Here is a 57,671-nt window from a genome sequence, read left to right on the forward strand (position 1 = left end):
CGCCCCGCCCGTGGTGATGATCTGGATCTTGCGGCGTTTGCACCAGGCAATCAGCGCAGCCTTGGCGTTGACGCTGTCGATGCAGTCGATCACACAGTCGATGTTCGGCGTGATGTATTCGGCCATGGTGTCGCGGGTGACGAAATCCGCCACCGCGTGCACCGTGCAATCCGGGTTGATCCCGCGCAGGCGCTCAGCCATCACCTCGACCTTGGGCTTGCCGACGGTGCTGTCCAGCGCATGCAACTGACGGTTGGCGTTGCTGACGCAGACGTCGTCGAGGTCGAACAGCGAAATCTCGCCCACGCCACACCGCGCCACCGCTTCCGCAGCCCAGGAACCGACGCCACCGACGCCGACGATCGCCACGTGCGCCGCGCGCAAGCGCTCTAGCCCTTCGATGCCATACAAACGGGCGATGCCTGCAAACCGCGGATCTTCTGTGCTCATGACCATTACCCCAAAAACCGGCGCGCATTATAGGGCTTCGCAGCGGCAAGTTTTAAGTTTCAAGCTACAAGTGTAAGAACTTATGTGAAAGCCGATTGCCCAATGTCGTGCAATTCCCTGTCCGATGTACGTTCAGTGAACTGCCGGTGTAGGATGCGCGCCCCTTGGCGATCGCCAACCGTTCCTTCGTTCCACAGCCTTTGGAACCCGAAATAGCTATGTCATCGCGTAAATTTGGACTCAACCTGGTCGTGGTGCTCGCCATCGCAGCCTTGTTTACCGGCTTCTGGGCGCTGATCAATCGCCCGGTCACCGCCCCCAACTGGCCTGAACAGATCTCCGGTTTCTCGTACTCGCCGTTCCAGCAAGGCCAGTATCCGCAGAAAGAGCAGTACCCGACCGACGATCAAATGCGTCGCGATCTGGAGATAATGAGCAAGCTGACGGACAACATCCGTACCTACTCGGTCGATGGCACCCTGGGAGACATTCCCAAACTGGCAGAGGAATTCGGCCTGCGGGTTACCCTGGGGATCTGGATCAGCCCGGACCTGGAACGCAACGAGCGGGAAATCACCCGGGCCATCGAGATCGCCAACTCCTCACGCAGCGTGGTTCGTGTGGTCGTAGGCAACGAGGCCATCTTCCGTAAGGAAATTACCGCTGCCGAACTGAGCGTGCTCCTTGATCGCGTTCGCGCAGCCGTGAAGGTGCCGGTCACCACGTCCGAGCAATGGCACGTCTGGGAAGAACACCCGGAACTGGCCAAGCACGTCGACCTGATTGCCGCGCACGTGCTGCCTTACTGGGAATACATCCCGGTGGACAAGGCCGGCCAGTTCGTCCTCGACCGCGCTCGCGATCTGAAAAAGATGTTCCCGAAAAAACCGCTGCTGCTGTCCGAGGTTGGCTGGCCGAGCAACGGCCGCATGCGTGGCGGCACCGATGCGAGCCCGGCAGATCAGGCGATCTACCTGCGTACGCTGGTGAACAAGCTTAACCGCCAGGGTTTCAACTACTTCGTGATCGAAGCATTCGACCAGCCGTGGAAGGCCAGTGACGAAGGTTCGGTGGGCGCGTATTGGGGCGTGTTCAACGCTGCGCGTCAGCAGAAATTCAACTTCGAAGGCCCGGTCGTCGCGATCCCGCAATGGCGCGTACTGGCCATCGGCTCGGCGGTGTTGGCCCTGCTGTCCCTGACCTTGCTGATGATTGACGGCTCGGCCCTGCGTCAACGTGGCCGCACCTTCCTGACTTTTATCGCCTTCTTGTGCGGTTCGGTGCTGGTGTGGATCGGCTACGACTACAGTCAGCAATACAGCACCTGGTTCAGCCTGACCGTAGGATTTCTCCTCGCACTCGGCGCACTCGGGGTCTTTATCGTCCTGCTGACCGAGGCGCATGAACTGGCCGAAGCGGTCTGGACCCACAAACGCCGGCGTGAATTCCTGCCGGTGGTGGGCGATTCGGACTACAGGCCGAAAGTCTCGATTCACGTGCCGTGCTACAACGAGCCGCCGGAGATGGTCAAACAGACCCTCAACGCCCTGGCCAACCTCGACTATCCGGACTTCGAAGTCCTGATCATCGACAACAACACCAAGGACCCGGCCGTCTGGGAGCCGGTGCGCGATTACTGCGCAACCCTCGGCCCGCGCTTCAAGTTCTTCCACGTCGCACCGCTCGCCGGCTTCAAGGGCGGCGCGCTGAACTACCTGATTCCGCACACCGCCAAAGATGCCGAAGTGATTGCGGTGATCGACTCTGACTACTGCGTCGACCCGAACTGGCTCAAGCACATGGTGCCGCACTTCGCCGATCCGAAAATCGCTGTGGTGCAGTCGCCGCAGGATTATCGCGACCAGAACGAAAGCACCTTCAAGAAGCTCTGCTACGCGGAATACAAAGGCTTCTTCCACATCGGCATGGTCACCCGTAACGACCGCGACGCGATCATCCAGCACGGCACCATGACCATGACCCGACGCTCGGTGCTCGAGGAACTCGGCTGGGCCGACTGGTGCATCTGCGAAGACGCCGAGTTGGGTCTGCGCGTGTTCGAGAAAGGCTTGTCGGCGGCGTACTACCACACCAGCTACGGCAAAGGCCTGATGCCCGATACCTTTATCGACTTCAAGAAACAGCGTTTCCGCTGGGCCTACGGTGCGATTCAGATCATCAAGCGTCACACCGCCAGTCTGCTGCGCGGCAAGGACACCGAGCTGACCCGTGGCCAGCGCTACCACTTCCTCGCGGGCTGGTTGCCGTGGGTGGCGGATGGCATGAACATCTTCTTCACCGTGGGCGCACTGTTGTGGTCGGCGGCGATGATCATCGTGCCGCAGCGGGTCGATCCGCCGTTGCTGATTTTCGCGATCCCGCCATTGGCGTTGTTCGTGTTCAAGGTCGGCAAGATCATCTTCCTCTACCGTCGCGCCGTTGGCGTGAACCTCAAGGATGCGTTCTGCGCGGCGCTGGCCGGGCTGGCGTTGTCGCACACCATCGCCAAAGCGGTGTTGTACGGCTTCTTCACCAGCAGCATTCCGTTCTTCCGCACGCCGAAAAACGCCGACAATCACGGCTTCTGGGTGGCGATTTCGGAAGCGCGTGAAGAGATGTTCATCATGCTGCTGTTGTGGGGCGCGGCGCTGGGGATCTTCCTGGTGAACGGGCTGCCGAGCAACGACATGCGCTTCTGGGTGATCATGTTGCTGGTGCAGTCGCTGCCGTACCTGGCGGCGCTGATCATGGCGTTCCTGTCCTCGCTGCCGAAACCGGCCGTCGAGGCCGAAACGGCACCGGCAGTCTAAATCTTTGCAGATGCACTAAACGGCGGCCAATGGCCGCCGTTTTGCTTTAAGATAACCGCCATTTTCCAGGCCTTGCCCCCCATTTCCCGTAGGAGCGAGGCTTGCCCGCGAACGAAGCGACTCGGTGTAACAGATACACCTCATTATCGTTCTTCGCGGGCAAGCCTCGCTCCTACAGATAAAGCACCGGAGTTTTCCATGACGGCCCACGCCGACCTTTCGCCGACCCTCCAACTCGCCATCGACCTGATCCGCCGTCCGTCCGTGACGCCGGTCGACGCCGATTGCCAGAAGCAGATGATGCAGCGCCTGGGCGATGCCGGCTTTATGCTTGAGCCAATGCGCATCGAAGATGTGGATAACTTCTGGGCCACCCACGGCAAGCACGACGGCCCGGTGCTGTGCTTCGCTGGCCACACCGACGTGGTCCCGACCGGCCCGGTGACCGCCTGGCAGATCGACCCGTTCAATGCGCTGATCGACGAACACGGCATGCTCTGCGGTCGTGGCGCAGCGGACATGAAAGGCAGCCTGGCGTCCATGACCGTGGCCGCCGAGCGCTTCGTCGCCGACTACCCGGATCACAAGGGCAAAGTCGCGTTCCTGATCACCAGCGATGAAGAAGGCCCGGCGCACCACGGCACCAAAGCGGTGGTTGAACGTCTGGCGGCGCGCAAGGAGCGTCTAGACTGGTGCATCGTCGGCGAACCGTCGAGCACTACGCTGGTCGGTGACGTGGTCAAGAATGGCCGTCGCGGTTCCCTCGGCGCCAAGCTGACCGTACGCGGTGTGCAAGGTCACGTCGCTTATCCGCACCTCGCCAAGAACCCGATCCACCTCGCCGCCCCGGCACTGGCCGAACTGGCCGCCGAGCATTGGGACCACGGCAACGATTTCTTCCCGCCGACCAGTTTCCAGATTTCCAATGTGAATTCCGGCACTGGCGCGACCAACGTGATCCCCGGTGATCTGGTGGCGGTGTTCAATTTCCGCTTCTCCACCGAGTCCACTGTTGAAGGCTTGCAGAAGCGCGTCGCCGATATCCTCGACAAGCATGGCCTGGACTGGCACATCGACTGGGCGCTGTCCGGTCTGCCGTTCCTCACCGAACCGGGCGCGTTGCTGGACGCCGTCGCGTCGAGCATCAAGGACATCACCGGTCGCGAAACCAAAGCCTCCACCAGCGGTGGCACCTCCGATGGCCGCTTCATCGCGACCATGGGTACACAGGTGGTTGAACTGGGCCCGGTCAACGCGACGATCCACCAGGTCAACGAGCGCGTGCTGGCCGCCGACCTCGACGTGCTGACCGAAATCTACTACCAGACCCTGATCAAGTTGCTCGCCTGATGCTCGCCTGCCCGATCTGCAGCGAACCGCTGAACGCGGTGGACAACGGCGTGGCCTGCCCCGCCGGGCATCGTTTCGACCGTGCGCGCCAGGGTTACCTGAACCTGTTGCCGGTGCAGCACAAGAACAGCCGCGACCCTGGGGATAACCTGGCAATGGTCGAAGCCCGGCGCGACTTCCTGAACGCCGGCCATTACGCGCCGGTGGCCAGGCGTCTCGCTGAGCTGGCGGCGCAATACGCGCCGCAGCGCTGGCTCGACATCGGTTGTGGCGAGGGTTACTACACCGCGCAAATTGCCGAGGCGTTGCCGAACGCAGACGGTTACGCACTGGACATCTCCCGGGAAGCGGTCAAACGCGCCTGCAAACGCAACCCGCAGCTGACCTGGTTGATCGCCAGCATGGCGCGGGTGCCGTTGGCGTCCGGCAGTTGTCAGTTTCTCGCCAGCGTCTTCAGCCCGCTGGACTGGGAAGAAGCCAAACGCCTGCTCAGCCCCGGCGGCGGCTTGATGAAAGTCGGGCCGACCAGCGGCCACCTGATGGAATTGCGCGAGCGGCTGTACGACGAAGTGCGTGAGTACACCGACGACAAGCATCTGGCCCTGGTGCCGGACGGCATGGCGCTGCAACACAGTGAAACCCTGGAATTCAAGCTGACGCTTGCAAGTGGTCAGGATCGCGCCAACCTGTTGGCCATGACGCCTCACGGCTGGCGCGCCAGTGCCGAACGCCGGGCGGCGGTCATCGAACAAGTGGAACCGTTCGAGGTCACTGTTTCGATGCGCTACGATTATTTTGTTCTTCAATCTTAATTTTTGGTCTTGAGCAGCAGCTTGAGGCCGGCTAAATCCGCGAATGGATTTTTCAGACCCGCAGTGAGGACATCCATGCGCCAACCCGATATCGAGATTTACCTGAAAGACGCCGACGTCGACCACAAGGCCGTATCCGCCTGGCTCGGCGCGGCTCTGGGCCCGTGCACCGATTGGGTTCAGAAAGGTCAGACCTACAAGTGCAAGGCTGGCAACGTGCCAGTGACCTGGCTGCCGAAAGCGGTAGGAAAATGGAACAGCCTGTACCTGGAAAGCGACCAGACCCCGTGGGAAGACGACATCGCCTGCGCCCGCGCCGCGTTTGCCGCGCTGAACGTAGAAGTACGTTGTGCACCGGGTAGTTGGGTCGAGGAAGAAGGTGAAGAGACAGCGGATCGCTGGATGCGCATCAGCGCCGATGGCGAAGAAGAGATCACCTGGAAAACTGCGTAACCCATCACAGCACGAACCTGTAGGAGCGTGGCTTGCCCGCGAAGCTTTTAGCGTCAGTGATGACGCCTTCGCGGGCAAGCCTCGCTCCTACAGTGGGTTTTGGGTGATCTGAAGTGTGGGTTTACAACCCCACCACATCCTCAGCCTGCAAACCCTTCTCCCCCGTCACAACGCCGTACTCGACCTGCTGGCCTTCAGTCAGCGAACGATGCCCCTCACCGCGAATCGCGCGGTAGTGCACGAACACGTCCACCCCGTCCTCGCGCTGGATGAAGCCATAGCCCTTGGCGTCGTTGAACCACTTCACGTTGCCGGTTTCGCGTGTTGCCATTTGTTCATACTCCCTTTTTATTATTGATCGGGCTTTTCGCAGGAAAGCCTCGGGAACGTCAGCCTGCGCATACCGGTCCCATGAGGGTGACGGCGACAGTGCGCCGAGTATATGTCAGACATTTAATCTCTCAATAGCACTTTGATTGCCGCTTTTTTGCCGATTTTCAGTGAATCCGGCACACTATCGAGCGCCCGAGCAAACGCTCGGTTTATTCCACTCATGCAGAAGCCGTATGACCCGTTCCCCGTTCCGCCGTCTTGTGTTTGGCACCCTGCGCCGACTGCTCTATCTCTGGGTTCGCTCGGAGACGATCAATCAGTCGTCGTTCACCCTCAACCTCGACCGCAGCCGTCCGGTGTTCTACGTCCTGCAAAACCCTTCGCTGACCGACCTCGCCGTGGTCGACACCGAATGCAGCAAGGCCGGCCTACCGCGCCCGGTGCTGCCGGTGTCTGTCGGCAATCTGCTGGAACCTGCCGCGTTCTTTTACCTGACACCTGAGCCCGACTGGCTCGGTCGCCAGGACAAACGCGGCGCGCCACCGACCCTGACCCGACTGGTCAGCGCCCTGAGCCAGAACGCTGCCGAAGACGCGCAGATCATTCCGGTCAGCGTGTTCTGGGGCCAGTCGCCGGACAGCGAATCGAGTCCATGGAAACTGCTGTTCGCCGATAGCTGGGCGGTTACCGGGCGCCTGCGCCGCTTGCTGAGCATCATCGTGCTGGGGCGCAAGACCCGCGTGCAATTCTCCGCGCCGATCCACCTGCGTGAACTGATCGAGCACGACAAGGGCCACGAGCGCACCGTGCGCATGGCCCAACGGATTCTGCGGGTGCACTTCCGCAACCTCAAAGCCGCGGTGATCGGCCCGGACATTTCCCACCGTCGCAACCTGGTCAAAGGCCTGCTCAACCAGCCGCTGGTCAAGCAAGCGATCCTCGACGAAGCCGAACGCGAGAATATCTCCCCGGAGAAAGCCAAGGCCCAGGCCCTGCGCTACGGCAACGAGATCGCCTCGGACTACACCTACACCGCGATACGCTTCATGGAAGTGGTGCTGAGCTGGTTCTGGAACAAGATCTACGACGGCATCAAGGTCAACAACATCGAAGGCGTGCAGAAGGTCGCCCCGGGTTACGAAGTGATCTATGTGCCGTGCCACCGTAGCCATATCGACTACCTGCTGCTGTCCTATCTGCTGTTTCGCAACGGCCTGACCCCGCCGCACATCGCCGCCGGGATCAACCTCAACATGCCGGGGATCGGCGGCCTGCTGCGTCGCGGCGGTGCGTTCTTCATGCGCCGTACCTTCAAGGGCAACCCGCTGTACACCTCGGTGTTCAACGAATACCTGCACACCCTGTTCACCAAAGGTTTTCCGGTCGAGTATTTCGTCGAGGGCGGCCGCTCGCGCACCGGGCGCATGTTGCAACCGAAAACCGGGATGCTGGCGATCACCTTGCGCAGCTTCCTGCGCTCCTCGCGCATGCCCATCGTGTTCGTGCCGGTGTACATCGGTTATGAACGCGTGCTGGAAGGCCGGACTTACCTCGGCGAACTGCGTGGCGCGAGCAAGAAGAAAGAATCGATCTTCGACATCTTCAAAGTCATCGGCGCCCTGAAGCAGCGATTCGGCCAGGTGGCGGTGAACTTCGGCGAGCCGATCAAACTGGCGGAATTCCTCGACAGCGAACAGCCAGACTGGCGTCAACAGGAACTCGGCCCGCAGTTCAAACCGGCCTGGCTCAACGAAACCACCAACCGCCTCGGCGAGAAAGTGGCGCAGCACCTGAACGAAGCGGCAGCGATCAATCCGGTCAACCTCGTGGCGTTGGCATTGCTGTCCACCAGTCGCTTGGCACTGGACGATCGTGCCATGGCGCGGGTGCTGGATCTGTATCTGGCGCTGCTGCGCAAGGTTCCGTACTCGCCGCACACCACGCTGCCGGAAGGTGACGGCCGCGCGTTGATCGAGCATGTGAAGGACATGGACCTGCTGTCCGAGCAAAGCGATGCGCTGGGCAAAATCCTCTATCTGGACGAGCAAAACGCCGTCCTGATGACTTACTACCGCAACAACGTGCTGCACATTTTCGCGCTGCCGGCGTTGCTCGCGAGCTTCTTCCAGAGTGCGTCGCGCATGAGCCGCGAGCAGATCCTGCGCTACACCCGCGCACTGTATCCGTACCTGCAATCGGAGCTGTTCATTCGCTGGTCGCTGGACGAACTGGATGCCGTGATCGATCAATGGCTCGAAGCGTTCGTCGAGCAAGGCCTGCTGCGTTTCGAGAACGACGTTTACCTGCGCCCGGCACCAAGCTCGCGGCATTTCGTGTTGCTGACGCTGCTGTCGAAGAGCATCGCCCAGACCTTGCAGCGCTTCTACATGACGGTTTCCCTGCTGCTCAACAGCGGCCAGAACAGCATCAGCGCCGAAGAACTGGAAGACCTCTGCACGGTCATGGCCCAGCGCCTGTCGATCCTGCATGGCCTGAACGCGCCGGAATTTTTCGACAAGAGCCTGTTCCGCCACTTCATCCAGACGATGCTCGACCTCGACGTGCTCAAGCGTGACGAGGCCGGCAAGCTGAGCTATCACGAACTGCTCGGCGAACTGGCCGAAGGTGCGGCGAAACGGGTGTTGTCGGCGGAGATCCGCTTGTCGATCCGTCAGGTGGCGTTGCATCGCAGTGAAGATGCGGCGGAGTTGGTCACGCCTGTTTGATCGCACGGCCCCCAGGGGTTCAGAAGCAAGGAAGCTTCCGATCCACCCTGACATCAATTCACCCCCTAATCAGGGAATTCCCCTACATCTGGTTCCGGTGCCTTGGCGATAGGCTGACTGCTCGTCATTTCCGACGATTTATTTGATAAGGAAATCAAAATGAGCAGCGAACCTGTAATGAACATCAGCGGTACCGTGTACTACCTGCACAAGATTGCCCTTCCACTGAACTCGACACTTTACGTCGATCTGCTGGATGTCACTGCGACTGATGCCCCAGCCAAACTACTTGCCCGACAAGTTATCTCTGATGCGGAAAAGAAAGCGTTAACCTTTTCCCTGCTGTACCAGGTTGCGGATGTCCTGCCTGGCAATAGCTATGCAATCCGTGCACGCATCGAAACCCCCGAGCATATGATTTACAAGACCATCAAACTTCATCGAGTGGAGCTGGGTGTAAACCACCTGCGCCCGGAGGACGTTGTCGTTCGTAGCGTTCGTGAAACACCGGAAGGTAACTTCTAAGCCCTCGCCTGAAAAAAACGCTAAATTGTCGTTGGCGCCAGTCTTCTTCAGGTGCCAACGACAAGGATTGAATGCATGAAAAAACTTCCGCTTCTGGGACTGGCTGCTTTGCTCAGTGCCTGCCAAACCCCGCAACCCGCCGCCAAAACCAGCCTCGATGGCGAAGTCTTCTACCTGCAACGCATCGCCCTGCCGCCGACTGCCACCCTGAGCGTCAGCTTGCAGGACGTATCGCTGGCCGACGCTCCTGCCGTGGTGCTCGACGAGCAGAAAGGTCCGGTCAAAGGCCAGGTGCCACTGCCGTTCCATCTGAGTTACGATCCGGCCCAGGTCAAACCCGGCCATCGTTATTCCGTCAGCGCGCGAATCGAAGTGAATGGCCAACTGATGTTCATCACCACCGAACATCACGCCGTACAACTGAATGGCAGCGACCCGCAGCCACTGAAAATTCGCGTCGACGCCGTCCGTTAATTCTTTTTTTGCTCATTTTTTTCCGAACAAGGAAGCCGCCATGTTCCGCCCTACCCTTCGCTTCGCCGGCCTGTGTGCAGGTTTGATGATTTCCGCCAGTGCCATGGCGCTGTCACTCAGTGACTTGTCGCAAAAGGACGCTACCGGCGGTCTCAAGGATGCCCTGACCCAAGGCGCGCAACTGGCCGTGAAACAACTCGGCACGCCGGGCGGCTTCAGTAACAACCCGGACGTGAAGATCGAACTGCCGGGCAAACTGGGCAAGGTCGCCAGCAAAATGAAACAGTTCGGCATGGGCGATCAGGTCGATCAGCTGGAAACCAGCATGAACAAAGCGGCGGAAACGGCCGTGGTCCAGGCTCAGCCGATCCTCGTGGATGCCGTGAAGAAGATGACGGTCGACGATGCCAAGGGCATTCTCAGCGGCGGTAATGACTCCGCCACGCAATACCTGAACAAAACCAGCCGCGAACAGATCCGCGCCAAGTTCCTGCCGATCGTCAAACAAGCCACCGACCAGGTTGGCCTGGCCAAGCAGTACAACTCGTTCGCCGGACAAGCCGCGACCATGGGCGTGGTGGATGCGAAAAGCGCCAACATCGAAAGCTACGTGACCGAGCAGGCCCTGAACGGTTTGTTCGAGATGATCGGCAAACAGGAAGAAACCATTCGCCAGAACCCTGCGGCGGCGGCGACCAGTTTGGCGAAGAAGGTGTTTGGTTCGCTCTAAGCCTCAACACAACGCCATTGTGGGAGCGAGACCGGCTTGCCGGCGAATGCAGTGTATCAGTCGAATTTGATGTCGATTGACACACCGCGTTCACCGGCAAGCCGGTCTCGCTCCCACAATGATTCTGCGTATATCAGCTAGAACAGCTTGGTTGTCAGGCCGCCATCGCCGGCAAGCCGGCTCCTACAAAGGCGTGGTACATCCGCGAAAACAGGTCGGCTGTCAGGCCGCCATCGTCGGAACGCCGCCCGCAGCGAGCCGGCTCCTACAGGGGATCGGCGTACACTCGCTTCTCACCACTCATCAGGCCGAGCGTTAGCTCGCCTGCAGCTCTTGATCTTGATCCACCCGCCCCTTCGGGAGGCCGAGTGGAGGTTCTGCGCAGTGGGCAACCCGGCATGGATGCCGGGTTAGCCGCCCCCGGCCATGGATGGCCGATGGCGGCGGGCCCACGGAGCAGGACCGGAGCGAGGGTACGCCGAGCCTTAGCGAGGAGCCGGACGCCGGGGCGAGCCTTTTTGGGTACTTTTTTGGCGTTTGAAAAAAGTGCCTCGCCGTAAGGGCGAAACCATAAGCGGCCGTAACCGCAGAAATGGATATGTACTTAATAACCAAGAACCTGGTCGGCCCGAAGGCCGCCAAGACCACCCATCAAACCGTTTCTTTCTTGATGCGGAACCACGCCGCATACAGCGCCGGCAAAAACAGCAACGTCAACGCCGTCGCGACAATCAATCCGCCCATGATCGCCACCGCCATCGGCCCGAAGAACACGCTTCGTGACAGCGGGATCATCGCCAATACGGCGGCGAGCGCGGTCAGCACGATCGGCCGGAAACGACGCACCGTGGCTTCGATAATCGCCTGCCACGGTTTGAGCCCGGCGGCGATGTCCTGCTCGATCTGGTCTACCAGAATCACCGAGTTACGCATGATCATCCCGGACAGCGCGATGGTCCCGAGCATGGCCACGAAACCGAACGGCTGGCGGAACACCATCAGGAACAGGGTCACCCCGATCAATCCCAATGGCGCTGTAAGAAACACCATCACCGTGCGTGAGAAGCTTCGCAGTTGCAGCATCAACAACGTCAGCACCACAACGATGAACAGCGGCACACCGGCCTTCACCGAATTCTGCCCACGGGCGGAATCTTCCACGGTGCCGCCGACTTCCAGCAAGTAGCCGTCAGGCAGTTCCGCGCGGATCGGATCGAGCGTCGGCATGATCTGCTGCACCAGCGTCGCCGGTTGTTCCTTGCCATAGATATCGGCGCGGACCGTCACGTTCGGCAAGCGGTTGCGGTGCCAGATGATGCCTTCTTCAAAGCCGTATTCCAGCGTCGCGATCTGCGACAACGCCACGCTGCGACCGTTGTCGGTCGGCACCGCCAGGCTCGGCAGCAACGACAGTTCAGTGCGTTCATGCAACGTGCCGCGCAGCAGGATTTCGATCAACTCGTTGTCTTCGCGGTACTGACTGACGCTGGAACCGGTCAGCGAGCTTTGCAAAAACTTCGACAGGTTCGCCGTGCTCACGCCCAGCGCGCGGGCGCGGTCCTGATCGACGTTCAGATAAACCACTTTGCTCGGCTCTTCCCAGTCCAGGTGGACGTTGGCCACATGGGGATTCTCGCGAACCTTGGCCGCCACTTTTCGAGCCAGGGCGCGGACGTCCTCGATGTGTTCGCCGGTGACCCGGAACTGCACCGGATAGCCCACTGGCGGGCCGTTCTCCAGACGCGTCACCCGCGAACGCAGGGCCGGGAATTGTTCGTTGAGGGTTTCGATCAGCCAGGTCCGCAGGGTTTCGCGGTCCTCGATGGTCTTGGCCAGGACGACAAACTGGGCGAAGCTCGCTGCAGGAAGTTGCTGATCCAGCGGCAGGTAAAAGCGCGGCGAACCGGTACCGACGTAGGCCACGTAATTATCGATGCCGGCGTGATCCTTCAGTAAACCTTCAAGGCGTTTAACCTCGTCGGCGGTGTTGCTCAGCGAAGCGCCTTCGGCCAGTTTCAGATCGACCATCAACTCCAGTCGTCCCGAGGCCGGGAAGAACTGCTGCGGTACAAAACGGAACAACACGATGGAGGCGATAAACAACACCACTGTCAGCGTGATCACCGTTTTGCGCCAGCGCACGCACCATTCCACCAGGCGTCGGACACGTTCATAAAAAGGCGTGGCGTACGGATCAGGCTGACCAATGCCGTGTTTCGCTGCGTGAATCTTCGCCAGGTCCGGCAGGAGTTTTTCCCCCAGGTACGGCACGAAAACCACGGCGGCAATCCACGACGCCAGCAGCGCGATGGTCACTACCTGGAAGATCGAACGCGTGTACTCGCCAGTGCCCGATTGCGCAGTGGCAATCGGCAGGAAACCGGCGGCCGTGATCAGCGTGCCGGTGAGCATCGGGAACGCGGTGCTGGTCCAGGCGTAACTCGCGGCTTTGATCCGGTCAAAGCCCTGCTCCATTTTGATCGCCATCATTTCCACGGCGATGATCGCGTCGTCCACCAGCAAGCCCAACGCCAGCACCAGCGCGCCAAGGGAAATCTTGTGCAGGCCGATGCCCAGGTAATACATGCAGGCGAAGGTCATCGCCAACACCAGCGGAATCGCCAGCGCCACCACCATGCCGGTGCGTACGCCGAGAGAGAAGAAGCTCACCAACAGCACGATGGCCAGGGCTTCCACCAACACTTGGACAAACTCACCGACACCGGTTTTCACCGCGGCGGGTTGATCGGAAACCTTGCGCAGCTGCATGCCGGCCGGAAGGTTTTTCTGGATCCTGGCGAACTCGATTTCCAGCGCCTTGCCCAGCACCAGAATGTCGCCGCCTTCCTTCATCGCCACGGCCAGACCGATGGCGTCTTCGGCCATGAAGCGCATGCGCGGCGCCGGAGGATCGTTGAAGCCACGACGCACGTCCGCGACGTCGGAGATACGGAACGTGCGATCACCGACGCGAATCGGGAAGTTCCTGATCTCTTCGACCGTCTGAAAATTCCCCGAAACCCGTAGCTGCAATCGCTCACTGGTGGTTTCAAAGAAACCGGCCGTGGACATCGCATTCTGCTCTTCAAGTGCCTGCTGCACCGCCGCCAACGGCAAACCGAGAGTGGCGAGTTTGACGTTGGAGAGTTCGATCCAGACCTTCTCGTCCTGCAACCCGAGCAGGTCGACCTTGCCCACATCCTTGACCCGTTGCAGCTGAATCTGGATGCGGTCGGCGTAGTCCTTGAGCACCGCGTAATCAAAACCGTCGCCGGTCAGCGCGTAGATGTTGCCGAAGGTGGTGCCGAATTCATCGTTGAAGAACGGGCCCTGAATGCCCGGTGGCAAGGTATGACGAATGTCGCCGATCTTCTTGCGGACCTGGTACCAGAGATCCGGAATTTCCACCGAGTGCATGGAGTCACGCGCAACGAACGTCACCTGGGATTCACCCGGTCGAGAGAACGAAACGATGCGCTCGTACTCGCCGGTTTCCATCAGCTTCTTTTCAATGCGTTCGCTGACCTGGCGCGACACTTCCTCGGCGGTGGCCCCCGGCCAGTTGGTGCGGATCACCATGGCCTTGAAGGTGAACGGCGGGTCTTCGCTCTGGCCCAGTTTGGTGTAGGAAAGTGCGCCGACAATCGCCAGCAACAGCATCAGGAACAGTACGATCTGGCGGTTACGCAGCGCCCATTCGGAAAGATTGAAACCCATCGGGGATTACTCCTTGCCCGCTAGATTGACCACGCGGTTGGAGCGATCCACCGGGCGCACTTGCTGCCCGTCGTGAAGCACATGCACACCGGCTGCCACCACCCAGTCACTGGCGTTCAGGCCTTCGAGCACCGGCACGGTTTTCTCGCCGAACGGGCCAACCCGGACCGGCGCTTTCTTCAGGGTGTTGTTGGCGCTGAGCACCCACACGTAGGTGGCACCGTTTTCGGCGGTAACTGCCGAGAGCGGTACCGACAGCGCCACGACATCGGCAGTCTGGATAAACACCCGGGCGCTCTGGCCGAGCTCGGCCGGAACCTTGCCGGCGGTGAACGCAATGCGGGCGGCGAAGGTGCGGGATTTCGGGTCGGCGGCGGGTGACAACTCACGGATGCGCCCGGCAAAACGCTGATCAGGTTGGGTCCAGAGCTCCACCGACACCGGCTGCCCGACCTTGAAACGACCGAAGCTCTGTTCCGGCAGGCTGATCAACACTTCGCGCTCGCCATCGGTGGCGAGGGTAAACACGGTTTGACCGGCGGCGACGACTTGCCCGACTTCCACCGCACGCTTGGCCACGACGCCGTCCTGCGGCGCACGCAGCACGGCGTAGCTGGCCTGGTTGGTCGAGACGTTGAATTCGGCCTTGATCTGCTTCAGGCGCGCTTCACCGGATCTGTATAGATTTTCGGAATTGTCGTACTGCGAGCGGCTGACCATCTGACGATCCATCAGGGTCTTGTAGCGATCGCGCTCGGCACGTACGAGATTGAGATTGGCTTCGGCAGCCGCGACCTGAGCGCGGGTGGCTTCCAGTTGCAGGCGGACGTCCTGGGGATCGAGTTCGGCCAGCGGTTGATCGGCCTTGACCCGCTGTCCTTCTTCGACCAGTCGTCGGCTGACTTTGCCGCCAATGCGAAACGCCAGATCCGGCTCGTAGCGAGCACGGACTTCACCGGGATAGCTTTCCATCGCTTGTGCCGAAGGCTCTGGCTGCACCACCATGGCCGGTCGGACGGTGACTTGCGGTGCCTCTTCGTGACCACACGCAGACAATAAAAGCGCCAGACTGACTGGCAATGCGAGGGGCAAGGCATAGCGGAACATGGTGAAGGACCTTTCGCTAATGGTGCTTGGAATAATTATACTGACCAGTATGTTATTAATAGCAAACTCACCAGTCCAGTATTAAAAGCGAATAATGCCGAACAACTTTTCATCACCCAATGGTCCGGGCCGCCCCAAGGATCTGGCCAAACGCCAGGCAATCCTCGATGCGGCGAAAATCCTGTTCCTGAGCAATGGCTATGCGAGCACCAGCATGGACGCCGTCGCGGCCGAAGCTGGCGTGTCGAAGCTGACCGTCTACAGCCATTTCAACGACAAGGAGACGCTGTTCTCCGCCGCCGTTGTCGCCAAGTGCGAAGAGCAATTGCCTACGCTGTTTTTCGAATTGCCTGACGGCATTTCAGTGGAAACGGTGCTGTTGAATATCGCGCGCGGCTTTCATCACCTGATCAACAGCGATGAATCGGTGAACCTGCACCGGTTGATGATGACGCTGGGCAGCCAGGACCCGAAACTCTCGCAGATCTTCTTCGAGGCCGGGCCAGAGCGCATGCTGCATGGCATGGAACGGTTGCTGACCAAGGTTGATCAGAGCGGTGTGTTGAGCATCGACAAGCCACGTAACGCGGCGGAGCATTTCTTTTGCCTGCTCAAGGGCGCGGGGAATTTTCGGTTGTTGTATGGCTGTGGCGAACCGTTGACCGGGGATGCGGCGGAGGAACATGTGCGGGAAGTGGTGGGGTTGTTTATGCGGGCTTATCGTCCCTAGTCAGCCTGATAGATTGATATCGTTCTAACGGACGCCTTCGCGGGCAAGCCTCGCTCCTACAGGGGCCGCGGTGCTTTTGTAGGAGCGAGGCTTGCCCGCGAAGGGCGCGACTCGGTCTTAAGGCTTGAGCGCCTTCTTCGGATAAATGTCATACCGACTGGATTTCCCGTCCAGCGCATGGCTCGGCTTCGGCCCGGCAATGCACGGCGCCTTGCGCGGACGCTTCACCACCACCCGGTGGCTGGCCAATGCCAACGCCGCTTCGAGCAACGCCGGTGCATCCGGGTCATCCCCCACCAACGGCCGGAACAGGCGCATTTCCTTCTTCACCAGCGCAGTTTTCTCACGATGGGGAAACATCGGGTCGAGGTAGATGACCTGCGGCGGCTCGCCTTCCCAGTTGCGCATGACTTCGATCGAGTTGCCCTTGAGCAATCGCATGCGCGCCACAATCGACGCCACGTCGAAATCTTCCGCGCCGCGCGCCAGACCATCCTCAAGCAAGGCACCAATCAGCGGCTGACGTTCGATCAGGCTCATCTCACAACCCAGGCTCGCCAGCACGAATGCATCCTTGCCCAACCCCGCCGTGGCGTCCAGCACCCGCGGGCGCACGCCCTGAGCGATGCCGACCGCCTTGGCGATCATCTGACCGGTGCCACCGCCGAACAACCGGCGATGGGCGGCGCCACCCTCGACGAAGTCCACCCGCACCGGTCCCGGTGCGTCCGGGCCGAGCTGTTGCAGTTGCAAACCCTGTTCACCCACCTGCAAGGCAAATTCGCCGTCATCGACCTGCAAAGGCAGGCCCAGGCGCTCGGCCCATTGCTCGGCCTGTGGCTGAAAAGCCGTGCCCAGGGCCTCGACATGGATGCGGCAAGCCGCCGGTTGCTCAATCATGGGAAAACACGCTCAAAAAAATTAATGATCGGCAGAAACGGCCGATAACAAAACTAACGAGCATTTTGCCAGAGCTGAGCGTCGACCGAGAGAAATGTCAGACATTCAACGCACATCGATAGGTTACATCTCGCCCCACGGCGATTTTGGCCTGCGAAACTCCCAAGCACTGAGCGGCGTCAGTCACCTGTGGCAGGATTTCTTTGCCCAGGCCCTGGCCGAACAGTCGGGCGATGTCGTGCCGGCGTCTCTCAACTTTCCACCGGTCGATCTCGAAAGCCCGGAAGAACCCACGGTTGGCAGCGAACTGCTGGCGCACATCGTTTCCCAGCGTGAATGCGATGTGAAGGAAACCCAGGTCAAGCCACCCGAGCCGCTGTTCCTGCCGATCGCAGAGTTCGAAATGGACCTGGCCGACAAACCATTCCCACCGTTCCCACCGGAAGAAATCGCTGCCCAGCAAAAGCAGCAGAACTTCGAAAGCGGCTGGGTTCGCCCGATCGTACTGACGGCGGGGCAACCCGTGCCAGAAGCCGGCCCGGCGCCGCAACCACGTCCACTGCACCTGCCGATCGCCGAATTCGAAATGGACCTGCTGGACAAGCCATTCCCGCCGTTCCCGCCGGAAGAGCTGGCGGAACAACAGAAAAACTTCGATTTCGATATCGGCTGGGCGCGCCCGATCGTGCTGCAGAACCTGCGTATCGCCGCCTGACCCTCAGCAACACCCCCACCTCGCGTAGCCGCATCAGTTTGTAGCGGGTGAGCGATCACCCGCAAAAACCGCGTTGTCAGCCTTTGAACAATTGATTGACCTGTGCGTACGGCATCGACCGAGAGGTAAAGCCGAACGTGCCCGAAGTCTTGATCTCTTCGGCCGCTCGGTAGAATTCGCCAAGCGCTGCCAGCGCGAGCGCCGAACCGACGCTGATGCGCTTGACGCCCATTTCGTTCAACTGCTCGACCGTCAGTTTCAACCCGCCGGACATCAACACATTGACCGGTTTCGGCGCCACGGCGCGCACCACCGCCAACACGTCTTCAGCACTGCGCAATCCCGGCGCATAGAGCACGTCGGCGCCCGCTTCGGCAAAGGCCTGCAAGCGGCGAATGGTGTCGTCCAGATCGGGATTGCCATGCAGAAAATTCTCGGCCCGGGCCGTCAGCGTGAACGGGAACGGCAAACTGCGGGCGGCGGCGACGGCGGCTTCGATTCGCGCCACTGCATGCTCGAAGCAGTAAATCGGCGCGTCTGCACGTCCCGTGGCGTCTTCGATCGAACCACCGACAGCGCCTGCTGCAGCGGCTCGCAGAATGCTTTGGGCGCATTCGGCGGGGTCGTCGGCAAAACCGTTTTCCAGATCGACCGCAACCGGCAGGTCCGTCGCCGCGACAATCGCCCGAACGTTCGCCAGGGTATCGTCCAGCGTCAGCCCGCCATCGGGTCGCCCCTGAGAAAAGGCAAAACCGGCACTGGTGGTCGCCAGCGCCTCGAAGCCCAGGTTGGCGAGCATTTTCGCCGAGCCGGCGTCCCACGGGTTGGGAATGACAAAAGCCCCGGCGCGTTCATGCAGTGCTTTGAAGGCTTGGGCTCGAAGGGTTTGCGCATCCATTGGCAGGCTCCTGAAAAAGGCAGGGAATCCGCCTCAGAGCAGGCCAAGTTGCTCCGCGGCGGGCTCTCTGTATAGCTCAGGCAGCGGCGGCAAGCCAGGTAAACGCAGCATCAGCTTTGCGTGAAAACGTTGCGCCAGTTTCGCCGCCAGCAGGTTGTCGGCGGTGTGCAGGAAGATATACGGCGTGCGCCCTTCTTCGATCCACAAGGCGATTTTCTCGACCCAGGGCACCAGGAACGGGTCGTTGGCTTCCAGTTGCGGATGGCCGATGAAGCGCACTTGCGGGAATTGCGTGAAGGCCGCCGGACGTGGCGGAACCCTGGGTTTCTTCGATTGGGCGTGGAGCACCGAAGGATCGGTGGACGTGCAACTGAACAACGCCCGCGGATCGAGGCAGATACGTTCGACCCCGCGATCCAGCAGCAGGCGATTGAGCGAGCGCTCGGCCTCACCCTTGGCGAAGAAATCGTCATGCCGCACTTCGATGGCCAGCGGCCGATCCACTGCGTCGATAAAACCCGCCAGCTCGTGCAATCGTTGTGGCGTGAAACTTTTCGACAACTGCAACCACAGCGGCGACACCCGCTCGCCCAAAGGGCTGAGCAATTGCAGGAAGGTTTCGGTGGCGGTCAATTGTTCGCGCAGGTCACCGCCGTGGCTGATGTCGCCGGGGAATTTGGCGGTGAAGCGAAAGTGTTCGGGCATGGTCTCGGCCCAACGCTGCACGGTGCTGGCAGCCGGGCTCGCGTAGAAGGTCGTATTGCCTTCCACGGCGTTGAATACTTGAGAATACAGATTGAGAAATTCGGAGGTTTTCGCGTCTTGCGGATAAAGATAATCGCGCCAGGCGTTTTCACTCCAGGACGGGCAGCCGAGGTAGTAAGGCAGCCGCATCAGATATACAGGTCGAGACCCATCACATCCGAATCCCAATCGACAAAATTGGCGGTGCTGAGGTAGCTGGCCAGGGCCATCGCGACGCTTTTGCTCATGGCGCGGTGGTAAATCATGTCTTGTTGGCGCGCCGGCAGATTGCTCAGGCGCTGCGCGGAGGCTTTGGCAGCGCGGGCGGCCATTTGCTCTTCCGAAGGGAATTCCAGCTCGCCCTCGATATCGACGGATTCGTCTTCAACCACATGCCCTTTGCGAGGCTTGCGCTTGATGGGGTAGGACTGAGAAGAAAGGCCGTCTATGCGCATAATGTCATGCTCGGTATCAGTGATGGCAGTTTAGTGGCGCATAGCCCACTTCGCAAACTGCTTGGTGATAACTAGAACACAGAATTGCGAAAAGGTTTAAAGGCGGGGGGATAAAACGACGATTGGTTACATCCCCTAAATCGCCTTCGCGGGCAAGTCGGACCGCCGCACCGCTCGCTCCTACAGGGGCCGCGCAAACCCTGTAGGAGCGAGGCTTGCCCGCGAAGGAGACAACTCGGTATCGCTGATTAACGCGCCTTGGGCGTCGCAACCTTGTCCCGCAGATAAACCGGCTGCGCCTCGTCCGCCACAATCGCTTCACCCCGTTCCCAGGCAAATCGCGCCAGGGTCAGCAGGTCTTCGGCGTGAGGCAGCATGCCTGCGTCCTGACCGCTCAGGCTGACGGCGATGCGTTCGGCATAACCCCAACCGGTGCCGGCGCCAAACCAGTCACCACTGGCATCCGCCGGCAACGCCGCCACTTCCGGCGGCAATACGGCTTCGTTGCCGACCAGACGCATCTCACCCGCCATTTCGCGGTAGCAGCCCCAATACACTTCGTCCATGCGCGCATCGATGGCGGCCGCGACCTGGCTCACACCGTGTTCGCGAAACGCCCGCTGCGCCAGCACCGCCAGGTTCGACACCGGCAGGACCGGGCGATCCAGGGCAAACGCCAGGCCCTGTACCACGCCGATGGCGATACGCACGCCAGTGAATGCGCCCGGCCCACGGCCAAAAGCGATGGCATCGACCGCTTGCAAGGTGGTCCCGGCATCGGCGAGCAATTGCTGGATCATCGGCAACAGCTTCTGCGCATGCAGGCGCGGGATCACCTCGTAATGGCTCGTCACTTTGCCGTCATGCAGCAAGGCAACGGAGCAAGCTTCAGTCGCGGTGTCCAGGGCCAGCAAGGTGCTCATCGATGTTTCCGTAAGAGAGGTCAGAAAAAGTGCGCCAGTATAAACAACTACGGCCCGCAAGCGGGCCGTAGAAGATGAAGCGGTTCAGACTTTTCAGCTCAGCGCTTCAAGCACCTTGCCGGTGATCGCTTCAACCGAACCGACGCCAGCAATGTGGCTGTACTTCGGCTTGCCTTGAGCCGCCGACAGCTTCTGGTAGAAATCCACCAGTGGCTTGGTCTGCGAGTGGTAGACCGACAGGCGATGACGCACGGTTTCTTCAGTGTCGTCCTTGCGCTGCACCAGATCTTCGCCGGTGATGTCGTCTTTACCGGCAACTTTTGGCGGGTTGTAGACGGTGTGGTACACGCGGCCGCTGGCCTCGTGAACACGACGACCAGCAATACGCTGAACGATTTCTTCGTCATCGACCGCGATTTCGACCACGTGGTCCAGCTCGACGCCGGCCTTCACCAGGGCTTCAGCCTGAGGAATGGTGCGCGGGAAACCGTCGAACAGGAAACCGTTGGCGCAATCCGCCTGGCTGATGCGTTCCTTGACCAGATTGATGATCAGGTCATCGGAAACCAGGCCACCGCTGTCCATGACGCTCTTGGCGATCAGGCCCAGCTCGGTGCCGGCCTTGACCGCAGCACGCAGCATGTCGCCGGTGGAGATTTGCGGGATGCCGAACTTTTCGGTGATGAACTTAGCCTGAGTACCTTTACCGGCCCCGGGAGCTCCCAGCAGAATGACGCGCATCGATGTGCTCCTCAATTTTTATATAGATAACAAAGGATTCGCCTCGTGGGGCCAATCTCAAAACAGGGTCGTGACCGCCCAAACGGCCAAAGGCTGATCAAGATACACAGCAGATCCTACGCACACAAGCCGTCGAAAGTCGGAGAAACCCGCGCCTTGCGTGACCTTGCGACGGGGTACCCCAAGTCGCAACCCCATCATTAAGTGTCGCCTTGCAGCACTTTCCAACCTCGCGCAAACCGGCACTCGACGCCCGCGTCGAGTGCCCGAACCCACGACGAAAACCTTAGCCGGTATTTCGCAAACCGGCGGCAATCCCCGCCACAGACACCAGCAACGCCTGTTCTACCGGGCTGCCCTGCGCCACTTCCTGCAGGCGCGAACGTGCCAGCAACTCCGCCTGCAATAGATGAAGCGGGTCGAGGTAGGTGTTGCGCAAGCGGATGAATTCGAGGGTAGCTGGGCTATGTGCCAGTAGCTGCGACTGACCGGTCAACCCCAGAACAATCGAACACGCCTGCGACAATAGGTCGCGTAAGTGCGCACCCAAAGGCAGCAGATCCGGCTCAACCAGCCGCTCATCGTAGGAGCGGGCGATATCCGCGTCGGCCTTGGCCAGGACCATCTCCAGCATGTCGATGCGCGTGCGGAAGAACGGCCACTGCTCGCGCATTTGCCCCAGCAGCTCGCCTTCGCCGCGCGCCAGCGCCTTGCTTAACGCGGCTTCCCAGCCGAGCCAGGCCGGCAACATCAAGCGGGTCTGGGTCCAACCGAAGATCCACGGGATCGCCCGCAGGCTTTCGATCCCGCCGGCGCGGCGCTTGGCCGGGCGACTGCCCAGTGGCAGGCGCCCCAACTCCTGCTCCGGGGTGGACTGGCGGAAATACTCGACGAATTGCGGATTTTCCCGCACCACGGCGCGGTAAGCACTGACACCGTCTGCCGCCAATTCGTCCATCAAATGGCGCCAGGCGGGTTGCGGTGGTGGCGGTGGCAACAACGTCGCCTCCAGCACCGCCGCCAGGTACAGGTTGAGATTTTGCTCGGCGATGTCCGGCAGGCCGAATTTGAAACGAATCATTTCCCCCTGCTCGGTGGTGCGGAAACGCCCCGCCACCGACCCCGGCGGCTGCGACAGAATCGCCGCGTGCGCCGGACCGCCACCACGCCCCACGGTGCCACCGCGACCGTGGAACAACAGCAGTTCCACTTGCTGCTCGCGGCAGATGTCGACCAGACGCTCCTGCGCCCGATATTGCGCCCAGGCTGCCGCCGTGGTGCCGGCGTCCTTGGCTGAGTCGGAATAGCCGATCATCACTTCCTGCGGGCCTTGCAGGCGCGCACGATAACCCGGCAGCAGCAACAGTTTTTCAATCACCGGGCCGGCGTTATCAAGGTCGGCAAGGGTTTCGAACAGCGGCACCACACGCATCGGCCGCAATACACCAGATTCTTTGAGCAACAGTTGCACAGCCAGCACGTCGGAAGCGGCGCCGGCCATGGAGATCACATACGAACCAAGCGAAGCGCCCGGTGCGGCGGCGATTTCCCGGCACGTGGCGAGCACTTCAGCGGTGTCGGCGGAGGGTTTGAAGTAAGTCGGCAACAACGGCCGACGGTTGTTCAACTCGCGCATCAGGAAGGCGATGCGCTCCTCTTCGCTCCAGTCTTCGTAGCGACCGAGGCCAAGGTAATCGGTGATTTCCGTCATCGCCGCCGTGTGACGGGACGAGTCCTGGCGCACATCGAGGCGCACCAGGAACAAGCCGAAGGTCACCGCACGACGCAGGCAATCGAGCAGCGGCCCATCAGCGATCACGCCCATGCCGCACTCATGCAGCGACTGGTAGCAGAGCTCCAGCGGGTCGAGCAAATCGCGGTTGTTTTGCAGCACATCGGCGGGGGCCGGCGTGGCTGTCGTCAAGGAAGTGTGGGCCCAGCTTCGAGTGGCGCGCAGGCGTTCACGCAGTTGTTTAAGGACGGCACGATAGGGTTCGGCGCTGTCGCCGGCCTTGGCTTTCAGCGCGTCGCTGGCCTGTTGCATCGACAGCTCGGCGGCGAGGTGATCGACATCGCGCACGTACAGATCGGCGGCCATCCAGCGTGCCAGCAGCAGCACCTCACGGGTCACGGCAGCCGTGACGTTGGGGTTGCCATCGCGGTCGCCGCCCATCCACGAAGCAAAGCGAATCGGCGCGGCTTCCAGCGGCAAATGCAGGCCGGTGGCGTCATACAGAGCCTTATCAGCCTTGCGCAAATAGTTCGGGATCGCTTGCCACAGCGAATGCTCGATCACCGCGAACCCCCATTTGGCTTCGTCCACCGGGGTCGGGCGGGTGCGACGGATTTCTTCGGTGTGCCAGGCTTCGGCGATCAGGCGCTGCAATTTCGATTGAATCTGCTCACGCTCGGCGCTGGTCAGGTCGCGGTGATCCTGAGCGGCAAGTTGCGCGGCGATGGCGTCGTATTTCTGGATCAGCGTGCGGCGCGCGACTTCGGTCGGATGCGCAGTCAAAACCAGTTCGATTTCCAGGCGCCCCAACTGTCGTGCCAGGGATTCGGCCGCATGACCTTCGGCCAGCAGGCGCGTTAGCAACTCCGGCAACACGCGCGCCTCGAACGGCGCGGGTTGGGATTCTTCGCGGCGATGGATCAGTTGATATTGCTCGGCGATGTTGGCCAGGTTGAGAAACTGGTTGAATGCCCGCGCCACCGGCAGCAACTCGTCTTCGCTCAGCTGATTGAGGCTGGCGCTCAGTTCGGCGTCCATCGAACCGCGACGGTCGGCCTTGGCGCCTCTGCGGATCTGCTCGATCTTGTCGAGAAAATCGTCCCCGTACTGTTCACGAATGGTGTTGCCCAACAGCTCACCCAACAGGTGAACATCCTCGCGCAAGCGTGCATCAATATCGGTCATCAGCCGTTCTCCAGCGAAAAATCCGGGGTGCCTTGTGGTTCAAGAGTGCCGCCGTAAAGCGCTTCTTACAAGCACACGACGAAGGGACTTTAAACCCCGGGCACGCAAGCTAGTCTGAAGAGTAAGCCGCACAACGGCTTTCGCCGGCCATGGCCGGACACTTACCCGCCCTGCCATGAGCAGGCGTGCCATGAGGTTTTTATGAAAATCCGCGAGCTTGCCCATCATTGGGAAGAAAACGCCAAGGGTCGCCTGACCGACACCGGCTACTCGATTCATCTGGATGTGGAGGCCGCCGCGCGCTTGGCGGCGATCATCGAGATGTACCCCAAGCGGCACCCTGAAGAACTGCTCGGCGAGTTGATCGGCGCGGCGCTCGAAGAGCTGGAAAAGAGCTTCCCGTACGTGAAAGGCTCGACCATCGTGGCCACCGACGAAGAAGGCGATCCGCTGTACGAAGACATCGGCCCGACCCCGCGTTTTCTCGCGTTGTCCCGGCGGCATTTGCACGATTTGTCGTCTGGTGAGGACAAGCAGAAGCACTGATTTCCTGCCTATAGATCCCCTGTAGGAGCGAGCTCGCTCGCGATGGTCGTCAACGAAAACGCGCAATACCTGAATGAGCGCGGCGTATCGGAATCCATCGCCAGCAAGCCGGCTCCTACAGGTGCGCGTACCCCTTCGAAGCGCCAAAGTTCCCGATTTAGAGCCTTGTCCGTTCGGTCAAAGTTTTTTCGGGCGACAGGCCATATTCTCTGAACTTTTAAAAAATGCCTCGGGTCGTAACCAGTAACCACGCCTGGGACGGCCGTTTCAAAACGCTTCGGAAATTGATGGTTGCGGCTCCTTGCCCAGGATGGATGTTCAGTTTTTCAGGAGTTATTCCAATGGAGTTGAAGACCATGAAGATCAACACTGCCAAGCCCGCTTCCACCCCCCTGCGCAGCTTGAAACTGGCCGCCCTGGCCATCGGCAGCAGCCTGGTTCTGGCCGGTTGCGCCGGTAACCCGCCGACCGAGCAATACGCCGTGACCCAATCGGCCGTGAACAGCGCCGTCAGCGCGGGCGGCACCGAATTCTCGGCGGTTGAGATGAAGTCCGCCCAGGACAAGCTCAAACAAGCCGAAATCGCGATGCACGACCAAAAGTACGACGAAGCCCGAGTGCTCGCCGAACAGGCCGAGTGGGACGCGCGCGTCGCCGAACGCAAAGCCCAGGCGATCAAAGCCGAACAGGCGGTGAAGGACTCTCGGATTGGGGTTCAGGAACTGCGTCAGGAAAGCCGGCGCACCGTGCAATAAGCGCCGCCACGACGTACTTCTTACTCGACTTAAAAGGACGATACCCACATGCGCAATCAATTGATGATCCCTGCCCTGCTGGCCGCAAGCGTTGCACTGGCTGCCTGCTCGACGCCGCCTAATGCGAACCTTGAACAGGCCCGCACCAACTACAGCGGCCTGCAAGCCAACCCGCAGGCGAGCAAAGTCGCGGCACTGGAAACCAAGGACGCCAGCGATTACCTGGACAAGGCCGACAAGGCTTATCTGGACAAGCGAGACGCGAACGAAGTCGACCAACTGGCCTACTTGACCAATCAGCGTGTTGAAGTGGCGAAGCAAACCATCGCCCTGCGCACCGCTGAAGCCAACCTGAAGAACGCTGCCGCACAGCGCGCCCAGGCACGTCTGGATGCTCGCGACGCGCAGATCAAACAGTTGCAGGACAGCCTGAACGCCAAGCAGACCGATCGCGGTACGCTGGTAACCTTTGGTGATGTGTTGTTCGCAACCGACCGTGCCGACCTGAAGTCCAGCGGCCTGGCGAACATCAACAAACTGGCGCAGTTCCTTCAGGAAAACCCGGACCGCAAGGTGATCGTCGAAGGCTACACCGACAGCACCGGCACGGCGTCGCACAACCAGTCGCTGTCCGAGCGTCGCGCCGGTTCCGTGCGCATGGCACTGGTGAAAATGGGCGTTGATCCTGCGCGCATCGTTGCCCAGGGTTATGGCAAGGAATACCCGGTTGCTGAAAACGGCGACGCTTCGGGTCGAGCCATGAACCGCCGTGTAGAAGTGACCATTTCCAACGACAACCAGCCGGTGATCCCGCGTTCGGCGGTGAGCGCCAACTAAGCTTCATGCCGTAACGCAAAAGCCCCGCCTGATCTGATCAGGCGGGGCTTTTTGTTTTCGCGGTTTGGCAGAACACCGCGTCGCGTCCATCGCCAGCAAGCCGGCTCCTACAGGATCAACGCAAACCTGTAGGAGCCGGCTTGCTGGCGATGAAGGCAACGCGGTCTGTGTGATTTAACCGCGTTACAGTTACTGCTCCAGCTTTTGCGGGGTTTCCTGGCCCATGCAGCGCACGGCTTTTTTCTTGTTGTTGACCAATACGCCGGTCAGGCCTTTCTGTTCGGTGTCGAACATCACCAGCACGCCATCGATGCACTGGGCCACTTGTGGAGCCGGTTCCAGGGAGACTTTGTAGTCTTCGCCCGGCACGGTCTTGAGCATGGTGAAGTCGCTGAGCAGCAGCGCATCTTCGGGTTTGGCGAAGTGCAGGTAACCGTAGTACCACAGGGCCCCGACGGTGCCGAGGATGCTGCAGATACCGGTGATGATCAGCGGGATGGCGTTACGTTCTTCACTCATTGCGGACTCTCTGGTGGTTCATCTTCTGAATTCGGGGGTGCCGGGTAGTTGGGAATTTCACCCAGGCGGCGCAGACCGTTGAAATGCTGCGGGTCATCGAGGTATCGCAGCATGACCTTGCGCCAGACCGGGTCGGCGAACGTCTGCACATGACCGCCACGGGTCAGTTGCAGCACTCGCGGCGGCGGCGCAGCTTGATACAGACGGATGCCGTTGGAAAGGGGCACGATCGGATCGTCGATGCTGTGATAGATCAGTTTCGGCACGCCGTTGAGCTGCGTCATCGAGTGGATCGCGCTGTCACCGTCCGGCACCAGCCACGAAAGCGGCACCTGGAACGCCCACGTCAGCCAGGAATTGCTCAGGGCGAATTGGCCGATGCTGCGATAACTGGCGGGCACGCCATCGAGGACGAAGGCCTTGAGTTGTTTCTGGCGTTCGGGATGCTGAACCAGGTAATGCACGGCCATTGAGCCGCCCAGACTTTGCCCGAGCAGGATCAACGGTTTGCCTTTGACCTCCGGCGCCTGGTCGAGCCATTTGAACGCGGCGTCGATGTCCTGATAGATCGCCGGCAAACTCGGTTCGCCTTCGGACAAACCGTAACCGCGATAATCGATCAGCAGCACTTGATAGCCTTCCTCCGGCAACCACCAGCTGCCGCCCAGATGCATCGGCAGATTGCCGCCGTTGCCGTGCAGGTGCAGCACCGTGCCTTTGACTTCGACGCCTTTTTTCGCCGGCAGCCACCAGCCATGCAGCTTGAGGCCATCGGCCGTGGTGAGGGTGACGTCGCGGTATTCGAGTTTGGCTTTTTCCGGGGTGAACAGCTGTCCGGGCTCGGGGTAGAACAGCAAAGAGCTGCACCCGCCGAGGGTTAGAAGCAGGAAGAGGATGCCGAGGATTCTCATCCGTTGAAACCTCGCTTTAGGATTGATAGCAAGTCCTGTAGGAGCGAGGCTTGCCCGCGAAGGCGGTATAACATTCAACAGGCATGTTGACTGACACAACGCCTTCGCGGGCAAGCCTCGCTCCTACAAGGTATGCGGTGATTACAAGATATTGGAGTAATCCGCTTCGATCCGGTCCAGGCTCAGGTGGTTCAGGAAGTTGGAGAAGCACATCCACGCCGACAGCGCGTTCATGTCACGGAACTGTTCCGGCAGGTATTTCGGCGGTACCACCAGGCCTTCGTCCACCAACTGACGCAAGGTGCGCATGTCTTCCAGCGTGGTCTTGCCGCAAAACAGCAGCGGCACTTGCTCAAGCTTGCCTTTACGCACGGCCAACTGAATGTAGTTGTAAACCATGATAAAGCCCTTGAGGTAGGACAAGTCTTTGGTAAATGGCAGACCGTTCGGCACCGAACCACGGAAAACCCGACTGGCGTTGCCGTAGCTTTCCGCCATTTCAAAGCCCTGCTCGCGGAAGAACTCGAAGATCTGCAGGAAGTCCGCGCCCTCCTCCACCATGTGAATGGCGCGGGTACGGTTGGTCAGTTTGCGCAGGCGGCTCGGGTAAGAGGCGAAGGTGATGATTTCCATCAGGATCGCCAGGCCTTCCTGGGTCACCGTCGACGAGGGCGGCCCCTTGGACAGGAAGGTGCAGATCGGCTGGTTCAGACCGTTGAGCGTAGTGCCGACATGCACCAGCCCTTCGTGGACTTCCAGCGCACGCACGTCACGCTCGTTGAACATCGCGTCGGTGCGAATCTTGATGTAGTCGGCGCCGGCCGCCGCATCGGCGACGATACCGTCGGACTCGAACACCCGGATGGTTTCCTCGGCCTCGCCAAACACTTTGCTCAGCCGGGTTTGCAACAAATGCACGGCGTCCTTGGCGGTGAGGATTTTCGGCTCGTCCTTCAGGTCACCACGACCATCGATGTTATTCAGATAATCGGAGAGCATCAGGCCGAGGTCGGACAGGGTCGGGTCACCGGCGTGAAACGCATCGGATGCCGCGCCATACAACTCCTGGGAAATCAGGCCGAAATCCTCGGTGCCGCGCGCTTCAAGCATGCGCACCACCATCCGGTATTCCTTGCACATGCGCCGCATGATCTGGCCGACCGGGTTGAACTGGCCAAGCTGACGGGTGATGTCGCGCTCGATGTTCTGGAATTCCAGTTTCACTTTGCTGGAGTCGAAGGACAGCGGCCGGTTCAGGTAGTAATCACGGTCCACCGCCGGCATTTCCTTGCCCTTGGCCTTGAGGAAACCCTTGCGGATGCTGTCGTCCCACTTCACTGCATCCAGGACGCGAATCGGCGTCTGCGCCAGCACAATGCGATCGGACAACATGCGTATCGTCTGCTGGTAATCGTCCACCCGAAACTCCTGTAGAAAAACCGTTATGTGCTGGGTTTATTTGGCTTTGGCCAGGCGCTGATAGCGCACGGCTTCGACGAAGACATCGGAATTGGCCGGATCGTCGAGGTAAGCGAAGACCTGGTCCATGCGTGTGTTGATCAACACGCCGTCACCGTCGTCGGTCTGGAAACCTTCGCCGCTGAGGACTTTTTGCCCCAGGGCCTGGTTGATCTGCTCGAGGTCGAGGTTGTAGACCACCAGTTCATGCTTGTCGGTGAGTTCGAAACCGGCAATGGTGAAATGCCCGCCGAACTGTGCCGGGACTTTCGCCGACAGGTACCAGCGGTTGCCATGGCGCGAGACGGTGAAGGGATAGGCTTCGCGTTCCTTGGGTTTGGCCTTGAAGTAGCTGACCGCCTGATAGCGATTTTCGCCGATGCGCGTCAGCTCCAGGTTCAGCGGCTCGCCCCAGGCGTTGGTGCTGGTCCATTTGCCGAGTAATCCTTTGGGCGCGGGGTCGCTCGTGGGCAATGGCTCCCTGAAGGTCACCAGACAGCCACTGAGCAGCAGGATCGACAAGGCGATCACAACGACGCGCCAGGCTTTCATTCAATACTCCCTATGAACACAGTCCCCGAATGGTCACGGTCCCTGTAGGAGCGTGGCTTGCCCGCGAAGGCGATGCGTCAGTCAACACATCATCTGTTGAATGTTAAATCGCCTTCGCGGGCAAGCCTCGCTCCTACAGGTCGCGGTTCATCGCAGGATCACACCGACGCCAGTACCAAGTGCATGTAGCGAGTCAGGATACCGAGCATTTCAGCTTCGGCGTCAGGCTCGGCGTCGTTGAGCAGCCCCTGATATTCCATCCGTCCGATAATCGCCGTCAACACTTTGGCATCCTGGTGTGGCTCACGGGAACCCAAAACCTGGAAAAGCTGACACGTACCCTGCAGGAGAATCTGCTGATGCGAGCGCACCAGCTCCGCCAGGCGGGGGTTCAGCAGCGCTTCCTGACGGAACGCCTGTTCGGCCATCAGGTGTTCGCGACGGTTGATCAGTTGCCGGTGAACATAGTCCGCCATCAACCGTGCAATGTCGTCCGCCAGTTGCGAGCGCGACTCGGGGCTGCCGTCGCCGCTGACGACCATCTCGCGCAGCAGCCCTTCATTGTTCACCCACAACTTGGCCATGAACGCCGCGCTGCGCTCCACGTATTGGGCAAAGGTATCGGTGAGCAAGTCATCGATGTCCTTGAAATAGTAAGTGGTGGCCGACAGCGGCACACCCGCTTCTGCAGCAACCGCACGGTGACGCACGGCCCGCACGCCATCGCGCACGACAATGCGCATGGCCGCATCGAGAATGTCCTGTCGACGCTGCTCGCTGCCCTGACGGCTGGCCTTGCGGCCCTGGTACTGAACACTTTCAGCGACCGCAGTGGCGATACCCGCTGCACCTTCTTGAGCCATTGCACGGTTCACGACAGGAATTCCTCTCTCATTTCAAAAGTAACCAATTGATACGTTTGTACCAGACAGGCAATAAAAAGCCGCCTGTTATAGGCGGCTTTTTAATTGAAACATTTACGCTTGCGGCCGCATGTGCGGGAACAGGATCACGTCGCGGATCGACGGGGAGTTGGTCAGCAGCATCACCAGACGGTCGATGCCGATGCCTTCACCGGCCGTTGGCGGCATGCCGTACTCCAGCGCGCGAACGAAGTCGGCGTCGTAGTGCATGGCTTCGTCGTCGCCGGCGTCCTTGTCGGCCACCTGCGCCATGAAGCGCTCGGCCTGGTCTTCCGCGTCGTTCAACTCGGAGTAGGCGTTGGCGATTTCACGGCCACCGATGAACAGCTCGAAACGGTCGGTGACGTTCGGGTTGTCGTCGTTGCGACGGGCCAGCGGCGACACTTCGAACGGGTACTGGGTAATGAAGTGCGGCTGCTCCAGCTTGTGCTCGACCAGCTCTTCGAAAATCATCACCTGCAATTTGCCCAGGCCTTCGAAGCCCAGCACCTTGGCGCCGGCTTTCTTGGCGATGGCGCGGGCCTTGTCGATGTCATTCAGATCATCGGCAGTCAGCTCAGGGTTGTACTTGAGGATCGAATCGAACACCGACAGACGCACGAACGGTTCGCCGAAGTGGAACACCTTGTCGCCGTAAGGCACGTCGGTGCTGCCCAGAACCAGCTGCGCCAGCTCGCGGAACAGTTCTTCGGTCAGGTCCATGTTGTCTTCGTAGTCGGCGTAAGCCTGGTAGAACTCCAACATGGTGAATTCAGGGTTGTGACGAGTCGAAACGCCTTCGTTACGGAAGTTGCGGTTGATCTCGAACACTTTCTCGAAGCCGCCAACCACCAGACGCTTAAGGTACAGCTCAGGCGCGATACGCAGGAACATTTCCATGTCCAGCGCATTGTGGTGCGTTTCGAACGGCTTGGCCGCCGCGCCACCCGGAATGGTTTGCAGCATCGGCGTTTCCACTTCCAGGAAGTCACGCTGCATCAGGAAGCTGCGGATGTGGGCGATGACTTGCGAACGCACGCGGAAGGTCTGGCGCACGTCTTCGTTGACGATCAGGTCAACGTAACGCTGACGATAGCGCTGTTCGGTGTCGGTCAGGCCGTGGTGCTTGTCCGGCAGCGGGCGCAGGGATTTGGTCAGCAGGCGCACGCTGGTCATTTCAACGTACAGGTCGCCCTTGCCGGAACGGGCCAGGGTGCCTTCGGCGGCAATGATGTCGCCCATGTCCCAGGTTTTCACCGCGGCCAGGGTTTCTTCGGACAGGGTCTTGCGGTTGACGTAGACCTGGATGCGACCGGTCATGTCCTGGATCACCATGAACGAGCCACGGTTGAGCATGATGCGACCGGCAACCTTGACCGGGATTGCAGCCTCTGCGAGCTCTTCCTTGGTCTTGTCCACGTACTGTTTCTGCAAGTCTTCGCAGTAGTTTTCGCGGCGGAAGTCGTTCGGGAAGGCATTGCCCTTGGCGCGCTCGGCAGCAAGCTTTTCCTTGCGCAGGGCGATCAGGGAGTTTTCTTCCTGTTGCAGGGCTTGCGGGTCGAGTTCTAGGTCGCTCATGTCTTTAGATATTCCATCTGGTTCGTTGCCCCCGGCCTGCGGCCGGGGATCGCCAGCGAGCTGGCTCCTACAGGGGATCGGGGGGTGTCAGCCGATCCCGTATTGCATTGCTTACAAGCCCGACTTCAGGCTCGCTTCGAGGTATTCATCGATATCACCGTCGAGTACCTTGTCGCAGTCACTGCGCTCGATGTTAGTGCGCAGATCCTTGATGCGCGAGGCATCGAGTACATAAGAACGGATCTGATGACCCCAGCCGATATCGGACTTGGTGTCTTCCAGCGCCTGGGACGCCGCGTTGCGCTTCTGCATTTCCTGCTCGTACAACTTGGCCCGCAGCATTTTCATGGCGGTGTCCTTGTTGGCGTGCTGGGAACGTTCGTTCTGGCAGCTGACCACGGTGTTGGTCGGTACGTGGGTGATACGTACGGCCGAGTCGGTGGTGTTTACGTGCTGACCACCGGCACCGGAGGAGCGATAGGTGTCGATCCGCAAGTCTGCCGGGTTGATTTCGATTTCCACCTTGTCGTCGATCTCTGGCGAGACGAAAACCGCCGAGAACGAAGTGTGACGACGGTTGCCGGAGTCGAACGGGCTCTTGCGCACCAGGCGGTGTACGCCGATCTCGGTACGCAGCCAGCCAAAGGCGTATTCGCCCTTGATGTGCACGGTCGCGCCCTTGATGCCGGCGACTTCACCGGCCGACAGTTCCATGATGGTGGCGTCGAAGCCGCGTTTGTCAGCCCAGCGCAGGTACATGCGCAGCAGGATGTTGGCCCAGTCCTGGGCCTCGGTGCCACCGGAGCCGGCCTGGATGTCCAGGTAGGCGTTGTTCGGGTCCATTTCATGGCTGAACATGCGGCGGAATTCAAGCTTGGCGAGGTTTTCCTCGAGACGGGCCAGCTCGGCGACGACATCGCCCACTGCGCCTTCGTCGTTTTCTTCGACGGCCATGTCCAGCAGGTCGCGGCAATCGGCCAGACCGGTGTTCAGCTCGTCCAGGGTATCGACGATCTGTGCCAGCGCAGAGCGCTCGCGGCCCAACTCCTGGGCATATTCAGGTTTGTTCCAGACGCTCGGATCTTCAAGCTCGCGATTGACTTCGGTCAGACGCTCGTGCTTTTGATCGTAGTCAAAGATACCCCCGAATAGTTTCGGAGCGCTCGGACAGGTCCTTGATGGTGTTAAGGATCGGGTTGATTTCCATGGCGGGCAGCACTCGTTGGCGAACTTTTGAAAGCCGGCGAGTATAACGGCAAACGGCCGGAAACGGCAGCCCGCTTGGCCGAAAAGGCCCGATGCGTTTTCGGAGCGGCCGTACACCGATCAACTGTAGGAGCCGGCTTGCCGGCGATGGCTTACTAAGATCCAGACTCTGTTTTCGGTCGGAGTACATATCCGTTTTTTGGGCAACGGCGGCTATCGGTTTCGCCCTTACGGCGAGTCACTTGGAGAAGCCCCAAGTAACCAAGGGCTCTTGCCCCTTTCGTTCGGTGCCTCGCCTAGGCTCGGCATGCCCTCGCTCCGGTCCTGCTCCGTGGGCCCGCCGCCATCGGCCATCCATGGCCGGGGGCGGCTAACCCGGCATCCATGCCGGGTTGCCCACTACGCAGAACCTCCACTCGGCCTCTCGAGGGGGCGCTCAGATCAAAAGCGGAAGGCGAGCTAACGCTCGGCCTGATGAGTGGTGGGAATCAAAAGCGTACGTGCCCCCTGTAGGAGCCGGCTTGCCGGCGATGGCGGTGTGTCCGGCAACTAAATGTTGAAGATTAAACCGCTATCGCCGGCAAGCCGGCTCCTACAGGAAATGAGGTCGCCCTGTTACTCGATACCCACCTGATTGCGCCCATTGTTCTTCGCCAGATACAGCCCCTTGTCCGCCGCCGAGATCAATTGACGGCAATCGGCGCCCGGTTGCGGGGTCATGGTCGACAGGCCGATGCTGATGGTCAGGCTTGAGCCTTCGCTCGGTGAAATGTGCGGGATTTTCAGTGCCGCCACGGTCTGGCGCAGTTTTTCCGCAACCAGTCGCGCACCGCCCGGTGATGTATTGGGCAGGACCAGCGCGAATTCTTCGCCGCCATAACGGGCCGGCAAATCAGAAGGTCGGGCGCTGGCGTCGCGGATGGCCGTGGCGACTTTGCGCAGGGCTTCGTCGCCTTCGAGGTGGCCAAAGTTGTCGTTGTAGGACTTGAAGTAGTCCACATCGATCATCAGCAACGACAACTGGCTCTGGTCGCGCAACGAACGTCGCCATTCCAGTTCCAGGTACTCGTCGAAGTGACGACGGTTCGACAGGCCGGTCAGGCCGTCCGAGTTCATCAGGCGTTGCAGCACCAGGTTGGTGTCGAGCAACTGCTGCTGGCTGACCCGCAACGCGCGGTACGCCGCGTCACGCTGCAACAGGGTCATGTAGGAGCGCGAGTGATAGCGGATGCGCGCCACCAGTTCGATGTTGTCCGGCAGTTTGACCAGGTAATCATTGGCCCCGGCCGCGAATGCCGCGCTTTTGATCAGCGGGTCTTCCTTGGTCGACAGCACAATGATCGGAATGTCCTTGGTGGCCGGGTGATTGCGGTATTCGCGCACCAGGCTCAGGCCATCGAGACCGGGCATGACCAGGTCCTGGAGGATCACCGTCGGCTTGATCCGGATCGCCTGCGCAATCGCCTGATGCGGGTCGGCGCAGAAGTGGAAGTCGATGTTTTCTTCATTCGACAACCCGCGGCGCACCGCTTCGCCGATCATGGCCTGATCGTCCACCAACAACACCATGGCGGCGTTTTCGTCGGTTTTGAAGCCGTCGAGCTGTAAGTCATTCATGTGCGGTCACCTGAGTACTGCCTGGGCCAGGATTGCTGCTGAGCATAGTCATTTGGCAAAAATCTCCAGCAATCGTGGCGCTATCTTTTCCAGCGGGCGAATTTCTACAGCGGCGTCGATGGCCGCTGCCGCTTTCGGCATGCCATACACCGCGCTGCTTTGTTGGTCCTGAGCGATGGTCAGGTAACCCTGTTGGCGCATGAGTTTAAGCCCCTGCGCGCCATCGCGTCCCATGCCGGTCAATAAAACCCCTACGGCATCGCCATTCCAGTAACTGGCCACACTCTCGAAAAACACATCGATCGAGGGCCGATAGATCTCGTTGACCGGCTCGGCGGTGTACGCCAGCGTGCCGTTTTTCAATAAACGAATATGGTGGTTGGTGCCGGCCAGCAGCACGGTGCCCGCCTGCGGTGGCTCGCCTTCCTGGGCCAGGCGCACGTTCAGGCCGCTGGCGCCGCTGAGCCACTCGGCCATGCCGGCGGCGAACACCTGGTCAACATGCTGCACCAGCACAATGGCGGCGGAAAAATTTATCGGCAGCCCTTTGAGCAGAATCTCCAGGGCTGCCGGCCCGCCTGCAGAGGAACCGATGGCGATCAGTTTTTGCCGGGAACCTGAGTGGCGCAACGGGCCCGGCGCAGGTCGCACGCGATTGCCCTTGTCGCCGATCAGCCAACCGATGTTGAGGATTTTGCGCAGCAGCGGTGCCGCTGCTTCCTGGGCATTGCCGGCACCGATTGCCGGCGTATCGACCACATCCAGAGCGCCGTGGCCCATGGCTTCGAACACCCGGTGCACGTTCTGCTGGCGGTCGACCGTGACGATCACGATGGCACACGGCGTCTCGGCCATGATTCGCCGCGTCGCCTCGACGCCATCCATCACCGGCATGATCAGGTCCATCAGGATCAGGTCCGGGGTGTTTTCCACGCAACGCTGCACGGCCTCGGCGCCGTTACTGGCGACCCAGATCACTTGATGCTCCGGCTCAAACGCCAAGGCGCGGCGCAGGGCCTCCACGGCCATGGGCATGTCGTTGACGATTGCGATTTTCATGCCCGCGCTCCTCCTATGAGCTCAACCACTGCATCAAGCAGGGCGTCGTCGTGAAAACTGGCTTTGGCTAGATAATAGTCGGCCCCGGCGTCCAGTCCACGACGACGGTCTTCTTCGCGATCCTTGTAGGACACCACCATCACCGGCAGCGATTGCAGGCGGTTGTCCCGGCGCAACAATGACACCAGTTCGATACCGTCCATGCGCGGCATATCGATGTCGGTGATCAGCAGATCGAAATCCTCGGAACGCAGGGCATTCCAGCCATCCATACCGTCCACCGCCACGGCCACGTCGTAGCCGCGATTGAGCAACAGTTTGCGTTGCAACTCGCGGACGGTCAGCGAATCGTCGACCACCAGAACCCGTTTGCGCGCAGCTTCAGCCGCCTGATTGCTGTGACGGGCAATCCGCTCCAGACGCCCGGTATTGAGCAGTTTGTCCACCGATCGCAGCATGTCTTCAACATCGACGATCAGCACCACCGAACCATCGTCGAGCAAGGCGCCTGCGGAAATGTCCTGCACTTTGCCCAGACGCTCGTCCAGCGGCAAGACCACCAGCGTGCGCTCGCCGACAAACCGCTCGACCGCCACACCGTAGATCGCATCTCGCTCGCGGATGACCACGACCTTGAGGGTTTGCTGACTGTTGGTGCTCGCCGGACGCTGAAGCAATTGGCTGGCCGCAACCAATCCGACATGCCGGCCTTCGTACCAGAAATGCTGACGGCCTTCGACCTGCACGATGTCTGCCGGCTCCAGGTCGCACATGCGCTCGATGTGGGCCAGCGGAAACGCATACGCCTCTTCGCCGACCTCCACCACCAGGCTGCGCACCACCGACAGGGTCAGCGGCACTTCAAGATGGAAGCGGCTGCCCTCGCCCGCCGTCTGCTCCAGCACCACCGCGCCGCGCAACTGGCGGACCATGTGCTGAACCGCGTCCAGGCCGACGCCACGTCCGGACACTTCAGTGACCGCGTCGCGCAAGCTGAAACCCGGCAGGAACAGGAACGTCAGCAACTCCTCTTCGCTCAACTGGGCGGCGGTGTCGGCCGGGGACAACTGACGTTCGATGATGCTGCGGCGGACCTTTTCCAGGTCGACGCCGTTGCCGTCATCGCTCAGTTCCAGCATCAGCAGACCGGCCTGATGCGAGGCGCGCAGGCGGATTAAACCTTCCTCCGGTTTACCGGCCAGCAGCCGTTGCTCCGGGGATTCGATGCCGTGGTCGACGGCGTTACGCAGCAAGTGCGTCAGCGGCGCTTCGAGTTTTTCCAGGACGTCGCGATCGACCTGGGTTTTCTCGCCCTCGATCTCCAGCCGCACCTGTTTACCGAGGCTGCGGCCGAGGTCGCGGACCATGCGCACTTGCCCGCTCAGCACATCGGCAAACGGCCGCATGCGACAGGCCAACGCGGTGTCGTACAGGACTTGCGCGCGTTGACTGGCCTGCCAGGCAAACTCGTCCAGCTCGGCGTTTTTTTCCACCAGCAATTGCTGGGATTCCGCCAGCAACCGACGCGCATCGTCGAGGGCTTCCCGGGCTTCCAGGCTCAAGGTCTGATCCTTGAGATGGACATTGAGGTTTTCCAGCGCCCGCAGGCCGTTGTTCTGCATGCGCTTGAGGCGTTGCATGGTGGCCAGGTGCGGTTTGAGCCGCAGGGTTTCCACCAGGGATTTGCTCGACAGGTCGAGCAGGCTGTTCAAGCGCTCGGCCGTAACGCGCAATACGCGCTCGCCACTTTCGGTGGTGCGTTTGGTCTTGGGCGAGGGCTCGGCGGCAGCTGCCGAAGGGGCTTGCGTGGCGGCCGGCATGGGTGACTCAACCGTGGCCGTCGGCGGCTCCAGCTGCAGTTCTGCCATCGGCGGCGCGATGGGGGCAACCGTCGCCATGTGAACAAGCAGACGTCCCATCAAGACGACATAAGCTTCGATATCCGCAGGCGCCGGTGCGTTGTTCGGCGTCGCGATGCGCATCAGCAAATCGGTGCCCTGCAGCAAGGCATCAATGTGCTCTGGCCGCAGATACAACCGGCCTTCCTGGGCGCTGACCAGGTAATCTTCCATCACATGGGCAACGCTGACGCCGGCATCGACGCCGACAATTCGCGCCGCGCCTTTGAGCGAGTGAGCCGCGCGCATGCACGATTCAAGGTAATCGGCCTGGGTCGGATCGCGTTCAAGCGCCAGCAGCCCCGTGCTCAACACCAGGGTCTGGGCCTCGGCTTCGAGGCTGAACAGTTCCAGCAAAGAGGCGTCGCGCATTTGCTCGGGGGTCATGTGAGGCTCCGGGTCACGGCGGACAGCAGCTGTTCTTCATCCAGCCAACGCAGGCTGCGACCTTTGAATTGCAATACGCCACGGGTGTATTTGGCGCTGGCTTGCGCACCGGAACGCGATGCGGCCTCAAGGAGGCGCTCGTCGATGGCATGGATCCCGTCGACTTCGTCCACTGGCACCACCACCGGCCCGCCGTGGGCCGCGATGATCAACATGCGCGGCATCACGCGCGCACCAGGCGCCACGCTGCTCACGCCGTCGAGCCCGAGCAGTTCCACCAACGACAGGCACGCCACCAGCGCGCCGCGCACATTCGCCACGCCAAGCAAGGCCCGGGAGCGCTGGTGCGGCAGGGAATGAATCGCTTGCAGCGGCGCCACTTCCACCAGGCTGCGGGTGGCCAGGCCCAACCATTCCTCGCCGAGGCGGAACATCAGCAGCGAGCGGGTTTTCACCTCGCTTTCAACCGCGACCGAGACTTGCCCGCGGTCTTCCTGTTGCAACGCGTAGCGGTCGAGCAAACGCGTAGCGGCCGCCGAGTACACCGCGCAATTGCGGCAATGAATGTGTTCGATCAGCAGCGGGCAGGACTTGTCGCCGTGGATACCGATACGGTTCCAGCAATCGTCGATGGCCTGGGCATCTTCATGGGTGAGGCTAAAGCTGTCGGCGGCATTCATCGTTTGCGCTCACTGTTTGCGCGCTCGCTGCGGGCGGCGCGGTCCTGCAATCGTTTGGCGCCCGCCGTGTCGCCCTGTGATTGCAGCAAGGCCGCCAGGTGCATCAACGCGTCGGGATGTTGCGGTTCGAGGTACAACGCCTTGCGATAAAAGCCCTGGGCTTCGAGAGCGCTGCCGGCGACATCGCTGAGCAGTCCCAGCCAGTAAAACACCTGGGCTACCGGTTCATGGCTGCGCAAATAACTTTCGCACGCGGCGCGGGCTTCGGCGCTTTTGCCTTCATTGGCCAGTGCGGCGATGTTTGCCAGCAACGTAGCGGCGTCGGGACTGGCGGCTTTTGTCGCCACCGGCAGCGGCGTCACCGTTGCGAAGGGCCGCAGGCGTACCGGCGCCGGTGTGACGCTGCGCACCGGTTGGCGCACTGGCAACGGCAGCGGCGTCGATACGAAGGCTGGAAAAGGTTCAGGCTCGGGCGCGCTCTGGCGACTGAACGCAAATGACTGTGGAATACCAATCGAACGCATGCCCAAGCGTCCCAGCAAACTGCCCTCGGCGGGGCCGATAAACAGCACACCCTCGACATGGGTCAGGCGCTTGAGCACTTCGAACACCTGTTGTTGCGTCGGCTGATCGAAATAGATCAGCAGGTTGCGGCAGAACACGAAGTCATAAGGCGATTCGTTGGCCAGCAACGACGGATCCAGCAGGTTGCCGACCTGCAAACGCACCTGTTCCAGCACGCGCTCGCTGAGGCGATAGGATTCGTCCTCGGCGGTGAAATGCCGCTCGCGAAACGCGATGTCCTGGCCGCGAAACGAATTCTTGCCGTACTGCGCGCGCCTGGCTTTCTCCACCGACAGCGGGCTGACGTCCATGCCTTCGACTTTGAACTGATGCGGTTTGAACCCGGCATCGAGCAAGGCCATGGCAATGGAATAGGGTTCTTCACCGGTGGAACACGGCAGGCTGAGGATTCGCAGCGCGCGCATGTTGTTGATATCGGTCAGGCGCTTGGCCGCCAGTTTTGCCAGGGCGGCGAAGGATTCCGGGTAACGGAAAAACCAGGTTTCGGGAACGATCACCGCTTCGATCAGCGCTTGCTGCTCATCCTGCGAGCCCTGCAAGGTGTGCCAATACTCATCGGCCGTCAGCGCGCTGGACGCCGTGCTGCGCTGGCGTACCGCACGTTCGATGATCGCCGGGCCCACCGAGGTGACGTCGAGGCCGATGCGCTCCTTGAGAAAATCGAAAAACCGCTGATCGCTGCTCATGGCTGCACCTCAAGCTGCGCCAGGTCCAGCGGGGGTGACGGAAACAGCAGCGCCCGAACCTGCTCGTCCAGCAGATCGGCGACGCGCACCCATTGCAGCAAACCTTGCGCGTCTTCACGCACCGGTCCGAGGTACGGCGCCTGGCGATTATCTAGGCCATAGGGTTGAAAGTCCGCCGGGTTGCAGCGCAGCGTGTCGGTGGCCTGCTCCAGGATCAGCCCGAGCAATTGCGCCTCGGCGGTTTCATCCGCACGGTAATTGACCAGCACCAGGCGCGTGCTGGTACGCGCCTGGGCCGGTTCGCCAAAGGTCAGCGCACTGAGGTCGATTACCGGCACTACCGCGCCGCGATAGGCGAACACCCCGGCGACCCAGTCCGGCGCGCGGGGTATCGGCTTCAACGGCAGGCACGGCAGCACTTCTGCCACCTCGATCGCTTGCAAGGCATAGCGCTCGCTGCCGATGCGAAACACCAGAAACAATGCATGCATCGCCGGCTTCACGGTGGTGCGTTTAGCCGTGAGTTCGCTCATCAGACTTTGAATCGCGAAACGCCGCCGCGCAGCCCGACGGCCACCTGGCTCAGTTCGTCGATGGCAAAACTGGCCTGACGCAAGGACTCGACGGTCTGGCTGCTGGCATCGCCCAACTGCACCAGTGCATGGTTGATCTGCTCGGCGCCGGTGGCCTGAGCCTGCATGCCTTCGTTGACCATCAACACCCGCGGCGCCAGCGCCTGAACCTGATGGATGATCTGCGACAGCTGTTCGCCGACCTGCTGCACCTCGGACATGCCGCGACGCACTTCTTCAGAGAACTTGTCCATGCCCATGACCCCGGCCGACACCGCCGACTGGATCTCGCGCACCATCTGCTCAATGTCGTACGTGGCCACGGCGGTCTGGTCCGCCAGGCGCCGCACCTCGGTGGCAACCACAGCAAATCCACGACCGTATTCACCGGCCTTCTCGGCTTCGATGGCAGCGTTCAGCGACAGCAGGTTGGTCTGGTCCGCGACCTTGACGATGGTCACCACCACTTGATTGATGTTGCCGGCCTTCTCGTTGAGGATCGCCAGTTTGGCGTTGACCAGATCCGCGGCGCCCATCACCGAGTGCATGGTCTCTTCCATTCGCGCCAGCCCCTGCTGCCCGGAACCGGCAGCCACCGAGGCCTGATCGGCAGCGGTGGAGACTTCGGTCATGGTCCGCACCAGGTCACGCGAGGTGGCGGCGATTTCACGGGAAGTGGCACCGATTTCGGTGGTGGTGGCGGCGGTTTCCGTAGCGGTGGCTTGCTGCTGTTTGGAGGTGGCGGCGATTTCGGTCACGGACGTGGTGACCTGCACCGACGAGCGCTGCGCCTGAGACACCAACGAAGTGAGTTCGGCCATCATGTCGTTGAAGCCGGTTTCCACGGCGCCGAATTCGTCTTTGCGCTCCAGGTTCAAGCGGCCGCTGAGGTCGCCGGTACGCATGACTTCGAGGATCTGCACGATGCGGTTCATGGGCGCCATGATCGCGCGCATCAGCAGCAGGCCGCAGAGACCGGCGGCCAATACCGCCACCAGCAGGGAAATACCCATGATGACTTTCGCGGTGAACACCGCATCATCAATGTAGGCCATGTCCTGATCCGCCACGGCTTTGTTTTCGCGCAGGATGTCATTGAGCTTCATGCGCCCCGCCGTCCAGGTCGGGGTCAGTTGTTCATTGAACAACTTGATGGCCTCGGCTTCCTGATTGCGCTTATGCAAGTCGAGCACTGCGGCCAGGATCTTGCCGTAATTCTCATGGTATTTTTCGAAGGCTGCGAATTCGAGCTTGTCTTCATCCGTGGTGACGGTGGCGCGATAGCTATTCATCGCGTCCTGCACGCGCGCTTCAAAATTCTTGAAGTCTGCGGCGTCCTCGGCACTGATGCCCTGCCCTTCCTTCAAGCCCAGCATTTCCTGGGTCTGGAGATAGCTGTCGACCCAGGCGCCACGAATCATCGAGCTGTAATACACCCCGGGGAGCGCGTCGTCACGAACGCTGACTTCGCTGGCCTCGATCTTCAACAGCCGGGAATACGAGACGACGACCATCAGCAACATGATGGCGATAATTACCGCAAAGCTCGCCAAAATGCGTTGGCGCAACGTCCAGTTCTTCACAGTCAGTCCTCGGGGCCATTTCAAATGCTGCGCAGTATAGCCGAGGGCGGTGTTTCATTTATAAGACGGATGCGCGGCGGTTCACATCTCGGCGAATGAGGGTTGTGGCGGGGCTGAAAAGGCTATCGCCAGCAAGCTGGCTCCTACAGGGGAACGGTGTCGGGCATGCATGTTGTGCGCGCCGCAATTCCCTTGCCGGCGATGGCGGCCTTGAAGGACGGTGCAGGATTTGAGGGCCTCATCGCCAGCAAGCTGGCTCCTACAGGTGGTCGGTGTCGGGCACGAGTGTTGTGCGCACCGAAGTTCCCTTGTAGGAGCCGGCTTGCCGGCGATGGCGGTCTTGAGGGCGGTGCTGGATTTTAGGGCCTCATCGCCAGCAAGCCGGCTCCTACAGGTGGTGGCGTCGGGCACGAATGTTGTGCGCGCCGAAAATACCTTGTAGGAGCCGGCTTGCTGGCGATGGCGGGCTTGAGGGCGGGGCAGGATTTTAGGGCCTCATCGCCAGCAAGCCGGCTCCTACAGGTGGTCGGTGTCGGGCACGAGTGTTGTGCGCACCGCAATTCCCTTGTAGGAGCTGGCTTGCCGGCGATGGCGGTCTTGAGGGCGGGGCAGGATTTGAGGGCCTCATCGCCGGCAAGCCGGCTCCTACAGGTGTTCGGTGTCGGGCACGAGTGTTGTGCGCACCGAAGTTCCCTTGTAGGAGCCGGCTTGCCGGCGATGGCGGTCTAGGGAGCGAAACAGGATTTGAAGCCGGTTTCTACATGGAAGCCTGGCGCACCTGTTTTTCCAGCTCGACCTTCAACGCTGGCTCAAGCTTGAGTTGGCGCGCCAGTTCGTCCAGGTAAGACTTCTCCATGAAGTTCTCCTCGTCCACCAGCATCACGCTCGCGATGTACATCTCGGCCGCCATTTCCGGGGTGCTGGCGGCGCGCGCAACATCGGTTGGATCCAGCGGTTTGTTCAGTTCGGCGTGCAGCCAGTGTTGGAGTTCCTGATCATTGTCGAGTTTGGTGAACTCGCCTTCGATCAACGCGCGTTCGCGCGCGTCGACATGACCATCAGCCTTGGCCGCCGCCACCAGCGCCTTGAGAATCGCCTGGCTATGTTGCTCGACCTGCGCCGTCGGCACGCGGTCCACGGTTTGCGGCTCTTGCTTCGGTGCAGTGCCCTGCTGGGCCTGCCAGTTGCCGTAAGCCTTGTAGGCAATCACGCCCAATGCCGCGAGGCCGCCGTAGACAGCGACTTTGCCGCCGACTTTGCGAGCCTTCTTGTTACCCATCAACAGGCCCATCGCGCCAGCGGCCAATGCACCGCCACCCGCGCCTGACAACAAACTGCCAAGGCCGCCCGAACCACCGCCACCACCAAGCAATCCGCCCAACCCAGCGCTGGACGCCTTGTTCTGCGCGCCACCGGTCTTGTTCTGCAACAGGTCCTGGCCGGATTTGAGTAATTGATCGAGCAATCCACGGGTATTCATTCTTGCCGCCTCCACAAAAGGGGTTAACCGGACACATAAGGCCACCAGCCTAGATCGAAAGTGCCCAGCCCTTCCCGGCGAGAGTGCTTCCAGATGTTGCTCACCTTCTGTAACGCTAAAAAGCCCATCGATTAAAAAGATATACACTCAAGCGAATCTATAAAAACCGCCCACCGGGTACTTCTTCATGATGACTTTGCGTCAAATTCGTCATTTCATCGCCGTGGCCGAGACCGGCTCGATCTCTGCCGCCGCGCAAACCGCGTTCATTTCCCAATCGACATTGACCCTGGCCATCCAGCAACTGGAGCAGGAAATCGGCGTCGGGCTGTTCAACCGCCATGCCAAGGGCATGACGCTGACCCACCAGGGTCATCAGTTCCTACGCCAGGCACACCTGATTCTGGCAACGGTGGACAACGCCAAACGCAGCCTGCAACAAAGCACCGATCAAGTCGCCGGGCAGTTGATCGTCGGTGTAACCAGTCTCGTCGCCGGTTATTACCTCGCGGACCTGCTCACCCGCTTTCAACGCGCCTACCCCAACGTCGAGATCCGCGTGATGGAGGACGAACGCCCGTACATCGAGCATTTGCTGGTCAGCGGCGAGATCGATGTCGGTGTGCTGATCCTCTCCAACCTCGAAGACCGCCACGCCCTGCAAACGGAAGTGCTGACCCATTCGCCCCACCGTTTATGGCTGCCGGCCCAGCATCCGCTGCTGGAACACGACAGCATCAACCTGGCCGACGTCGCCCGTGAGCCGCTGATTCAACTGAACGTTGATGAAATGGACCGCAACGCCCAGCGCATGTGGTCGGCAGCATCGCTTCAACCGCGCATCACCCTTAAAACCGCCTCCACAGAAGCGGTACGAAGCCTGGTGGCCGCCGGATTGGGCGTGTCGATCCAGCCCGACATGACCTATCGCCCCTGGTCATTGGAGGGCGACATCATCGAAGCGCGGCCGATTGCCGACCTGAGCCAGACCCTCGACGTCGGCCTGGCCTGGCGCCGCGGCACGGCGCGTCCGGCACTGGTCGACCCGTTCCTGACCGTCGCGCGCGAGCAGCCCCACGGCGGGCGCAAGCCATCTATTTAATCGAACGCCACCTTCAGTATTTAGTATTTGTCGACCTCGGATCCGGGCACTAGTCTTGGAACATCTATAAGACGGCCGGGCCCCAGTCACAGGGAGCAGCATGGCCACACAAGAAAAGAGAACCCGAAAAATGGCTGGCGCGCAGACCCCGTTGTTCACCGCGTTGTTGATCGATGGCGAACTGGTCGCGGGTCAGGGTTTTGTCGAACCAATCCTCAACCCGGCCACCGGTGAAGTGCTGACGCACATTGCCGAAGCCAGCACCGAGCAAGTCGAAGCCGCGATCCTCGCCGCGCACCGTGCGTTCGCCAGTTGGTCGCGAACCACGCCGCAGCAGCGCTCGAACCTGCTGCTGGACATCGCCAATGCCATCGAAAAACAAGCCGACCTGCTCGCCCGCCTCGAATCCCTGAACTGCGGCAAACCGTTGCACCTGGCGCGTCAGGACGACTTGAGCGCGACGGTCGACGTGTTCCGCTTCTTCGCCGGTGCGGTGCGCTGCCAGACCGGTCAGCTCAGCGGCGAATACCTGCCGGGTTATACCAGCATGGTGCGTCGCGATCCGATTGGCGTGGTCGCCTCGATTGCACCGTGGAACTACCCGATCATGATGGCCGCGTGGAAAATCGCCCCGGCCCTGGCTGCCGGCAACACGCTGGTGTTCAAGCCTTCCGAGCACACGCCGCTGTCGATCCTGGCCCTGGCGCCCGCGCTGGCCGAGATCCTCCCACGCGGCGTGATCAACATTATTTGCGGCGGCGGTGAAGGCGTGGGCAGCCACTTGGTCAGCCACCCGAAAATCCGCATGGTGTCGCTGACCGGCGATATCGTCACCGGGCAAAAAATCCTGCAGGCCGCAGCGAAAACCCTGAAGCGTACGCACCTCGAACTCGGCGGCAAGGCCCCGGTGATTGTCTGCAACGATGCCGACATTCAGGCGGTGGTCGAAGGCGTGCGCACGTACGGTTACTACAACGCCGGCCAGGATTGCACCGCCGCTTGCCGCATTTATGCCCAGGCCGGCATTCATGACCGTCTGGTGGCCGAACTCGGCGCGGCGGTCAGCAGCCTGCGCTTCGCCGGCAAACGCGATGCCGACAACGAAATAGGGCCGCTGATCAGCACCCGCCAGCGCGACCGCGTGGCCAGTTTCGTCGAACGCGCCCTGGGTCAGCCACACATCGAGCGCGTGACCGGCGCGGCCGTGCACTCCGGCGCCGGCTTCTATTACCAACCGACGCTGCTGGCCGGCTGCAAGCAGAGCGATGAAATCGTCCAGCGCGAAGTGTTCGGGCCGGTGGTCACCGTGACCCGCTTCGATGGGCTCGAACAAGCCGTGGACTGGGCCAACGATTCGGAATACGGCCTGGCTTCCTCGATCTGGACCCAGAACCTGGACAAGGCGATGCAGGTCGCCGCGCGCTTGCAGTACGGCTGCACCTGGATCAACAGCCATTTCATGCTGGTCAGCGAAATGCCCCATGGCGGCCTGAAACGCTCGGGCTACGGCAAAGACCTGTCCAGCGATTCGCTTCAGGACTACAGCGTGGTGCGGCACATCATGGCGCGCCACGGACAGCATTTATAAAAGCGCACTACGCTAACAATTAGCCGTAAAGGCATTAGCGCAGAAACGCTGGAACACCGCGAATCCCTTGTAGGAGCCGGCTTGCCGGCGAAGGCGTCCGAAAGACATCGCAAGGCTTAAAGGCCTCTTCGCCGGCAAGCCGGCTCCTACAAGGGCCGTGTTTACAACGCTGAACCACGTTCAAAACTGCCCCGACCATAATTTAAAGAAGAGGGAATTCCCATGTTCGTGCACAAGACCGCACTGCTCAGTGCAATCACCACAGCGCTGTTGGCCAGCGCCAGTATCCAGGCCGCCGAACCGCTGAAAGCCGTCGGTGCCGGCGAAGGTCAGCTGGATATCGTGGCTTGGCCCGGCTACATCGAACGTGGCGAAAGCGACAAGGCCTACGACTGGGTGACCAGTTTCGAGAAGGAAACCGGCTGCAAGGTCAACGTCAAAACAGCCGCCACTTCCGATGAGATGGTCAGCCTGATGTCCAAGGGCGGTTACGACCTGGTGACCGCATCGGGCGACGCGTCGCTGCGGTTGATCGTTGGCAAACGCGTGCAGCCGATCAACACCGCGTTGATTCCGAACTGGAAGAACATCGACCCGCGCCTGAAGGATGGCCAGTGGTACGTCGTCAACAAACAAACCTACGGCACCCCGTATCAGTGGGGCCCGAACGTGTTGATGTACAACACCAACGTCTTCAAGACCGCCCCGGACAGCTGGGGTGTGGTGTTCGAGGAACAGAACCTGCCGGACGGCAAGTCCAACAAGGGCCGGGTCCAGGCCTACGACGGTCCGATCTACATCGCCGATGCAGCGCTCTATCTCAAGGCGAAACGGCCGGAACTGGGGATCAAGGACCCGTACCAGCTCAACGAAGAACAGTACAAGGCCGCGCTGGACCTGCTTCGCAAGCAACAGCCTCTGATCCACCGCTACTGGCATGACGCGACCGTGCAGATGAGTGACGTCAAGAACGAAGGCGTCGTGGCGTCCAGCACCTGGGGCTACATGGTCAACGGTCTGGTGGCAGACAAGCAGCCGGTGGCCTCGGTCATTCCAAAAGAAGGTGCAACGGGCTGGGCCGACACCACCATGCTGCACGCCGACGCCAAGCACCCGAACTGCGCTTACAAGTGGATGGACCATTCGCTGCAACCGAAAGTCCAGGGTGACCTGGCCGCCTGGTTCGGTTCGTTGCCGTCGGTTCCGGCGGGGTGCAAAGAGAGCGAACTGCTCGGTGCCGAAGGCTGCAAGACCAACGGTTTCGACCAGTTCGACAAGATCGCCTTCTGGAAAACCCCGCAGGCTGAAGGCGGCAAGTTCGTGCCGTACAGCCGCTGGACCCAGGATTACATCGCGATCATGGGCGGTCGCTGACGCCTGAAGGTCCTTCGGACCTTATCGCCGGCCAGCCGGCTCCTACAAAGTACGCGTACCCCCTGTAGGAGCTGGCTTGCCAGCGATGCTTTTCAGATTTGATATTTCGGAGCACCGCACCATGACGCTTGCAGTCCAGTTCACCAACGTTTCCCGTCTGTTCGGCGAAGTGAAAGCCGTAGACCGGGTTTCCATCGACATCCAGGACGGCGAGTTCTTCTCCATGCTGGGCCCTTCCGGCTCGGGCAAAACCACGTGTTTGCGCCTGATCGCCGGTTTCGAACAACCGAGCGCAGGCTCGATCCGGATTCACGGCAATGAAGCCGCCGGGCTGCCGCCGTACGAGCGTGACGTCAACACGGTGTTTCAGGATTACGCCCTGTTCCCGCACATGAACGTACTCGACAACGTCGCCTACGGTTTGAAAGTCAAAGGCGTCGGCAAGGCTGAACGCCAGAAACGCGCTGAAGAAGCCCTCGACATGGTCGCCCTCGGCGGCTACGGCGCGCGCAAACCGGTGCAACTGTCTGGCGGTCAGCGCCAGCGTGTGGCCCTGGCCCGCGCATTGGTCAATCGCCCACGGGTGCTGCTGCTCGACGAACCGCTGGGCGCCCTCGACTTGAAGCTTCGCGAGCAAATGCAGAGCGAGCTGAAAAAGCTGCAACGCCAGCTCGGCATCACCTTCATCTTCGTCACCCACGACCAGACCGAAGCGCTGTCGATGTCTGACCGTGTGGCAGTCTTCAACAAGGGGCGCATCGAACAAGTCGATACCCCGCGCAACCTCTACATGAAACCGGCAACCACTTTTGTCGCGGAATTCGTCGGTACCTCCAACGTGATTCGCGGCGATCTGGCGCAGCAGCTCAGCGGCAATCCGCAGCCGTTTTCGATTCGCCCGGAACACGTGCGTTTCGCCGACGGCCCGTTGGCCAGCCACGAAATCGAAGTCAGTGGTTTGCTCCACGACGTTCAGTACCAGGGCAGCGCCACCCGTTATGAACTGAAGCTGGAAAACGGCCAGACCCTGAACATCAGCCAGGCCAACAATCAATGGCTGGACGTCAGCGCGCAACATCAGACCGGGCAACGCATCAGCGCACGCTGGGCACGGGAAGCGATGATCCCGCTGCACGACACCGTTGCCGGCGGGGTGTGAGATGACCAGCGTGGCTCTCCCTCAAACCCCGGCCGGCGGCTCGCCGTTACGCAGGTTTTCCAACCTGCTGTATCGCCGGCCGAACTTTTACCTGTCGCTGCTGCTGGTGCCGCCGTTGTTGTGGTTCGGCGCGATTTACCTCGGTTCGCTGCTGGTGCTGTTGTGGCAAGGCTTCTACACCTTCGACGACTTCACCATGGCGGTCACGCCCGACCTGACCCTGGCGAACTTCACCGCGCTGTTCCAGCCGTCGAACTTCGACATCATTCTGCGCACCCTGAGCATGGCCGTCGTGGTCTCGATTGCCAGCGCCATTGTCGCGTTCCCGATTGCCTACTACATGGCGCGCTACACCACCGGCAAGACCAAGGCGTTTTTCTACATCGCGGTAATGATGCCGATGTGGGCCAGTTACATCGTCAAGGCGTATGCGTGGACGTTGCTGCTGGCCAAGGGCGGCGTGGCGCAGTGGTTCGTTCAACACTTGGGACTGGAGCCGGTGTTGCAATTTGTGCTGGGCATTCCGGGCGTGGGTGGCAGCACCTTGTCGACCTCGCACCTGGGGCGCTTCATGGTGTTCGTCTACATCTGGCTGCCGTTCATGATCCTGCCGATTCAGGCCTCGCTGGAACGCCTGCCGCCGTCGTTGCTGCAAGCCTCCGCCGACCTCGGCGCCAAGCCGCGCCAGACCTTTATGCAGGTGATTCTGCCGTTGTCGATTCCGGGCATCGCCGCCGGGTCGATCTTCACGTTTTCGCTGACCCTGGGCGACTTCATCGTGCCGCAACTGGTGGGCCCGCCGGGGTACTTCGTCGGCAGCATGGTGTACGCCCAACAAGGCGCGATCGGCAACATGCCAATGGCCGCGGCGTTCACGCTGGTGCCGATTGTGTTGATCGCCATTTACCTGACCATCGTCAAACGACTGGGGGCCTTCGATGCACTCTGAGAAAGCTTCTTTGGGTCTGCGCATCGCAGCCTGGGGCGGGTTGGTGTTTCTGCACTTCCCGATCCTGATCATCTTCCTCTACGCGTTCAACACCGAAGACGCGGCGTTCAGCTTTCCACCCAAGGGCTTCACCCTGAAGTGGATCAGCGTGGCGTTCGCGCGGCCGGATGTACTGGAAGCGATCAAGCTGTCGCTGCAGATCGCCTCCGTCGCGACGTTGATCGCGTTGGTGCTCGGCACGCTGGCGTCGGCGGCGTTGTACCGGCGGGATTTCTTCGGCAAGCAAGGCATCTCGCTGATGCTGATTTTGCCGATCGCGTTGCCGGGGATCATCACCGGGATCGCGCTGTTGGCGACCTTCAAGACGCTGGGCATCGAGCCGGGGATGTTCACCATCATCGTCGGCCACGCGACCTTCTGTGTGGTGATCGTCTACAACAACGTCATCGCCCGGTTGCGCCGCACTTCACACAGTTTGATCGAAGCCTCGATGGACCTCGGCGCCGATGGCTGGCAGACCTTCCGCTACATCGTCCTGCCGAACCTCGGCTCGGCGTTGCTGGCCGGCGGCATGCTCGCGTTTGCGCTGTCGTTCGACGAAATCATCGTCACCACCTTCACCGCCGGCCATGAACGCACCCTGCCGCTGTGGCTGCTCAACCAGCTCAGCCGCCCACGGGACGTGCCGGTGACCAACGTCGTCGCAATGCTGGTGATGATGGTGACCATGCTGCCGATTCTCGGCGCCTATTACCTGACCCGTGGTGGTGAAAGCGTGGCGGGGAGTGGCGGGAAGTAACGAACAACTCAATATCCACTGTAGAAACCGAATCCTGTGTAGGAGCGAGGCTTGCCCGCGAAGGCGTCCTCGAGAGCGCCAAAAGCTTCGCGGGCAAGCCTCGCTCCTACACAGGATCCGGTTTCGGCAGAAAAATAATAGATTCAAAGAGGACAACGCCATGCAAACCAAACTCTTGATCAACGGCCAACTGCTCGACGGCGAAGGCCCCGCCCAACCGGTGTTCAACCCGGCCCTCGGTCGTGTGCTGGTGGAAATCAACGAAGCCAGCGAAGCCCAGGTCGACGCTGCCGTACGCGCTGCCGATGCCGCGTTCGAAAGCTGGTCGCACACCCCGCCGAAAGAGCGCTCGCTGTTACTGCTCAAACTTGCCGACGCCATCGAAGCACACGGCGAAGAGCTGGCCAAACTCGAATCCGACAACTGCGGCAAACCCTACAGCGCTGCGCTGAACGACGAAATCCCGGCGATTGCCGACGTGTTCCGTTTCTTCGCCGGCGCCAGCCGCTGCATGAGCGGTTCGGCAGGCGGTGAATACCTGGCCGGGCACACCTCGATGATCCGCCGCGACCCGGTGGGCGTGATCGCCTCCATCGCGCCGTGGAACTACCCGTTGATGATGGTCGCCTGGAAAATCGCCCCGGCCCTCGCCGCCGGTAATACCGTGGTGCTCAAGCCGTCGGAACAAACCCCGCTGACCGCGCTGCGCCTGGCACAACTGGCGTCGGAAATCTTCCCGGCCGGCGTACTCAACCTGGTATTCGGCCGTGGTCCTACCGTAGGCAGCCCGCTGGTCACCCACCCTAAAGTGCGCATGGTGTCGCTGACCGGCTCCATCGCCACTGGCTCGAACATCATTTCCAGCACCGCCGCCAGCGTCAAACGCATGCACATGGAACTGGGCGGCAAGGCCCCGGTGATCATCTTCGACGATGCCGACATTGATGCCGCCGTGGAAGGCATTCGCACCTTCGGCTTCTACAACGCCGGCCAGGACTGCACCGCCGCGTGCCGCATCTACGCACAGGCCGGCATCTACGAAAAATTCGTCGAGAAGCTCGGCGCGGCAGTCAGCAGCATCAAGTACGGCGTGCAGGATGATCCGTCGACCGAACTTGGCCCGCTGATCACCGCGCAGCATCGCGACCGGGTAGCCGGGTTCGTCGACCGCGCCGTAGCGCAACCGCACATTCGCCTGATCACTGGCGGCAAGGCAGTTGAAGGCAACGGTTTCTTCTTCGAACCAACGGTGCTGGCCGATGCACAGCAGGACGACGAAATCGTCCGCCGCGAGGTATTCGGGCCGGTGGTGTCGGTGACCAAATTCAGCGATGAAGCTCAGGTGCTCGGTTGGGCCAACGATTCGGACTACGGCCTGGCGTCGTCGGTGTGGACCTCGGACGTCGGCCGCGCACATCGCCTGTCGGCACGCTTGCAGTACGGCTGCACCTGGGTGAACACGCACTTCATGCTGGTCAGCGAAATGCCCCATGGCGGTCAGAAACTGTCCGGGTACGGGAAGGACATGTCGATGTATGGGTTGGAGGATTACACCGTTGTGCGGCATGTGATGTTCAAGCACTAAAAGCATCGCCGGCAAGCCGGCTCCTACAATGTTTTGCGCCGTTCACATCATTGGCGCACGGCACAAAATCTGTAGGAGCCAGCTTGCTGGCGATGGTGTCACCTCGGTTTCAAGGTAGAAACCGTCAATACGCACCACCAGGCTTCAACGCCAGACCAAAAAAACAATAACCACCGATCCGGGCAGCGCCATCACGGCCCTGTCACGGTTTCGGACATCCGAAATCTGCCGATTTTCCGGAGCTAACACACCATGAGTGCACTACCTGAATTCTCCGCAGCCGTTGCCGACAGCGATGCCGAGCAACTCCGAAAGCTGGGTTACACCTCCAACTTCAACCGCAGCATGAGCCTGTGGGAAAACTTCGCCCTGGGCTTCACTTACCTCTCACCGGTCGTAGGGGTTTATACCCTCTTCGGCCTGTGCCTGGCCGCCGGTGGACCACCGATGTTCTGGGCGTATTTGCTGGTCGGTTGCGGCCAATTGCTGGTGTGCCTGATCTTCGGTGAAGTGGTCTCGCAGTTCCCGATTTCTGGTGGTGTTTACCCATGGGCTCGCCGTTTGGTGGGCAAACGCTGGGCGTGGATGGTCGGCTGGATCTACTCCATCGCCCTGTGCGTGACCATCGCCGCCGTTGCGGTTGGTGCCGGGCCTTACCTTGCCGCGATGATGGGCTTCGAACCGAGCAACAACACCAACATCGTCATCGCCCTGGTGCTGACCCTGTTCGCCACGCTGGTCAACCTCAGCGGCACCAAAGTGCTGGCGCGAATCGCCATGTTCGGCTTCCTCTGCGAACTGGTCGGCGCGGTGATCGTCGGCATGTACCTGCTGGTTTTCGAACGTCATCAATCGATCAGCGTGTTGTTCAACACCTTCGACATCAGCGTTGACGGCTCTTATCTGCCGGCCTTCCTCACCGCCTCGCTGGCGGGGATGTTCCTGTACTACGGCTTCGAGGCCTGCGGCGACGTGGCCGAAGAAACCCCGAACCCGAGCAAGAAAATCCCGGTGGCCATGCGCATGACCATCTACATCGGCGGCGTTGCGGCGATGTTTGCTTGCCTGGCGCTGATCCTCGCCGTGCCGGACATGCAAGCGGTGATCAACGGCACCGACAAAGACCCGGTCGGCACCATCCTCAACAACGCCTTCGGCCCGGTCGGTTCGAAAATGGTCATGGGCGTGGTGATGATTTCCTTCATCTCCTGCGTCATCAGCCTGCAAGCGGCGGCGAGTCGTCTGCTGTATTCCTACGCCCGGGACGAAATGGTCATCGGCAGCTCACTGCTGAAAAAGATTTCACCTACAACCCAGGTTCCGGTTGCTGCGCTGTTCGTCTCCGGCGTCCTGCCGGCGCTGATCATCATTCTGGGCTTCTTCCTGCAAGACGCCGTGGCCACCATCGTCAGTTTCGCAGCGATCGGCATCTACCTCGCGTTCCAGATGATCGTCCTCGCAGCCCTTTATGCCCGTCTGAAAGGCTGGAAACCGAGCGGCAAATTCACCCTCGGCGCCTGGGGCTGGGCGGTGAACATCGGCGCGCTGGTCTACGGCGTCGGCGCCATCATCAACATGGCCTGGCCGCGCACACCGGATGCGGCGTGGTACATCAACTATGCGATGGTGCTGAGCACGGCGATCGTGATTGGCTTGGGGTTGGTTTATATGTGGATTGCCAAGCCGTATGACCATGGTACGGCGCCTGCGGGGGATGCCTGGAAGGTTAGTCACTAAGGCATTTGCTCTTCAATCGACAGCCTGCCCGCAGCAATGTGGGCAGGCTTCATGTTGCTAGAGAGTCTGCGGTTTGGAGAGTGCTTCGAATTCATCCATCAGCAAATGAATCTCGGTGCTGGGGTTGGGTTCGCCACTAACCGCGACGTCCTCAAGAACCTTGGGGGCCAGGGTTCTCGCCTTTTGGAACGGCTCGCCCAGCAGTTGAGCGAAATAGTTGGTGTCTTTGCCCTTCTCGTATTTATCCATACTTGGTTTTTCTCTGAGGCTCCTGGTCACCAAGTCGCCCGGAGAGTTTTTCCCAACAGCTCTGAACGGCTTTCGATTGAATCCAAAGTGCAGAAGTAGCCAAAACTCAAAACAGGGGTATGAGGCAATAACGTGGATTTTTGGATGCGCCTTCGCCATATCGATGGCTCGTTCAAAGCATGGGTGCGTATCGCGATCCAGTGCACAAAACACCCTGTCGAACCACTTCTGACGTGCAATGGCTCTTTCCACGATGCCGCTTGGGTGTGTGACTCCGCAGTGGACGATCTCAACCAGGGCGTTGGCGCGAAAATAAAATGCGGCCTCTTGCAGATATCGTTTTCCTGACTGGCTGTCCTCACAGAGCACCAACACTTTAGGTTGAGGTTTAAATCGCGGTGCCTTTCGATCAAATGATCTTGCCGAGCGCACCATGGTCATCCCCGCCTTATCAGCGGTAGACCGCGGTATCGCCCCTCAAAATAGCGTTTCTCGATATCCTCGCCTTCTCGCCCCTCAAAATCGTGAACCGAAAACAGATCGGTTGAACCATTGGCATCGCGTTCGGTGATCCAGTACTGATCGCGTCGAAGCGTCTTGGCATCCATCAAGTGCATGTCGTGAGTAGTGAAAATCAACTGAGTGTCCCGCCCGCTGTCCAGGTGTTTCTCAATCAACTCCGCGACGATGGCGGGATGCAGGCTGCTGTCCAGTTCATCGACAGACAGCACCCCGCTCCCGTCTGCGTGATTGATCATGAACCACGGTAACCAGAACCCAATCAGGTTTTTGGTGCCGCCCGACTCCTCCGAAAAATCGAAGTCGGCGCCTCCCAAAAGACTTGTATGCGTCAGGGTCACTTTGTCTTTTTGGGCCGCAGCGAAAAATTCCTTAAGCGTGAGTTTTTTGTCCGTCGGGACGGAGTCCGCGTCGGTATTGAGCTGAATATTGGTCACCGGGATATCCACTGCTTTTAGAAAGTCTCGTAAGTCGCACGTGTAATTCGACGCCATCTGCAGAAACCTGATCGATGCGGCAGACAGGCCAATCATGTTGTTCTGCTCAATTACGAGAAGGCCGGTTTGAAACCAGCTGAACGGCCGACGCAACTGCGTCAGCTCTTCGCTGCTGTTTGCAACGGCCTGCGAAATAAACAGCATCTTGGGGCTGGTCAGGCGTTGCCAGGCTTTATGCACTTCTTTGCCGCCCTCAAGGCTTGGGCCGAAAACATACTTCTCGCCCTCCTCATCGAAACGACGTTCATAAAGCAGCGTTTCTTTGCCTTTTGGGTATGAAACCAATTGCTCTTCGGTTATCCGCTGTGCCGTCATGCGCAGAACAAACCGATAGCGAAGCCCACTCTGGATGAAGTTGTATTCAAAGAAGCTGGGGGTGTTCTTGAGTTGCGAGTCGAAACGAAACGGTGATACCGGGAGAGGTTCGTCATTTGACGAGGCTGAAGAAGCAAGCAAATGGCCCATGATTCCCATGGCCCGGACCAGCGAAGATTTGCCTGACGCGTTGGGTCCGTAAATGGCGGCCACTTTCAACAAGTCAGGCAGCTTTTCTCCCTCTACAGGTGACTTGAACACGTTACGTTTTTTACTCAGGCGCGGCGTTGCGGCCATGGTTAAGGTTTTCTTCTCGCGGAAGGAGCGGTAATTGGCCACTGAAAATTCGATCAACATGCAGTAAACCCGCAGTTCATGACTGAAAGCGGAAAACCTATAGGAAAAACTAGCTGTGCGGCGCGGTGCCTCTGCACTTCAAGTAAAAACAGGAAATTCCTACAGATCGAGCCTTCCTGAAAAGACTCTGATTCCTACGACAAGCATCGCCAGAGTAGGCTTGGCGCCGCGAGCGCCTGACCGATAGGCTTTGTCCCGTCGCTGCCAAATCAGCGGCCCGGGGTCGAAGCCGGTCAATCATCAACATGGCGCATCCGCACCACCATAGGACCTGGGACGTTTGATGGGGCGGCCTCTCGGTGCCGCTGCTGCACTGGCAAGATTCGGCGTGGATCAAGTGGCGGGATATGCCGGATCTGGTGCAGGCGCAACGACCGTTTCCGATCATGGGCATTTGCAGTTGAAGGCAGGTTGAGACATGAAAAAGGCCCGTTCAGCCTGACTGATAGGTCTTTTTTTTTCCTTCATTTCCCCCTCGGTATCAGCCAATCGCACTGCGCTACGACCTTGCCTGCACCGCTCACCCACCTGCCTTTCTACAGCTTTTGCACCCATGGTTTTTTTTAAAAATCATGGCACTTTGGTTTGATTGAACTACCGTCAAACAATAAGAAGTCATAACGGCTCCAGTTTCCAAGTTAGCTTCAATGATCAGATTGGCAAAAGGAGTTAGCTCACTATGATCATGGCAGGCGTATTCCGGCTCTGTACCTACATGGCCGTTTACTTTTCGGGGGGGGCAGGTCGGCGGACAGTAGCGTCCGTAACTGCCAGCGTCACTCTGGCGCGCAGTCCAGGTAACCGCCTCACTAAAAACCGTTTTAGCAAAGGTCGCTCGCTGTTCAGCCCGGTCAGCGAACTGCGCCCGCTCGTGTGTTGCACGCAAGGAATAACGCCAAAGCCATCGATAAGTGGTGTGGCGCATTGGGGGGGATAGTCCGATCCCCGTGAAGTGATCAGAGACAACTTTGTCTGCCTATAGATGGCCTATCCAGTGAGGATGCATTAAATGAGCCTTCGTCCCGCGCCCGCTTTCAAGAAAATTATCCATGGCCTGTTCTGGACGGGCCTCAGCGTGAATGCGGCTCAGGCCGCACCTGCCAATTGTTCGCAACTGGAC

The 57,671-nt window shown here is 60.4% G+C and carries 50 protein-coding genes and 1 pseudogene (1 of these 51 running past the window's edge); 23 read left to right on the top strand and 28 right to left on the bottom strand.

Annotated elements, in window-relative coordinates:
* Window positions 1-456, bottom strand: a 456-nt coding sequence (locus tag KGB25_RS16870) for a ThiF family adenylyltransferase (RefSeq protein ID WP_223435930.1), incomplete at its 3' end; no start/stop codon positions are given.
* Window positions 457-668: 212 nt separating this feature from the next.
* Between KGB25_RS16870 and KGB25_RS16875 the strand changes: the two genes are divergently transcribed.
* From KGB25_RS16875 to KGB25_RS16890, 4 genes are all read left to right on the top strand, one after another.
* Window positions 669-3,260, top strand: coding sequence for a glycosyltransferase (locus tag KGB25_RS16875; protein ID WP_032829235.1), 2,592 nt, complete (start codon window positions 669-671; stop codon window positions 3,258-3,260).
* Window positions 3,261-3,458: 198 nt separating this feature from the next.
* Window positions 3,459-4,610: a succinyl-diaminopimelate desuccinylase gene (gene dapE / locus KGB25_RS16880; RefSeq protein WP_008035465.1), complete on the top strand. Its 1,152-nt coding sequence runs from the start codon at window positions 3,459-3,461 to the stop codon at window positions 4,608-4,610.
* A complete protein-coding gene (locus KGB25_RS16885; protein WP_008039372.1) occupies window positions 4,610-5,422 on the top strand; it encodes a putative RNA methyltransferase in 813 nt (270 codons plus the stop codon). The genes dapE and KGB25_RS16885 overlap by 1 nt, the downstream gene beginning before the upstream one ends.
* A gap of 75 nt (window positions 5,423-5,497) precedes the next feature.
* On the top strand, window positions 5,498-5,875 hold the full coding sequence (locus KGB25_RS16890) for a hypothetical protein (RefSeq protein WP_008035469.1): 378 nt from the start codon (window positions 5,498-5,500) through the stop codon (window positions 5,873-5,875).
* A 121-nt stretch (window positions 5,876-5,996) separates the two neighbouring features.
* On the opposite strand, the gene KGB25_RS16895 is transcribed toward KGB25_RS16890, so the two are convergent.
* Window positions 5,997-6,206, bottom strand: a complete 210-nt coding sequence (locus KGB25_RS16895; RefSeq protein WP_008035470.1) for a cold-shock protein — start codon at window positions 6,204-6,206, stop codon at window positions 5,997-5,999.
* 235 nt (window positions 6,207-6,441) lie between these two features.
* Here KGB25_RS16895 and plsB point away from each other — a divergent pair, with 235 nt between their 5' ends.
* From plsB to KGB25_RS16915, 4 genes are all read left to right on the top strand, one after another.
* Window positions 6,442-8,934: a glycerol-3-phosphate 1-O-acyltransferase PlsB gene (gene plsB / locus KGB25_RS16900; RefSeq protein WP_223435932.1), complete on the top strand. Its 2,493-nt coding sequence runs from the start codon at window positions 6,442-6,444 to the stop codon at window positions 8,932-8,934.
* 159 nt (window positions 8,935-9,093) lie between these two features.
* Window positions 9,094-9,459: a YbaY family lipoprotein gene (locus KGB25_RS16905; RefSeq protein ID WP_207285815.1), complete on the top strand. Its 366-nt coding sequence runs from the start codon at window positions 9,094-9,096 to the stop codon at window positions 9,457-9,459.
* A 75-nt stretch (window positions 9,460-9,534) separates the two neighbouring features.
* A complete protein-coding gene (locus KGB25_RS16910) occupies window positions 9,535-9,933 on the top strand; it encodes a YbaY family lipoprotein (protein ID WP_207285816.1) in 399 nt (132 codons plus the stop codon).
* Between the two features lie 40 nt (window positions 9,934-9,973).
* Window positions 9,974-10,663: a DUF4197 domain-containing protein gene (locus tag KGB25_RS16915; RefSeq protein WP_008039365.1), complete on the top strand. Its 690-nt coding sequence runs from the start codon at window positions 9,974-9,976 to the stop codon at window positions 10,661-10,663.
* A gap of 651 nt (window positions 10,664-11,314) precedes the next feature.
* Here the strand turns inward: KGB25_RS16915 and KGB25_RS16920 are convergent.
* Both KGB25_RS16920 and KGB25_RS16925 read right to left on the bottom strand, forming a co-directional pair.
* Window positions 11,315-14,380, bottom strand: coding sequence for an efflux RND transporter permease subunit (locus KGB25_RS16920; RefSeq protein ID WP_223435934.1), 3,066 nt, complete (start codon window positions 14,378-14,380; stop codon window positions 11,315-11,317).
* Between the two features lie 6 nt (window positions 14,381-14,386).
* On the bottom strand, window positions 14,387-15,487 hold the full coding sequence (locus KGB25_RS16925; RefSeq protein ID WP_192417898.1) for an efflux RND transporter periplasmic adaptor subunit: 1,101 nt from the start codon (window positions 15,485-15,487) through the stop codon (window positions 14,387-14,389).
* Window positions 15,488-15,581: 94 nt separating this feature from the next.
* On the opposite strand from KGB25_RS16925, the gene KGB25_RS16930 reads away from it, so the two are divergent.
* Complete coding sequence (locus KGB25_RS16930; RefSeq protein WP_223435936.1) at window positions 15,582-16,217, top strand: TetR/AcrR family transcriptional regulator; 636 nt, start codon at window positions 15,582-15,584, stop codon at window positions 16,215-16,217.
* A 117-nt stretch (window positions 16,218-16,334) separates the two neighbouring features.
* Here the strand turns inward: KGB25_RS16930 and KGB25_RS16935 are convergent, their stop codons facing one another.
* The gene (locus KGB25_RS16935; protein WP_008035485.1) at window positions 16,335-17,117 is read right to left on the bottom strand and encodes a class I SAM-dependent methyltransferase; all 783 of its coding nucleotides are present in this window, start codon (window positions 17,115-17,117) and stop codon (window positions 16,335-16,337) included.
* 94 nt (window positions 17,118-17,211) lie between these two features.
* Between KGB25_RS16935 and KGB25_RS16940 the strand changes: the two genes are divergently transcribed.
* Window positions 17,212-17,832, top strand: a complete 621-nt coding sequence (locus KGB25_RS16940) for an energy transducer TonB (protein ID WP_192228485.1) — start codon at window positions 17,212-17,214, stop codon at window positions 17,830-17,832.
* Window positions 17,833-17,908: 76 nt separating this feature from the next.
* Here the strand turns inward: KGB25_RS16940 and KGB25_RS16945 are convergent, their stop codons facing one another.
* The 6 genes from KGB25_RS16945 to ppc form a co-directional block, all read right to left on the bottom strand.
* Complete coding sequence (locus KGB25_RS16945; protein WP_223435938.1) at window positions 17,909-18,730, bottom strand: oxaloacetate decarboxylase; 822 nt, start codon at window positions 18,728-18,730, stop codon at window positions 17,909-17,911.
* Window positions 18,731-18,763: 33 nt separating this feature from the next.
* Window positions 18,764-19,624, bottom strand: coding sequence for a DUF72 domain-containing protein (locus tag KGB25_RS16950; protein WP_008039350.1), 861 nt, complete (start codon window positions 19,622-19,624; stop codon window positions 18,764-18,766).
* Window positions 19,624-19,929 (bottom strand): hypothetical protein, encoded by a 306-nt coding sequence (locus KGB25_RS16955; protein ID WP_008039348.1) that lies wholly within the window; start codon window positions 19,927-19,929, stop codon window positions 19,624-19,626. The genes KGB25_RS16950 and KGB25_RS16955 overlap by 1 nt, the downstream gene beginning before the upstream one ends.
* Window positions 19,930-20,177: 248 nt before the next feature.
* On the bottom strand, window positions 20,178-20,852 hold the full coding sequence (gene tsaB / locus KGB25_RS16960; protein ID WP_223435940.1) for a tRNA (adenosine(37)-N6)-threonylcarbamoyltransferase complex dimerization subunit type 1 TsaB: 675 nt from the start codon (window positions 20,850-20,852) through the stop codon (window positions 20,178-20,180).
* A gap of 93 nt (window positions 20,853-20,945) precedes the next feature.
* Complete coding sequence (gene adk, locus KGB25_RS16965) at window positions 20,946-21,593, bottom strand: adenylate kinase (RefSeq protein WP_008039344.1); 648 nt, start codon at window positions 21,591-21,593, stop codon at window positions 20,946-20,948.
* Between the two features lie 286 nt (window positions 21,594-21,879).
* A complete protein-coding gene (gene ppc, locus KGB25_RS16970; RefSeq protein ID WP_223435942.1) occupies window positions 21,880-24,510 on the bottom strand; it encodes a phosphoenolpyruvate carboxylase in 2,631 nt (876 codons plus the stop codon).
* 201 nt (window positions 24,511-24,711) lie between these two features.
* Between ppc and KGB25_RS16975 the strand changes: the two genes are divergently transcribed.
* From KGB25_RS16975 to KGB25_RS16985, 3 genes are all read left to right on the top strand, one after another.
* Window positions 24,712-25,056 (top strand): hypothetical protein, encoded by a 345-nt coding sequence (locus tag KGB25_RS16975; RefSeq protein WP_008024664.1) that lies wholly within the window; start codon window positions 24,712-24,714, stop codon window positions 25,054-25,056.
* 341 nt (window positions 25,057-25,397) lie between these two features.
* Window positions 25,398-25,811, top strand: coding sequence for a DUF4398 domain-containing protein (locus KGB25_RS16980; RefSeq protein ID WP_008039339.1), 414 nt, complete (start codon window positions 25,398-25,400; stop codon window positions 25,809-25,811).
* A gap of 48 nt (window positions 25,812-25,859) precedes the next feature.
* Window positions 25,860-26,648, top strand: a complete 789-nt coding sequence (locus tag KGB25_RS16985) for an OmpA family protein (RefSeq protein WP_008024662.1) — start codon at window positions 25,860-25,862, stop codon at window positions 26,646-26,648.
* Between the two features lie 189 nt (window positions 26,649-26,837).
* On the opposite strand, the gene KGB25_RS16990 is transcribed toward KGB25_RS16985, so the two are convergent.
* The 15 genes from KGB25_RS16990 to KGB25_RS17060 form a co-directional block, all read right to left on the bottom strand.
* Complete coding sequence (locus KGB25_RS16990; RefSeq protein ID WP_008039335.1) at window positions 26,838-27,167, bottom strand: hypothetical protein; 330 nt, start codon at window positions 27,165-27,167, stop codon at window positions 26,838-26,840.
* Window positions 27,164-28,078 carry an alpha/beta hydrolase gene (locus KGB25_RS16995; RefSeq protein WP_008034180.1) on the bottom strand — a complete coding sequence of 305 codons (915 nt, stop codon included), beginning with the start codon at window positions 28,076-28,078 and terminating at the stop codon, window positions 27,164-27,166. The genes KGB25_RS16990 and KGB25_RS16995 overlap by 4 nt, the downstream gene beginning before the upstream one ends.
* A 141-nt stretch (window positions 28,079-28,219) precedes the next feature.
* Window positions 28,220-29,470, bottom strand: a complete 1,251-nt coding sequence (locus KGB25_RS17000; RefSeq protein ID WP_177318173.1) for a flavohemoglobin expression-modulating QEGLA motif protein — start codon at window positions 29,468-29,470, stop codon at window positions 28,220-28,222.
* A 63-nt stretch (window positions 29,471-29,533) separates the two neighbouring features.
* A complete protein-coding gene (locus KGB25_RS17005; RefSeq protein WP_192417890.1) occupies window positions 29,534-30,088 on the bottom strand; it encodes a hypothetical protein in 555 nt (184 codons plus the stop codon).
* 158 nt (window positions 30,089-30,246) lie between these two features.
* A complete protein-coding gene (locus KGB25_RS17010) occupies window positions 30,247-30,963 on the bottom strand; it encodes a TetR/AcrR family transcriptional regulator (RefSeq protein ID WP_008034197.1) in 717 nt (238 codons plus the stop codon).
* Between the two features lie 102 nt (window positions 30,964-31,065).
* Window positions 31,066-32,568 carry a lysine--tRNA ligase gene (gene lysS / locus KGB25_RS17015; protein WP_008034198.1) on the bottom strand — a complete coding sequence of 501 codons (1,503 nt, stop codon included), beginning with the start codon at window positions 32,566-32,568 and terminating at the stop codon, window positions 31,066-31,068.
* Window positions 32,569-32,679: 111 nt separating this feature from the next.
* Window positions 32,680-33,775, bottom strand: a protein-coding gene (gene prfB, locus KGB25_RS17020) for a peptide chain release factor 2 (protein ID WP_157214382.1) whose coding sequence is annotated in 2 segments (ribosomal slippage) — window positions 32,680-33,702 and window positions 33,704-33,775 — 1,095 coding nt in all. Because the reading frame shifts where the segments join, the coding sequence is not laid out codon by codon here.
* 614 nt (window positions 33,776-34,389) lie between these two features.
* A complete protein-coding gene (locus KGB25_RS17025; RefSeq protein WP_008043779.1) occupies window positions 34,390-35,391 on the bottom strand; it encodes a PleD family two-component system response regulator in 1,002 nt (333 codons plus the stop codon).
* Window positions 35,392-35,439: 48 nt separating this feature from the next.
* A complete protein-coding gene (locus KGB25_RS17030) occupies window positions 35,440-36,450 on the bottom strand; it encodes a chemotaxis response regulator protein-glutamate methylesterase (RefSeq protein WP_008043780.1) in 1,011 nt (336 codons plus the stop codon).
* The gene (locus tag KGB25_RS17035) at window positions 36,447-38,735 is read right to left on the bottom strand and encodes a hybrid sensor histidine kinase/response regulator (protein ID WP_223435944.1); all 2,289 of its coding nucleotides are present in this window, start codon (window positions 38,733-38,735) and stop codon (window positions 36,447-36,449) included. Before KGB25_RS17035 ends, KGB25_RS17030 begins: the two co-directional genes overlap by 4 nt.
* The gene (locus KGB25_RS17040; protein ID WP_223435945.1) at window positions 38,732-39,415 is read right to left on the bottom strand and encodes a chemotaxis protein CheW; all 684 of its coding nucleotides are present in this window, start codon (window positions 39,413-39,415) and stop codon (window positions 38,732-38,734) included. Before KGB25_RS17040 ends, KGB25_RS17035 begins: the two co-directional genes overlap by 4 nt.
* Complete coding sequence (locus KGB25_RS17045; protein ID WP_223435947.1) at window positions 39,412-40,686, bottom strand: CheR family methyltransferase; 1,275 nt, start codon at window positions 40,684-40,686, stop codon at window positions 39,412-39,414. Before KGB25_RS17045 ends, KGB25_RS17040 begins: the two co-directional genes overlap by 4 nt.
* Entirely contained in the window at window positions 40,683-41,219 is a 537-nt protein-coding gene (locus KGB25_RS17050; RefSeq protein ID WP_223435949.1) for a chemotaxis protein CheW, read from the bottom strand. The genes KGB25_RS17045 and KGB25_RS17050 overlap by 4 nt, the downstream gene beginning before the upstream one ends.
* The gene (locus KGB25_RS17055) at window positions 41,219-42,781 is read right to left on the bottom strand and encodes a methyl-accepting chemotaxis protein (RefSeq protein WP_411740541.1); all 1,563 of its coding nucleotides are present in this window, start codon (window positions 42,779-42,781) and stop codon (window positions 41,219-41,221) included. Before KGB25_RS17055 ends, KGB25_RS17050 begins: the two co-directional genes overlap by 1 nt.
* A gap of 817 nt (window positions 42,782-43,598) precedes the next feature.
* Window positions 43,599-44,321 carry a tellurite resistance TerB family protein gene (locus tag KGB25_RS17060; RefSeq protein ID WP_223435953.1) on the bottom strand — a complete coding sequence of 241 codons (723 nt, stop codon included), beginning with the start codon at window positions 44,319-44,321 and terminating at the stop codon, window positions 43,599-43,601.
* A 187-nt stretch (window positions 44,322-44,508) separates the two neighbouring features.
* Between KGB25_RS17060 and KGB25_RS17065 the strand changes: the two genes are divergently transcribed.
* The 8 genes from KGB25_RS17065 (at window position 44,509) to KGB25_RS17100 (ending at window position 54,614) form a co-directional block, all read left to right on the top strand.
* Window positions 44,509-45,423, top strand: a complete 915-nt coding sequence (locus KGB25_RS17065) for a LysR family transcriptional regulator (protein ID WP_008029741.1) — start codon at window positions 44,509-44,511, stop codon at window positions 45,421-45,423.
* A gap of 100 nt (window positions 45,424-45,523) precedes the next feature.
* The gene (locus tag KGB25_RS17070; RefSeq protein WP_207286432.1) at window positions 45,524-47,011 is read left to right on the top strand and encodes a gamma-aminobutyraldehyde dehydrogenase; all 1,488 of its coding nucleotides are present in this window, start codon (window positions 45,524-45,526) and stop codon (window positions 47,009-47,011) included.
* Between the two features lie 222 nt (window positions 47,012-47,233).
* Window positions 47,234-48,385 (top strand): putative ABC transporter substrate-binding protein YdcS, encoded by a 1,152-nt coding sequence (gene ydcS, locus KGB25_RS17075; protein ID WP_008029736.1) that lies wholly within the window; start codon window positions 47,234-47,236, stop codon window positions 48,383-48,385.
* 121 nt (window positions 48,386-48,506) lie between these two features.
* On the top strand, window positions 48,507-49,544 hold the full coding sequence (locus tag KGB25_RS17080) for an ABC transporter ATP-binding protein (protein ID WP_008029734.1): 1,038 nt from the start codon (window positions 48,507-48,509) through the stop codon (window positions 49,542-49,544).
* 1 nt (window position 49,545) lies between these two features.
* The gene (locus tag KGB25_RS17085) at window positions 49,546-50,493 is read left to right on the top strand and encodes an ABC transporter permease (protein WP_008042342.1); all 948 of its coding nucleotides are present in this window, start codon (window positions 49,546-49,548) and stop codon (window positions 50,491-50,493) included.
* Complete coding sequence (locus KGB25_RS17090; protein ID WP_223435955.1) at window positions 50,483-51,292, top strand: ABC transporter permease; 810 nt, start codon at window positions 50,483-50,485, stop codon at window positions 51,290-51,292. Before KGB25_RS17085 ends, KGB25_RS17090 begins: the two co-directional genes overlap by 11 nt.
* A 160-nt stretch (window positions 51,293-51,452) precedes the next feature.
* On the top strand, window positions 51,453-52,877 hold the full coding sequence (locus KGB25_RS17095; protein WP_008029727.1) for a gamma-aminobutyraldehyde dehydrogenase: 1,425 nt from the start codon (window positions 51,453-51,455) through the stop codon (window positions 52,875-52,877).
* A 252-nt stretch (window positions 52,878-53,129) separates the two neighbouring features.
* Complete coding sequence (locus KGB25_RS17100) at window positions 53,130-54,614, top strand: APC family permease (protein ID WP_223435958.1); 1,485 nt, start codon at window positions 53,130-53,132, stop codon at window positions 54,612-54,614.
* 57 nt (window positions 54,615-54,671) lie between these two features.
* On the opposite strand, the gene KGB25_RS17105 is transcribed toward KGB25_RS17100, so the two are convergent.
* Window positions 54,672-55,298, bottom strand: a complete 627-nt coding sequence (locus tag KGB25_RS17105) for an RloB family protein (protein ID WP_223435972.1) — start codon at window positions 55,296-55,298, stop codon at window positions 54,672-54,674.
* Window positions 55,299-55,300: 2 nt separating this feature from the next.
* Complete coding sequence (locus KGB25_RS17110; protein ID WP_223435960.1) at window positions 55,301-56,551, bottom strand: AAA family ATPase; 1,251 nt, start codon at window positions 56,549-56,551, stop codon at window positions 55,301-55,303.
* Window positions 56,552-56,835: 284 nt separating this feature from the next.
* Here KGB25_RS17110 and KGB25_RS17115 point away from each other — a divergent pair.
* Both KGB25_RS17115 and KGB25_RS17120 read left to right on the top strand, forming a co-directional pair.
* Window positions 56,836-56,955 (top strand): annotated as a pseudogene (locus KGB25_RS17115) (phage antirepressor protein); the annotation flags it as partial.
* 605 nt (window positions 56,956-57,560) lie between these two features.
* Window positions 57,561-57,671, top strand: the start of a protein-coding gene (locus KGB25_RS17120) for a type II and III secretion system protein family protein (protein WP_223435962.1). It continues 1,113 nt past the right edge of the window; the window shows 111 of its 1,224 coding nt (coding positions 1-111); its start codon is at window positions 57,561-57,563; its stop codon lies beyond the right edge, outside the window.

This window comes from Pseudomonas sp. BF-RE-21 (genome assembly GCF_019947305.1).
Classification (GTDB): Bacteria; Pseudomonadota; Gammaproteobacteria; order Pseudomonadales; family Pseudomonadaceae; genus Aquipseudomonas; species Aquipseudomonas migulae.

Coding starts and splice junctions, on each gene's coding strand:
- KGB25_RS16875 (WP_032829235.1), top strand. CDS start 669: ATGTCATCGCGTAAATTTGGACTCAACCTGGTCGTGGTGCTCGCCATC.
- dapE (WP_008035465.1), top strand. CDS start 3,459: ATGACGGCCCACGCCGACCTTTCGCCGACCCTCCAACTCGCCATCGAC.
- KGB25_RS16885 (WP_008039372.1), top strand. CDS start 4,610: ATGCTCGCCTGCCCGATCTGCAGCGAACCGCTGAACGCGGTGGACAAC.
- KGB25_RS16890 (WP_008035469.1), top strand. CDS start 5,498: ATGCGCCAACCCGATATCGAGATTTACCTGAAAGACGCCGACGTCGAC.
- KGB25_RS16895 (WP_008035470.1), bottom strand. CDS start 6,206: ATGGCAACACGCGAAACCGGCAACGTGAAGTGGTTCAACGACGCCAAG.
- plsB (WP_223435932.1), top strand. CDS start 6,442: ATGACCCGTTCCCCGTTCCGCCGTCTTGTGTTTGGCACCCTGCGCCGA.
- KGB25_RS16905 (WP_207285815.1), top strand. CDS start 9,094: ATGAGCAGCGAACCTGTAATGAACATCAGCGGTACCGTGTACTACCTG.
- KGB25_RS16910 (WP_207285816.1), top strand. CDS start 9,535: ATGAAAAAACTTCCGCTTCTGGGACTGGCTGCTTTGCTCAGTGCCTGC.
- KGB25_RS16915 (WP_008039365.1), top strand. CDS start 9,974: ATGTTCCGCCCTACCCTTCGCTTCGCCGGCCTGTGTGCAGGTTTGATG.
- KGB25_RS16920 (WP_223435934.1), bottom strand. CDS start 14,380: ATGGGTTTCAATCTTTCCGAATGGGCGCTGCGTAACCGCCAGATCGTA.
- KGB25_RS16925 (WP_192417898.1), bottom strand. CDS start 15,487: ATGTTCCGCTATGCCTTGCCCCTCGCATTGCCAGTCAGTCTGGCGCTT.
- KGB25_RS16930 (WP_223435936.1), top strand. CDS start 15,582: ATGCCGAACAACTTTTCATCACCCAATGGTCCGGGCCGCCCCAAGGAT.
- KGB25_RS16935 (WP_008035485.1), bottom strand. CDS start 17,117: ATGATTGAGCAACCGGCGGCTTGCCGCATCCATGTCGAGGCCCTGGGC.
- KGB25_RS16940 (WP_192228485.1), top strand. CDS start 17,212: ATGTCAGACATTCAACGCACATCGATAGGTTACATCTCGCCCCACGGC.
- KGB25_RS16945 (WP_223435938.1), bottom strand. CDS start 18,730: ATGGATGCGCAAACCCTTCGAGCCCAAGCCTTCAAAGCACTGCATGAA.
- KGB25_RS16950 (WP_008039350.1), bottom strand. CDS start 19,624: ATGCGGCTGCCTTACTACCTCGGCTGCCCGTCCTGGAGTGAAAACGCC.
- KGB25_RS16955 (WP_008039348.1), bottom strand. CDS start 19,929: ATGCGCATAGACGGCCTTTCTTCTCAGTCCTACCCCATCAAGCGCAAG.
- tsaB (WP_223435940.1), bottom strand. CDS start 20,852: ATGAGCACCTTGCTGGCCCTGGACACCGCGACTGAAGCTTGCTCCGTT.
- adk (WP_008039344.1), bottom strand. CDS start 21,593: ATGCGCGTCATTCTGCTGGGAGCTCCCGGGGCCGGTAAAGGTACTCAG.
- ppc (WP_223435942.1), bottom strand. CDS start 24,510: ATGACCGATATTGATGCACGCTTGCGCGAGGATGTTCACCTGTTGGGT.
- KGB25_RS16975 (WP_008024664.1), top strand. CDS start 24,712: ATGAAAATCCGCGAGCTTGCCCATCATTGGGAAGAAAACGCCAAGGGT.
- KGB25_RS16980 (WP_008039339.1), top strand. CDS start 25,398: ATGGAGTTGAAGACCATGAAGATCAACACTGCCAAGCCCGCTTCCACC.
- KGB25_RS16985 (WP_008024662.1), top strand. CDS start 25,860: ATGCGCAATCAATTGATGATCCCTGCCCTGCTGGCCGCAAGCGTTGCA.
- KGB25_RS16990 (WP_008039335.1), bottom strand. CDS start 27,167: ATGAGTGAAGAACGTAACGCCATCCCGCTGATCATCACCGGTATCTGC.
- KGB25_RS16995 (WP_008034180.1), bottom strand. CDS start 28,078: ATGAGAATCCTCGGCATCCTCTTCCTGCTTCTAACCCTCGGCGGGTGC.
- KGB25_RS17000 (WP_177318173.1), bottom strand. CDS start 29,470: ATGTTGTCCGATCGCATTGTGCTGGCGCAGACGCCGATTCGCGTCCTG.
- KGB25_RS17005 (WP_192417890.1), bottom strand. CDS start 30,088: ATGAAAGCCTGGCGCGTCGTTGTGATCGCCTTGTCGATCCTGCTGCTC.
- lysS (WP_008034198.1), bottom strand. CDS start 32,568: ATGAGCGACCTAGAACTCGACCCGCAAGCCCTGCAACAGGAAGAAAAC.
- KGB25_RS17025 (WP_008043779.1), bottom strand. CDS start 35,391: ATGAATGACTTACAGCTCGACGGCTTCAAAACCGACGAAAACGCCGCC.
- KGB25_RS17030 (WP_008043780.1), bottom strand. CDS start 36,450: ATGAAAATCGCAATCGTCAACGACATGCCCATGGCCGTGGAGGCCCTG.
- KGB25_RS17035 (WP_223435944.1), bottom strand. CDS start 38,735: ATGACCCCCGAGCAAATGCGCGACGCCTCTTTGCTGGAACTGTTCAGC.
- KGB25_RS17040 (WP_223435945.1), bottom strand. CDS start 39,415: ATGAATGCCGCCGACAGCTTTAGCCTCACCCATGAAGATGCCCAGGCC.
- KGB25_RS17045 (WP_223435947.1), bottom strand. CDS start 40,686: ATGAGCAGCGATCAGCGGTTTTTCGATTTTCTCAAGGAGCGCATCGGC.
- KGB25_RS17050 (WP_223435949.1), bottom strand. CDS start 41,219: ATGAGCGAACTCACGGCTAAACGCACCACCGTGAAGCCGGCGATGCAT.
- KGB25_RS17055 (WP_411740541.1), bottom strand. CDS start 42,781: ATGTTGCTGATGGTCGTCGTCTCGTATTCCCGGCTGTTGAAGATCGAG.
- KGB25_RS17060 (WP_223435953.1), bottom strand. CDS start 44,321: ATGAATACCCGTGGATTGCTCGATCAATTACTCAAATCCGGCCAGGAC.
- KGB25_RS17065 (WP_008029741.1), top strand. CDS start 44,509: ATGATGACTTTGCGTCAAATTCGTCATTTCATCGCCGTGGCCGAGACC.
- KGB25_RS17070 (WP_207286432.1), top strand. CDS start 45,524: ATGGCCACACAAGAAAAGAGAACCCGAAAAATGGCTGGCGCGCAGACC.
- ydcS (WP_008029736.1), top strand. CDS start 47,234: ATGTTCGTGCACAAGACCGCACTGCTCAGTGCAATCACCACAGCGCTG.
- KGB25_RS17080 (WP_008029734.1), top strand. CDS start 48,507: ATGACGCTTGCAGTCCAGTTCACCAACGTTTCCCGTCTGTTCGGCGAA.
- KGB25_RS17085 (WP_008042342.1), top strand. CDS start 49,546: ATGACCAGCGTGGCTCTCCCTCAAACCCCGGCCGGCGGCTCGCCGTTA.
- KGB25_RS17090 (WP_223435955.1), top strand. CDS start 50,483: ATGCACTCTGAGAAAGCTTCTTTGGGTCTGCGCATCGCAGCCTGGGGC.
- KGB25_RS17095 (WP_008029727.1), top strand. CDS start 51,453: ATGCAAACCAAACTCTTGATCAACGGCCAACTGCTCGACGGCGAAGGC.
- KGB25_RS17100 (WP_223435958.1), top strand. CDS start 53,130: ATGAGTGCACTACCTGAATTCTCCGCAGCCGTTGCCGACAGCGATGCC.
- KGB25_RS17105 (WP_223435972.1), bottom strand. CDS start 55,298: ATGGTGCGCTCGGCAAGATCATTTGATCGAAAGGCACCGCGATTTAAA.
- KGB25_RS17110 (WP_223435960.1), bottom strand. CDS start 56,551: ATGTTGATCGAATTTTCAGTGGCCAATTACCGCTCCTTCCGCGAGAAG.